Annotated in this window: 52 protein-coding genes and 1 pseudogene; 31 read left to right on the forward strand and 22 right to left on the reverse strand. The window is 59.2% G+C overall.

Going from position 1 to position 57671, the window contains the following annotated elements; all coding sequences use genetic code 11:
- Positions 1-27 precede the first annotated feature (27 nt).
- From SNL23_RS01830 to dhaL, 4 genes are all read left to right on the forward strand, one after another.
- On the forward strand, positions 28-783 hold the full coding sequence (locus SNL23_RS01830; protein ID WP_076016986.1) for an SDR family oxidoreductase: 756 nt from the start codon (positions 28-30) through the stop codon (positions 781-783).
- Between the two features lie 28 nt (positions 784-811).
- Complete coding sequence (locus SNL23_RS01835; protein WP_063031068.1) at positions 812-1927, forward strand: MDR/zinc-dependent alcohol dehydrogenase-like family protein; 1116 nt, start codon at positions 812-814, stop codon at positions 1925-1927.
- A gap of 153 nt (positions 1928-2080) precedes the next feature.
- Entirely contained in the window at positions 2081-3082 is a 1002-nt protein-coding gene (locus tag SNL23_RS01840) for a dihydroxyacetone kinase subunit DhaK (RefSeq protein ID WP_318301444.1), read from the forward strand.
- Positions 3083-3085: 3 nt separating this feature from the next.
- Positions 3086-3730, forward strand: coding sequence for a dihydroxyacetone kinase subunit DhaL (gene dhaL / locus SNL23_RS01845; protein ID WP_318301445.1), 645 nt, complete (start codon positions 3086-3088; stop codon positions 3728-3730).
- 141 nt (positions 3731-3871) lie between these two features.
- Here dhaL and SNL23_RS01850 read toward each other — a convergent pair whose 3' ends face one another.
- Positions 3872-4753 carry a LysR family transcriptional regulator gene (locus SNL23_RS01850; protein ID WP_318301446.1) on the reverse strand — a complete coding sequence of 294 codons (882 nt, stop codon included), beginning with the start codon at positions 4751-4753 and terminating at the stop codon, positions 3872-3874.
- A gap of 103 nt (positions 4754-4856) precedes the next feature.
- Between SNL23_RS01850 and SNL23_RS01855 the strand changes: the two genes are divergently transcribed.
- Positions 4857-5342, forward strand: a complete 486-nt coding sequence (locus SNL23_RS01855; protein WP_318301447.1) for a GlcG/HbpS family heme-binding protein — start codon at positions 4857-4859, stop codon at positions 5340-5342.
- On the forward strand, positions 5339-6868 hold the full coding sequence (locus SNL23_RS01860) for an MFS transporter (RefSeq protein WP_318301448.1): 1530 nt from the start codon (positions 5339-5341) through the stop codon (positions 6866-6868). Before SNL23_RS01855 ends, SNL23_RS01860 begins: the two co-directional genes overlap by 4 nt.
- 72 nt (positions 6869-6940) lie before the next feature.
- On the opposite strand, the gene sohB is transcribed toward SNL23_RS01860, so the two are convergent.
- Positions 6941-7966, reverse strand: coding sequence for a protease SohB (sohB, locus tag SNL23_RS01865; protein WP_318301449.1), 1026 nt, complete (start codon positions 7964-7966; stop codon positions 6941-6943).
- 193 nt (positions 7967-8159) lie between these two features.
- Here sohB and SNL23_RS01870 point away from each other — a divergent pair, with 193 nt between their 5' ends.
- Together SNL23_RS01870 and SNL23_RS01875 are read left to right on the forward strand one after the other, a co-directional pair.
- Positions 8160-8870 carry a histidine phosphatase family protein gene (locus tag SNL23_RS01870; RefSeq protein WP_318301451.1) on the forward strand — a complete coding sequence of 237 codons (711 nt, stop codon included), beginning with the start codon at positions 8160-8162 and terminating at the stop codon, positions 8868-8870.
- 56 nt (positions 8871-8926) lie between these two features.
- On the forward strand, positions 8927-9241 hold the full coding sequence (locus SNL23_RS01875) for an SCP2 sterol-binding domain-containing protein (protein ID WP_017479029.1): 315 nt from the start codon (positions 8927-8929) through the stop codon (positions 9239-9241).
- 68 nt (positions 9242-9309) lie between these two features.
- Here SNL23_RS01875 and SNL23_RS01880 read toward each other — a convergent pair whose 3' ends face one another.
- Together SNL23_RS01880 and SNL23_RS01885 are read right to left on the reverse strand one after the other, a co-directional pair.
- Positions 9310-9903 (reverse strand): hypothetical protein, encoded by a 594-nt coding sequence (locus SNL23_RS01880; protein WP_076016978.1) that lies wholly within the window; start codon positions 9901-9903, stop codon positions 9310-9312.
- A gap of 169 nt (positions 9904-10072) precedes the next feature.
- The gene (locus SNL23_RS01885) at positions 10073-12706 is read right to left on the reverse strand and encodes an MGH1-like glycoside hydrolase domain-containing protein (protein WP_318301452.1); all 2634 of its coding nucleotides are present in this window, start codon (positions 12704-12706) and stop codon (positions 10073-10075) included.
- Between the two features lie 195 nt (positions 12707-12901).
- Here SNL23_RS01885 and hglS point away from each other — a divergent pair, with 195 nt between their 5' ends.
- The gene (gene hglS / locus SNL23_RS01890) at positions 12902-14269 is read left to right on the forward strand and encodes a 2-oxoadipate dioxygenase/decarboxylase HglS (protein ID WP_318301453.1); all 1368 of its coding nucleotides are present in this window, start codon (positions 12902-12904) and stop codon (positions 14267-14269) included.
- 125 nt (positions 14270-14394) lie between these two features.
- Here the strand turns inward: hglS and SNL23_RS01895 are convergent, their stop codons facing one another.
- Positions 14395-14634, reverse strand: a complete 240-nt coding sequence (locus tag SNL23_RS01895) for a DUF465 domain-containing protein (RefSeq protein WP_063031086.1) — start codon at positions 14632-14634, stop codon at positions 14395-14397.
- 189 nt (positions 14635-14823) lie between these two features.
- On the opposite strand from SNL23_RS01895, the gene tkt reads away from it, so the two are divergent.
- Positions 14824-16884 carry a transketolase gene (tkt, locus tag SNL23_RS01900; protein ID WP_318301454.1) on the forward strand — a complete coding sequence of 687 codons (2061 nt, stop codon included), beginning with the start codon at positions 14824-14826 and terminating at the stop codon, positions 16882-16884.
- Between the two features lie 61 nt (positions 16885-16945).
- On the opposite strand, the gene SNL23_RS01905 is transcribed toward tkt, so the two are convergent.
- From SNL23_RS01905 to SNL23_RS01940, 8 genes are all read right to left on the reverse strand, one after another.
- Positions 16946-17707, reverse strand: coding sequence for an SDR family oxidoreductase (locus SNL23_RS01905; protein ID WP_318301455.1), 762 nt, complete (start codon positions 17705-17707; stop codon positions 16946-16948).
- A 43-nt stretch (positions 17708-17750) separates the two neighbouring features.
- Positions 17751-18578 (reverse strand): DMT family transporter, encoded by an 828-nt coding sequence (locus SNL23_RS01910; protein ID WP_318301456.1) that lies wholly within the window; start codon positions 18576-18578, stop codon positions 17751-17753.
- 75 nt (positions 18579-18653) lie between these two features.
- The gene (gene gcvA, locus SNL23_RS01915) at positions 18654-19559 is read right to left on the reverse strand and encodes a transcriptional regulator GcvA (protein WP_318301457.1); all 906 of its coding nucleotides are present in this window, start codon (positions 19557-19559) and stop codon (positions 18654-18656) included.
- Between the two features lie 82 nt (positions 19560-19641).
- Entirely contained in the window at positions 19642-20010 is a 369-nt protein-coding gene (locus tag SNL23_RS01920) for an SMI1/KNR4 family protein (RefSeq protein WP_076016967.1), read from the reverse strand.
- A gap of 46 nt (positions 20011-20056) precedes the next feature.
- Positions 20057-20890, reverse strand: a complete 834-nt coding sequence (locus SNL23_RS01925) for a suppressor of fused domain protein (RefSeq protein ID WP_318301458.1) — start codon at positions 20888-20890, stop codon at positions 20057-20059.
- 60 nt (positions 20891-20950) lie between these two features.
- Positions 20951-23008, reverse strand: coding sequence for a methyl-accepting chemotaxis protein (locus tag SNL23_RS01930; RefSeq protein ID WP_318301459.1), 2058 nt, complete (start codon positions 23006-23008; stop codon positions 20951-20953).
- A 281-nt stretch (positions 23009-23289) separates the two neighbouring features.
- Positions 23290-24513 (reverse strand): DUF1444 family protein, encoded by a 1224-nt coding sequence (locus SNL23_RS01935; protein ID WP_318301460.1) that lies wholly within the window; start codon positions 24511-24513, stop codon positions 23290-23292.
- 107 nt (positions 24514-24620) lie between these two features.
- The gene (locus SNL23_RS01940; protein ID WP_076017143.1) at positions 24621-25034 is read right to left on the reverse strand and encodes a VOC family protein; all 414 of its coding nucleotides are present in this window, start codon (positions 25032-25034) and stop codon (positions 24621-24623) included.
- Between the two features lie 215 nt (positions 25035-25249).
- Here SNL23_RS01940 and SNL23_RS01945 point away from each other — a divergent pair, with 215 nt between their 5' ends.
- From SNL23_RS01945 to SNL23_RS01980, 8 genes are all read left to right on the forward strand, one after another.
- Positions 25250-26215 (forward strand): amino acid ABC transporter permease, encoded by a 966-nt coding sequence (locus SNL23_RS01945; protein WP_076016963.1) that lies wholly within the window; start codon positions 25250-25252, stop codon positions 26213-26215.
- A 15-nt stretch (positions 26216-26230) separates the two neighbouring features.
- Positions 26231-26995: an amino acid ABC transporter ATP-binding protein gene (locus tag SNL23_RS01950; RefSeq protein ID WP_063031104.1), complete on the forward strand. Its 765-nt coding sequence runs from the start codon at positions 26231-26233 to the stop codon at positions 26993-26995.
- 65 nt (positions 26996-27060) lie between these two features.
- On the forward strand, positions 27061-27900 hold the full coding sequence (locus SNL23_RS01955; RefSeq protein WP_318301461.1) for a transporter substrate-binding domain-containing protein: 840 nt from the start codon (positions 27061-27063) through the stop codon (positions 27898-27900).
- A gap of 81 nt (positions 27901-27981) precedes the next feature.
- Positions 27982-29289, forward strand: a complete 1308-nt coding sequence (locus tag SNL23_RS01960) for an NAD(P)/FAD-dependent oxidoreductase (protein ID WP_318301462.1) — start codon at positions 27982-27984, stop codon at positions 29287-29289.
- A 25-nt stretch (positions 29290-29314) separates the two neighbouring features.
- A complete protein-coding gene (locus SNL23_RS01965) occupies positions 29315-29785 on the forward strand; it encodes an Lrp/AsnC family transcriptional regulator (RefSeq protein ID WP_318301463.1) in 471 nt (156 codons plus the stop codon).
- Positions 29786-29970: 185 nt separating this feature from the next.
- The gene (locus SNL23_RS01970) at positions 29971-31401 is read left to right on the forward strand and encodes an MFS transporter (protein ID WP_318301464.1); all 1431 of its coding nucleotides are present in this window, start codon (positions 29971-29973) and stop codon (positions 31399-31401) included.
- A 220-nt stretch (positions 31402-31621) separates the two neighbouring features.
- Positions 31622-32731, forward strand: coding sequence for an HlyD family secretion protein (locus tag SNL23_RS01975; RefSeq protein ID WP_318301465.1), 1110 nt, complete (start codon positions 31622-31624; stop codon positions 32729-32731).
- A complete protein-coding gene (locus tag SNL23_RS01980; RefSeq protein ID WP_318301466.1) occupies positions 32728-34293 on the forward strand; it encodes a DHA2 family efflux MFS transporter permease subunit in 1566 nt (521 codons plus the stop codon). Before SNL23_RS01975 ends, SNL23_RS01980 begins: the two co-directional genes overlap by 4 nt.
- A gap of 34 nt (positions 34294-34327) precedes the next feature.
- Here SNL23_RS01980 and SNL23_RS01985 read toward each other — a convergent pair whose 3' ends face one another.
- Together SNL23_RS01985 and SNL23_RS01990 are read right to left on the reverse strand one after the other, a co-directional pair.
- Entirely contained in the window at positions 34328-35521 is a 1194-nt protein-coding gene (locus SNL23_RS01985; protein ID WP_318301467.1) for an MFS transporter, read from the reverse strand.
- Positions 35522-35529: 8 nt separating this feature from the next.
- On the reverse strand, positions 35530-36558 hold the full coding sequence (locus tag SNL23_RS01990) for an alpha/beta hydrolase (RefSeq protein WP_318301468.1): 1029 nt from the start codon (positions 36556-36558) through the stop codon (positions 35530-35532).
- Positions 36559-36732: 174 nt separating this feature from the next.
- Here SNL23_RS01990 and SNL23_RS01995 point away from each other — a divergent pair.
- A pseudogene (locus SNL23_RS01995) lies at positions 36733-37631 on the forward strand (LysR family transcriptional regulator).
- Here the strand turns inward: SNL23_RS01995 and SNL23_RS02000 are convergent.
- A complete protein-coding gene (locus SNL23_RS02000; protein ID WP_318301469.1) occupies positions 37628-38173 on the reverse strand; it encodes a hypothetical protein in 546 nt (181 codons plus the stop codon). The pseudogene SNL23_RS01995 and the gene SNL23_RS02000 sit on opposite strands and share 4 nt — an antisense overlap.
- A gap of 46 nt (positions 38174-38219) precedes the next feature.
- Positions 38220-38381 carry a DUF2986 domain-containing protein gene (locus SNL23_RS02005; protein WP_076016953.1) on the reverse strand — a complete coding sequence of 54 codons (162 nt, stop codon included), beginning with the start codon at positions 38379-38381 and terminating at the stop codon, positions 38220-38222.
- A 145-nt stretch (positions 38382-38526) separates the two neighbouring features.
- Between SNL23_RS02005 and SNL23_RS02010 the strand changes: the two genes are divergently transcribed.
- From SNL23_RS02010 to SNL23_RS02030, 5 genes are all read left to right on the forward strand, one after another.
- Complete coding sequence (locus tag SNL23_RS02010; RefSeq protein WP_318301470.1) at positions 38527-39153, forward strand: glutathione S-transferase family protein; 627 nt, start codon at positions 38527-38529, stop codon at positions 39151-39153.
- A gap of 5 nt (positions 39154-39158) precedes the next feature.
- Positions 39159-39674 carry an SUKH-4 family immunity protein gene (locus SNL23_RS02015; RefSeq protein WP_318301471.1) on the forward strand — a complete coding sequence of 172 codons (516 nt, stop codon included), beginning with the start codon at positions 39159-39161 and terminating at the stop codon, positions 39672-39674.
- Between the two features lie 130 nt (positions 39675-39804).
- Entirely contained in the window at positions 39805-40431 is a 627-nt protein-coding gene (locus SNL23_RS02020; RefSeq protein ID WP_318301472.1) for a LysE family translocator, read from the forward strand.
- Positions 40432-40459: 28 nt separating this feature from the next.
- Positions 40460-41023 carry an ATP-binding protein gene (locus SNL23_RS02025; RefSeq protein WP_318301473.1) on the forward strand — a complete coding sequence of 188 codons (564 nt, stop codon included), beginning with the start codon at positions 40460-40462 and terminating at the stop codon, positions 41021-41023.
- Between the two features lie 222 nt (positions 41024-41245).
- Positions 41246-42781 carry a sensor domain-containing diguanylate cyclase gene (locus SNL23_RS02030; RefSeq protein ID WP_318301474.1) on the forward strand — a complete coding sequence of 512 codons (1536 nt, stop codon included), beginning with the start codon at positions 41246-41248 and terminating at the stop codon, positions 42779-42781.
- A gap of 60 nt (positions 42782-42841) precedes the next feature.
- Here SNL23_RS02030 and SNL23_RS02035 read toward each other — a convergent pair whose 3' ends face one another.
- Positions 42842-43282: a GNAT family N-acetyltransferase gene (locus SNL23_RS02035; RefSeq protein WP_318301475.1), complete on the reverse strand. Its 441-nt coding sequence runs from the start codon at positions 43280-43282 to the stop codon at positions 42842-42844.
- A 188-nt stretch (positions 43283-43470) separates the two neighbouring features.
- Between SNL23_RS02035 and SNL23_RS02040 the strand changes: the two genes are divergently transcribed.
- Positions 43471-45648 carry a TonB-dependent siderophore receptor gene (locus tag SNL23_RS02040; RefSeq protein WP_318301476.1) on the forward strand — a complete coding sequence of 726 codons (2178 nt, stop codon included), beginning with the start codon at positions 43471-43473 and terminating at the stop codon, positions 45646-45648.
- 75 nt (positions 45649-45723) lie between these two features.
- Here the strand turns inward: SNL23_RS02040 and SNL23_RS02045 are convergent, their stop codons facing one another.
- Positions 45724-46587, reverse strand: coding sequence for a sensor domain-containing diguanylate cyclase (locus tag SNL23_RS02045; RefSeq protein WP_076016947.1), 864 nt, complete (start codon positions 46585-46587; stop codon positions 45724-45726).
- 366 nt (positions 46588-46953) lie between these two features.
- Positions 46954-47847, reverse strand: coding sequence for a DMT family transporter (locus tag SNL23_RS02050; RefSeq protein ID WP_167663255.1), 894 nt, complete (start codon positions 47845-47847; stop codon positions 46954-46956).
- Between the two features lie 156 nt (positions 47848-48003).
- Between SNL23_RS02050 and SNL23_RS02055 the strand changes: the two genes are divergently transcribed.
- Positions 48004-48585, forward strand: a complete 582-nt coding sequence (locus SNL23_RS02055; protein ID WP_076016939.1) for a helix-turn-helix domain-containing protein — start codon at positions 48004-48006, stop codon at positions 48583-48585.
- A gap of 17 nt (positions 48586-48602) precedes the next feature.
- On the opposite strand, the gene SNL23_RS02060 is transcribed toward SNL23_RS02055, so the two are convergent.
- Positions 48603-49211, reverse strand: a complete 609-nt coding sequence (locus SNL23_RS02060) for a LysE family translocator (RefSeq protein WP_318301477.1) — start codon at positions 49209-49211, stop codon at positions 48603-48605.
- 112 nt (positions 49212-49323) lie between these two features.
- Between SNL23_RS02060 and SNL23_RS02065 the strand changes: the two genes are divergently transcribed.
- From SNL23_RS02065 to SNL23_RS02085, 5 genes are all read left to right on the forward strand, one after another.
- Positions 49324-50187 carry a LysR family transcriptional regulator gene (locus SNL23_RS02065; protein WP_318301478.1) on the forward strand — a complete coding sequence of 288 codons (864 nt, stop codon included), beginning with the start codon at positions 49324-49326 and terminating at the stop codon, positions 50185-50187.
- A gap of 328 nt (positions 50188-50515) precedes the next feature.
- The gene (locus tag SNL23_RS02070; RefSeq protein WP_318301479.1) at positions 50516-51742 is read left to right on the forward strand and encodes an MFS transporter; all 1227 of its coding nucleotides are present in this window, start codon (positions 50516-50518) and stop codon (positions 51740-51742) included.
- A 358-nt stretch (positions 51743-52100) separates the two neighbouring features.
- On the forward strand, positions 52101-52430 hold the full coding sequence (locus tag SNL23_RS02075) for a DUF6124 family protein (RefSeq protein WP_318301480.1): 330 nt from the start codon (positions 52101-52103) through the stop codon (positions 52428-52430).
- A gap of 423 nt (positions 52431-52853) precedes the next feature.
- On the forward strand, positions 52854-54578 hold the full coding sequence (locus SNL23_RS02080; protein ID WP_318301481.1) for an ATP-dependent nuclease: 1725 nt from the start codon (positions 52854-52856) through the stop codon (positions 54576-54578).
- Positions 54579-54580: 2 nt separating this feature from the next.
- Positions 54581-56218 (forward strand): ATP-dependent helicase, encoded by a 1638-nt coding sequence (locus tag SNL23_RS02085; RefSeq protein ID WP_318301482.1) that lies wholly within the window; start codon positions 54581-54583, stop codon positions 56216-56218.
- 271 nt (positions 56219-56489) lie between these two features.
- On the opposite strand, the gene yiaY is transcribed toward SNL23_RS02085, so the two are convergent.
- Positions 56490-57638, reverse strand: coding sequence for an L-threonine dehydrogenase (yiaY, locus tag SNL23_RS02090; RefSeq protein ID WP_318301483.1), 1149 nt, complete (start codon positions 57636-57638; stop codon positions 56490-56492).
- Positions 57639-57671: the final 33 nt, after the last annotated feature.

The following is a 57671-nucleotide window of genomic DNA, read 5'->3' on the forward strand; positions in this document are numbered from 1 at the left end:
ACCGATCTGAAAAATGGAGTCATGTTCATGTCTGGATTCTGGAATCAAGCCTTCGACCTCACCGGCCGCTGCGCCGTGATCACCGGCGGGGCCGCCGGGATCGGTCTGGCTTGTGCCAGCCTGCTGGTGGAACGCGGCGCGCGGGTGGCCCTGCTCGACCGCGACCCGGCCGTGGTCGAAGTCGCCGCCAGCCTCGGTGCCGGGAACATCGGCATCGCCGTGGACCTGCGCCAACTCGACCAGGTGCACAGCACCGTCGACTACGTATTCGATCACTTCAAACGCCTGGATTACCTGGTCAACAGCGCCGGCGTCGCGCTGCTGGACAAGGCCCTGGACGTCAGCGAAAACGCCTGGGACACCACCCTCGACATCAACCTCAAGGCGAGCTTCTTCGTGGCCCAGGCCTGCGCCAAACACATGCTGGCCCAGGGCAGCGGGCGCATCGTCAACCTCGCCTCCCAAGCGGCAGTGATCGGCCTGGACCGTCACGTCGCGTACTGCGCCAGCAAGGCCGCCGTGGTCGGCATGACCAAGGTATTGGCCATGGAATGGGCGCCCCACATCAACGTCAACGCCATCTCCCCGACCATCGTCGAAACCGCCCTGGGCAAAAAGGCCTGGGCCGGCGAGCTGGGGGAACGGGCCAAATTGCAGATCCCGGCGGGCCGCTTTGCCCAGCCGGAAGAAATCGCCGGGCTGGCGTTGTACCTGCTCAGCGACGCCGCACAAATGATCACCGGCGAGAACGTGGTGATCGACGGCGGCTACAGCATCCAGTAATTCATCTTTTGTCGTGAGGTTTATCGTCATGTCTACCGTTACCGAACGCACGCCCGAGCAACTGTCACCCGTCATTCCGAAAACCATGCAGGCCGTGGTCTGCCATGGCCCCGAAGACTATCGCCTGGAGACCGTCGATGTACCGACGCCCGGCCCCGACGAGATCCTGACCAAGGTCGAGCTGTGCGGCATTTGCATGGGCGACATCAAGACCTATCGCGGCGCGCCGTCGTTCTGGGGTGACGCCGAGCAGCCGCGCTATGTGAAGCCGCCGATGATTCCCGGCCACGAATTCGTGTGCCGCGTGGTTGCCCTTGGCCCAGGCGCGGAAAAGCGTGGAGTGAAGGTCGGCGACCGGGTGATTTCCGAACAGATCGTGCCGTGCTGGGGCTGCCGCTTCTGCAACCACGGCCAGTACTGGATGTGCCAGAAACACGACTTGTACGGTTTCCAGAACAACGTCCAGGGCGCCATGGCCCAGTACATGATTTTCACCAAGGAAGGCATCATCCACAAAGTCCCGGACTCGATTGCCCCGGACGAAGCCATCCTGATCGAACCGCTGGCCTGCTCGCTGCACGCAGCGGAGCGGGCGAATGTGGATTTCGACGACATTGTGGTAGTGGCCGGCGCCGGTACGTTGGGCCTGGGGATCATCGGCGCGGTGCGCATGCGCAACCCGAAAAAACTCATCGTGCTCGACATGAAACCCGAGCGCGCCGCCCTCGCCCTGCGCATGGGTGCGGATGAAGTGTGGAACCCGGCCGAAGTGGACGTGATGGCGAAGATTCGCGAAATCACCGATGGCTACGGTTGCGACATTTACATCGAAGCCACCGGGCACCACAAGGCGGTGAACCAGGGCCTGGCGATGCTGCGCAAGCTGGGGCGCTTTGTGGAGTTCAGCGTGTTCAACGACGAGGCCACGGTGGACTGGTCGATCATCGGCGACCGCAAGGAACTGGACGTGCTGGGCTCACACCTCGGACCGTATATGTACCCGCGCGCCATCGACTTTATCGGTAACCGCAAGATCGACATGCGCGACGTGGTGACCCACAAATTTGCCCTGGCGGACTTCAAGGAAGCGTTTGCGGTGATGGAACGCGGGGACAAGTCGCTTAAAGTCGTGCTGGAACCCTGAAACACGCCAAAACCGCTTTTACTGTAGGAGCGAGCTTGCTCGCGAAAGTCGTTAACGATAATGCTCGCGTCCTGAATCAACGCGGCGCTCTCTGGTTTTTCGCGAGCAAGCTCGCTCCTACAGTTGATCAAAACAAAAACAGGAAACCGCGTTATGAATCGAGTGATAAACGATCCGGATCAGGTGGTCGAGGACATGCTGCGGGGCATCTTGGTCGCGCACCCCGAGCTGCGCCAATACGAAACCAATCCACGGGTGATCGGCAAGGCCAAGCCGTCGCCACAGGGCCGCGTGGGCATCGTGACCGGCGGCGGTTCCGGGCATGAACCGGCCTTTCTCGGCTATGTCGGCCCCGGCCTGGTAGACGCCGTGGCCGTCGGCGAAATCTTCTCCTCGCCCACCGCCAAAAGCTTCTTCGACGCCTTCCGCGCCGCCGACCACGGCGCTGGCGTGGCGTGCCTGTACGGCAACTACGCCGGCGACAACATGAACGTGAAGCTGGCAATGAAAATGGCCGCCAGCAAGGACATGCAGATCCGCACCGTGGTCGCCAACGACGACGTGGCCTCGGCGCCCAAGGCCGACATTGCCAAGCGTCGCGGGGTGGCAGGCGAGATCTTCATGTGGAAGGTCGGTGGCGCAGCCGCTGCCCAGCATTACGATCTGGACGGCGTGATTCGTGTCGCCCAGAAGGCCGTCGACAACTGCCGCTCCATCGGCATCGGCCTCACACCCTGCACCATCGCGGCGGTGGGCAAGCCGAACTTCCAGATTCCTGACGGGCAGATGGAATTGGGCATCGGCCACCACGGCGAGCCGGGCATTGAAGTCATCCCCATCGAATCCGCCGAAGCCATGGCCGCGCGCATGCTCGCGCCGATCCTCGCCGACCGTGACTTCAGCCAGGATGACAGCGTGGTGGTGCTGGTCTCGGGTCTGGGCGCGACGCCGGTGATGGAACTTTACATTTTCTATGCCGAGGTTGAACGTCAGCTGCAGGCCAGAGGTTTGAAGATTCACCGCTGCTACGTGGGCAACTACTTCACCTCCCTGGAAATGATGGGCGTGACCCTGACCTTGCTGGGCCTGGACGCCGAGCTGAAAACCCTGATCGACCAACCCTGCCGCTCCATCGGCATGACCCAGGCGGACTAAACCATGAGCCAGCATTTCTCCACCCACGACGGCAGCGCCATCGTCGCCGACCTGGTGAGCGTGATCGTTGCCAACCGCGAGTACCTGAGCGAAGTCGACGGTGCCATTGGCGATGGCGACCACGGCATCAACATGGCCAAGGGGTTCGCCCATTGCGGACGCACCATTGAAGGCCGCCAGTTGACCCTGGCCGAAGCGTTGGACGAGTTGACGCTGAGCCTGATGGAAGGCATCGGCGGCTCCATGGGGCCGCTGTATGGCAGCCTGTTTATCGGTATGGCGGATGAGGTGCGGGGCAGCGAAGAGATTGATGCGGCGACCTTTGCGCATTTGCTACGGGGCGGGCTGACGTCGTTGCAGGACATCACCGAAGCCGGCGTGGGTGACAAGTGTTTGATGGACACCTTGATTCCGGCGGTGGAGGCGTTTGAGCAGGCCCATGGGTCGGGGGCGTCATTCAGTGAGGCGCTGGACGCGATGAAAAGTGCGGCGTCACAGGGGCGGGATTCCACCAAGGACCTCGTGGCAAAAATCGGCCGCGCCAGCCGCCTGGGCGAGCGCTCGTTGGGTGTGCTGGATGCCGGAGCCGTGTCGTGCTGCTTGATACTGACAAGGCTGGCGGATTCGGTTCAACCGAGGTTGGTGTAGCGTCTGAGAGGGCCCTTTCGCGAGCAAGCCCGCTCCCACATTCGAGCGCATTCCAAAGAGGAAACTCGGTCAAATGTGGGAGCGGGCTTGCTCGCGAAGGCAGCAACACAATTAACCCGCAAAGCACCCAACCCGCCGCGATCAGATCTCTAACTTAGCTCTCTGCCTGACCTGCTCGATATACCGCGCCACCGCCGGCGCCTTTTCAAAGCGCCGGTGAATCAGCGACAGCCACGACGACGCCTCACTGCCTTCAATCGTGCGGTACACCACGTTCGGCAAGCTCACATGCCCCACCACCGACTCCGGCACCACCGCCACGCCCTGCCCCAGTGACACCAACGCAATCACCGCCACCAACCCGCCCGGCTGCGGCCCCAACCGAGGCGCATAACCACCCTGCGCCGCCACCTGCAGCGTGCCGCTGATCTGCTCGGGCAAGATAAAGGTCTCGTTTTGCAGATGCTCGCAACTGATCGCCTTTAATCCCAGCAGCCAGGAATCCTGCGGCAACGCCAACACAAACCCTTCGCTGTTCAAGCGCACCGCCTCGACGCCCTCGGGTAATGTCATCGGCGAGCGGATATAGCCAATATCGAAGCGCCCGTCCGCGACCAGCCCCGGCAACGTCGCCATCGGGCTTTCGCGCACGCTCAGGCTCACGTCGGGGAAGTCCCCACAGAACGACTGCACCTGGCGCTGCAACAGGCCTGAATAGACCGCCGACGCAACGTACCTCAATTCAATGTGACCAATCTCACCGCGCCCGGCACGCTGGGCATTGCGCTGAGCGAATTCGAACTGCCGCACCGTGGCCTCAGCCTCGATCAACAGCGCCGCACCCGCTTCGGTGAGGCTGACTTCGCGCTGCTGGCGGATAAACAAGCGCGTACCGAGGGTGGTTTCCATGTCCTGGATCTGCCGACTCAGGGTCGGCGGGGCGATGCCCAGCTGTTCGGCGGCCCGAGTGAAATTGCGTTGCCGGGCAACCGCCAGAAAGTAGCGGAAATGACGTATTTCCATCGCAGGATTAGCTCAAAGGTAATGAAGATCACTATTACGCCTAATAAAGCCAGGACTCGGCGCGACTAAGCTGGGCGCACGCTCACAGTAGAGAGGCACCCCCATGTTAGTCAAATCCCTGATACTGGCACTCGCGGGGCTGGCCGCCCTGCCCTCGGCAATGGCCGCCGAACCAAAGGCCACCATTGCCCACAAGGCAATACTGACCCTCGCCACCGCCCAGCAGATCGCCGCGCAGGCCCGTAAAGCGGCCGCTGAAAAAGGCTGGCCCTGCGCGCTGGCGATTGTCGACGATGGCGGCTGGCCGACCCTCACCACCCGCATGGACGGCGCTCCGGTGGTCGCCGGGATTGAATTGGCCCAAGGCAAGGCGCGCACCTCGGCGCTGTTCAAACGGCCGTCGGCCGATCTGGAAAACGCCATCAACGGCGGGCGCCAGGCAGCCGTCACCGCCGGCCTGCTGATGATGAAAGGCGCACAGCCAATCATCCTCGAAGGCCAGGTAGTGGGCGCCATCGGCATCAGCGCAGACACCCCGGCCCACGATGATGAAATCGCCCTGGCGGCGGTGGCTTCGGTGCAACCATGAGCAAGGTCAGCCCACGCGTTACGCTGCTGACTGCCTCCGGGGTGTGTTCGCTGATCGTGCTCGACACCAATATCGTCGCCGTGACTCTGCCGAGCATCGCCCGGGACCTGGGGGCGAATTTTGCCGATATCGAATGGGTAGTCAGCGCCTACATGCTGGCCTTCGCCGCTTTGTTATTGCCGGCCGGGAGCATTGCCGACCGCTTTGGGCGCAAGAAGACCCTGATCTGGGGCCTGAGCATTTTCATCCTCGCGTCCATCGGTTGCGGCGCGGCGCCGAATGCGTTGTTCCTGGATATCGCCCGCGCCGTCAAAGGTGTCGGTGCGGCGCTGCTGCTGACCTCGGCACTGGCGTCCATCGGCCATACGTTTCACGACGAAGTGGAGCGCGCCAAGGCCTGGGCTTTCTGGGGCGCGTGCATGGGCGTGGCAATGACCGCCGCGCCAACCCTCGGCGGTTTGATCACCCAGTACCTGGGCTGGCGCTGGATTTTCTATCTCAATTTGCCGGTCGGCCTGGTGTTGATGGGGTTGGTGCTGCGCGCGATTCCTGAGTCTCGCGACGCCCAGTCCGCCAGGCTTGATCCCTGGGGCAGCCTGACCTTCAGCGCCAGCTTGCTGTGTTTGATCTGGGGCCTGATCGAAGCCAATCGCATCGGCTGGGACAACCCGCTGACTTACGCGCGGCTGCTGGGCGGTGCGGCGTTGTTGGGTTTGTTTGTACTCGCCGAACGCTTGCAACAGCGACCCATGGTGGACCTGCAGTTGTTCAAGCACCCGCGCTTCATCGGTGCGCTGCTGGGGATGTTCGCCTACGCCGGCTGCGCCCAGGTGATGATGACGTTGCTGCCGTTCTACCTGCAAAACGGCCTGGGGTTCTCCGCGATCGCCTCGGGTTTGGGCATGCTGCCGTTTGCCATGACCATGCTGATCTGCCCACGGATTGGCGCACGCCTGGCCAGCCGCTTTGCCCCGGCAACGATGATGGCGACGGGACTGACGTTGGTGGGATGCGGCAACCTGCTGAGTGCCTGGGCGGTGAATGTCGGCGGTTATCTGCCGTTCGCCCTGGCGATAGCGGTCACCGGGGCCGGTGCCGGGCTGCTCAATGGCGACACCCAGAAAAACATCATGGCCTGCGTGCCACGGGACCGCGCCGGCATGGCGTCGGGCATGAGCACCACCATGCGCTTCAGCGCGATCATGTTGGCGATCGGTGTGTATGGCGCATTGTTGAGCAGCCATAGCGAACAGTTGCTGCACACCCGCCTGGGCTCGCAGTGGCAGGAACAGGTTTCGGGGATTGCTTCACGGGTGGTGGCAGGCGATATGCCGGCGGCCATGGCGCTGCTGCCTGAAACGGCACGAGGGAGGGTGCAGCCACTGGCGCGGCAGGCGTTTGTCGGCGGGTTCAGCGTGGTGTTGTGGGTGGCGGGGTTGTTGGGTTTGCTGGGGGCGCTGGTGGTGGGATCGTTGATGCGGCATCCCATACCGGCGGTGCCGCAGGCCTCACTACTAGCTCGGTAATGTGATCAACACAAAACCAATGTGCGAGCAAGCCCGCTCCCACATTTTGATCTTCGACAGTCAGTTGAATTGTTACCAGAATCGCTGCTGGGTCAGGCGGCTCCACCAGGTCAGCAACACCCGGTCTACCGAACCGCTGGCCGCCAGGCCAACCCGCTCTTGCAGGCTTTTACGCTCGGCATAGTGCAGGTGGAACACTTCGGCAGTCTTGGCTTTGGTCGCCAGGTATTCGTCGCTGGTTTGCAACTGGTCTACCAGTTGTTTGTCCAGCGCCGCGACACCCAGCCAGACTTCACCGGTGGCCACATCATCAATGGCCAACTGCGGGCGGTAGCGCGACACGAAGTTCTTGAACAGTTGATGGGTGATGTCCAGGTCTTCCTGGAACTTCTCGCGGCCCTTCTCGGTGTTTTCGCCAAACACCGTCAGGGTGCGTTTGTATTCGCCGGCGGTCAGCACTTCGAAGTCGATGTCGTGCTTCTTCAGCAGGCGATTGACGTTGGGCAACTGCGCCACCACGCCGATTGAGCCAAGGATCGCAAACGGTGCGCTGATGATCTTCTCGCCGATGCACGCCATCATGTAGCCGCCGCTGGCCGCGACCTTGTCGATGCACACGGTCAACGGCACGCCCGCCTCGCGGATACGCGCCAGTTGCGACGACGCCAGGCCGTAGCTGTGGACCATGCCGCCGCCGCTTTCGAGGCGCAGCACCACTTCGTCCTTGGGCGTGGCCAGGCTCAGCAGTGCGGTGATTTCATGGCGCAGGCTTTCAGTGGCCGAGGCTTTGATGTCGCCGTCGAAATCCAGCACGAACACCCGAGGCTTGGCTTCGGGCTTCTTCTTGCTTTTTTTCTTTTCGGTTTTGCTTTCGGACTTGCGCAATGCCTTGAGCTGGTCCTTGTCGAGCAAGGTCTGCTCCAGGCGCTCACGCAGGCCTTTGTAGAAATCATTGAGCTTGCTGACCTGCAACTGGCCGGCGGCTTTACGGCGGCCCTTGCTGCGCAGCGCTGCAAAACTGATCAGCACCACCAGGATGGCGACGACCAGGGTGACGGTTTTAGCCAGGAAAGTAGCGTACTCGGCCAGAAAATCCATGTGACTCCTTACAAGTGCAGTGCGCCAGGCGCGGATTGCCCAAGCATACCGACGCCACCGCCATGGGGCCAGTGATCAAACCGCCAGCAACGGGCCTCTAACGAGCTTTTAAAACAAGCGTATGTTTTTTCATTGACAGCTTCCCGGCATCCTCATAACCTCGCCAGACTTTCAACGTACCGGGAAAACGGACGTGGGCAGCATCTACCTGATTCGACATGGCCAGGCCTCCTTCGGTGCAGACGACTACGACGTGCTGTCGCCCATCGGTGTGCAACAGGCGCAAGTGCTGGGCCGCCACCTGGCGGAACTGGGCCTGAGCTTCGACCGCTGCGTGTCGGGCGACCTGCGCCGCCAGCAGCACACCGCCACCGCCGCCTTCGAACAATACAGCGCCCTCGGCTTGCCGGTACCCACGCTGGAAATCGACAGCGCATTCAACGAATTCGACGCCGAGGCGATCATCCGCGCCCTGCTCCCGGAGCTGCTGCACAGCGAACCCGAAGCCCTGCACATCCTGCGTAACGCCGCGCAGCATCGCGGTGAGTTCCAGCGCATCTTTTCCCTGATTGTCGAACGCTGGCTGGCCGGCACCTACGACCCGCCGGGCCTGGAAAGCTGGCTGGGGTTTGTCGAACGTGTCCAGGGCGGCCTGCAACGCCTCCTCGAAGCCGCCGACAACAGTGACAAGATCGCCGTGTTTACCTCCGGCGGCACCATCACTGCCCTGCTCCACCTGATTACCCGAATGCCTGCTGCACAGGCCTTCGAACTGAACTGGCAAATTGTTAACACCTCGCTCAACCAGCTGAAATTCCGTGGTCGCGAGGTGGCACTGGCTTCCTTCAACAGCCATACCCACTTGCAACTGTTGAAGGCGCCGCAGCTCATCACCTTCCGATGAATTGCGGCCAACCGTGACCCCAAGGTCACTGGACTCACCATAAAAGGATCGAAACCATGACTGACGTAGCTAAAGCCGTAGAAGCAATGAAAGCCAAATTCAACCCAGCCGCTGCCGACGGCCTGGACCTGGTGTTCGGTTTCCGTATCGACGACACCCAGAACTTCTCGCTGGTCGTGAAAAACAAAACCTGCGAACTGCTGGAAGGTGAAAACCCGGATGCCCAAGTCACCCTGGTGATGGACGGCGAAACCATGAAAGGCATCGTCGACGGCTCCACCGACGGCATGCAGGCATTCATGGGCGGCAAACTGCGCACTGAAGGCGACATGATGCTGGCCATGAAATTGAGCGAGCTGTTCCCTGCCTGATCAAGCCTGCTTTAAATGACAAATCCCGCCAATGGCGGGATTTGTCGTTTCAGGGGCGAAGCAAACGCCTAGCGGGTTCCCGCATCGTCCAACTCGTCAAAGGTCTCCAGGTACTGCGGGTCGTTGGCATCCCCCACACGAATCTCTCGCCCCTCGTACTCTGCGGTTATTTCGCCGGTGTTCACGTCCAGGCCAATCATGACCAGGAATTTTTTGCGGCCAACCTGCACGTACAGATCGTAAAGATCCCGCGGCACATCCGGAGCCACAAACACGCTGTAGGAGTAGCGCACGCGGCGGGTCAGCACGGGCCACTGCGCCTCAAGCGCGATCACATCCTGCGACTCGCCACCGGCATTGCCCACGCCTCGCAGGGCAGCCTCCATCAACTGATCGTTATCCTTGGCGGTGAAGACCACCGGCTTTCTGCGGATCATCGTGATCATCGGGTTGGGGACGAGATCCGTTTCAAGGCGATACATCCCATTGCTGAACCACTGGGTCGCGTCAAACGTTTCGCCTTTCTTGCAATCACTGCAATGCATCATCATCGGGGCCGCAGCGCTTGCCCGGGAATAAAGGGACGTCATGAAAATACTGGTGGTGATCAGCAACGCACTCAAGAGAGTCGTACTGCTGAATCGCGCAACGACCTTCGCCATTGTCTACATCCTTGTATGAGGGGCGACGAATTTACCCGATTCTGATCATTCCCATCCATGGAAATGTTGCACCCTGTAGGAGCGAGCTTGCTCGCGAAAAACCTGAGGGCGCCGCGTTGAATCAGGATGCCAACGTCATCGTTAACGACCTTCGCGAGCAAGCTCGCTCCTACAGGGGCTGCAACAACAGCGCCACCAGCGCACTCCATCCCGTCTGATGCGAAGCCCCCAACCCGCGCCCGGTCTCGCCATGAAAGTACTCATGAAACAACACCAGATCGCGACTGGCCGGATCCGCCTCCAACTGCGCATACCCGACCATCGACGGCCTCGAACCGTTCTCATCCCTCAGAAACAATCGCGTTAACCGCTGACTGAGCCCATCGGCAACCTCCTCCAGCGAAGCCAGATACCCACTCCCCGCCGGGTACTCCACCGAGAAATTATCCGCGTAGTACCGATGAAACTCCCGCAACGACTCAATCAACATGTAGTTGACCGGCATCCACAACGGCCCACGCCAGTTGGAGTTACCACCGTACAACCGCGAATCCGACTCCGCTGGCTCATAGCGGGCACACAGGGTATTGCCATTCATCTTCAGCGCCAGCGGCTCCTCAGCGAACGCTTTCGACAGCGACCGCACACCAAACGTCGAGAGAAACTCAGACTCATCCAGCATGCGCCGCAGCAAATCCTTGGTCCGCTCCCCCCGCAACAACGCCAGCAACAATCGATTCCCCTGCCCCGGCTCGTTCCAGCGCGACACCAGCTTGGCCAGGTCCGGCCGATGCTTCATAAACCCCAGCAACCGCTCGCGCAAACCTTCCAGCCCCTCATGCTCACGCTGCTCCAGCACCAGCACCGCAAACAGCGGCATCAGGCCAACGATGGAGCGCAACCGCACCGGCTCACTTTCACCGCCCGGACGATGCAGCACGTCATAGAAAAACTGGTCCTGCTCATCCCACAAGCCTTCGGCGCTGTCGTCCACCCGGTTGATCGCCCCGGCGATATACAGGAAGTGCTCAAAGAACTTCACCGCGATATCCACATACACGACATTGCGCTTGGCCAGTTCCAGACCGATACGCATCAGATCCAGCGCATACGCCGCAACCCACGCCGTGCCGTCCGCCTGGTCCAACTGATAACCCGGCGGCAAATCAGCCGAGCGATCGAACAGCGCAATGTTGTCCAGCCCAAGAAACCCACCCTGGAACAGGTTGCGGCCTTCGGCGTCCTTACGGTTAACCCACCAGGAAAAATTCAGCAGCAGCTTGTGGAAGATCCGCTCGAGGAAATCCATGTCGCCCACGCCGTTCAGCGCCTTGTCCTGCTGATACACCCGCCAACTGGCCCAGGCATGCACCGGCGGGTTGGCGTCGTCGAAACGCCACTCGTAGGCCGGTAACTGGCCGTTGGGGTGCATGAAGCGGTCTTTCACCAACAGCAGCAGTTGCTGCTTGGCGTAACCCGGATCGATCAGGGCAAACGCCACGGCCTGGAAACCCTGGTCCCACGAGGCGTACCACGGGTATTCCCAGGTGTCGGGCATCGAGAGAATGTCGAAATTCGACAAGTGCCGCCAATGGGTATTTCGGATATGCAAACGCTCGGGCGGCGGCGCGGGCTGGGCCGGGTCGCCGTCGAGCCATTGATTCACGTCGAAGTAATACAGCTGCTTGGACCACAGCAACCCAGCCAGGGCCTGGCGCTGTACGTTGCGCGCATCTTCATCGGCGATGCCCTGTTGCAGCGCCGCATAGAAATCATCGGTCTCCTGACGGCGTTCTTCGAACAGCTTGCGCGCATTGATCCACGGTGCCTGCGCCGGGGCGAAGCGCAGGTACAGGGTTTTGCTTTCCTGGCCCGCCAGTTCCAGGATGAAACGTGCGGCCACCTTGGTGCCCGAGTCCCGGCGAATCGCCGCTTCCGAACCCGTGGTCACATAGTCGTTGATCCCGTCCTTGAACGGCCCTGGCCCAGGTTGCCCGTCCAGCCTGGGGAAGTTGGTTTCGTTCTCGCAGAACAACCATTCCACACCGTCCTGGCCCCAGGCACTCAGGTGGCGATCAAACAATTCATGGTGCCGCGCCACCACCTGCTCGCCCTCAAGGCGTAATTCAGGCTTGGGGGCATCATGGGTCCAGCTCCAGTCGTTGCGCGCCCACAAGTGCGGCAGCACCTGCAAGCGAGTGGGCTGGTCCGAACGGTTGTGCACGGTGATGCGCATGAACACGTCATCGGGCTGGTGCTTGGCGTATTCCACCGTGACGTCGCAATAGCGGTTGTCTTCGAAAACCCCGGTATCGAGGATTTCGTATTCGGCATCCCCCAGCCCACGCCGGGCGTTTTCGGCGATCAGGTCGTCGTAGGGAAAAGCCGCGTGGGGGTATTTGTAGAGCATGCGCATGTAGGCATGGCTCGGCACGCCATCGACGAAAAAGTACAGCTCCTTGACGTCTTCGCCGTGGTTGCCCTCGGCGTTGTTCAGGCCGAACAGACGCTCCTTGAGGATCGCGTCGTGCTCGTTCCACAGCGCCAGGCCCAGGCACCAGCGCTGGGCCTTGTCGCTGAAGCCCGCCAGGCCATCCTCGCCCCAGCGGTAGGCGCGGCTGCGGGCGTGTTCGTGGGGGAAGTAGCGCCAGGCATCGCCGTCGGCGCTGTAGTCTTCGCGCACCGTGCCCCATTGCCGCTCGCTCAGGTAGGGGCCCCAGTCACGCCAGCGCTCGGCGTCATCCGTGGCCAGGCGCTGGCCTTCAATCGTGTTCAGAATGTTCGTCGCAGGCTGTGCCGTCATCGAGTCTTCCGTCGCGTTCAGAGGTGACGGCCAGTGTAGAGCCCATCAGCGGTGAGATGCACGTGAAGCTAATAACATCCAGCTCATTCATTTGCAGAATGAAGTCCAGAGGAATCTTCGTTTGCAAGGCAATGGCGGGCCCAACAAAATCAGGCAACCGTGTAGTTCACCTCGACAGCCGCCAGGAATTTTTCTATGCCCACCGTCCGCCATGTCAGCCCTGACGACATTCGCAAAGGCTTCTCCAAAGCCATGTCCGACATGTACCGCGATGAAGTGCCGTTGTATGGCGCGCTGATGGAACTGGTAGCCGAGACCAATGCCAGCGTGCTCAACACCGACGTCGGGCTGGCGCACCAACTGCAGCGCACCGGGGAAATCCAGCGCCTGGACATGGAGCGCCACGGCGCCATCCGCCTCGGCACCGCTGAAGAGTTAGCGACCATCAGCCGCCTGTTTGCGGTGATGGGCATGCAGCCCGTGGGCTATTACGACCTCACGCCCGCCGGAGTGCCGGTGCACTCCACTGCCTTTCGCGCCGTGCATGAAAGCGCGCTGCAAACCAGCCCGTTCCGGGTGTTCACTTCCCTGCTGCGTCTGGAACTGATCGAAAATCCTGAACTGCGCGCATTCGCCGAGTCAGCCCTGGCCAAACGCTCGATCTTCACGCCGCGCGCCCTTGAGCTGATCCAACAGGCGGAAGCCGACGGCGGCCTCGACGCCACCCACGCCGAAGCGTTTATCCAGCAAGCCCTGGAAACCTTCCGCTGGCACCACACCGCCACCGTCACCGCCGCGCAATACCAGCAACTGAGCGACCAGCACCGGCTGATCGCCGACGTGGTGGCATTCAAGGGCCCACACATCAACCACCTGACGCCGCGCACCCTGGACATCGACCAGGTGCAGGCCGCGATGCCGGGCAAAGGTATCACCCCCAAGGCCGTGATCGAAGGCCCGCCCCGCCGCCAGTGCCCGATCCTGCTGCGCCAAACCAGCTTCAAGGCCCTCGACGAGGCGATTGCCTTTACCGATGCCAAAGGCAGCCATAGCGCACGCTTCGGCGAAATCGAACAACGCGGCGTGGCGCTGACGCCCAAGGGCCGCGCGCTGTATGACCAACTGCTGAATGCTGCACGGGATGAATTGGGCGCGTTTCCGAATGAGGCCAATGCCGGGCGCTACACCGAATTGATGGAACAACACTTCCAGGCGTTTCCCGACAATCACCGCGAGATGCGTGAGCAGGAGCTGGCGTACTTCCGCTATTTCGTGACCGAGAAAGGCTTGGCCGCCCAGGACAAGGTTAAAACCCTGGACGAACTGATCGCCGCCGGCCACGTGGACGTGGAGCCATTGGTGTACGAGGATTTTCTGCCGGTGAGTGCGGCGGGGATTTTCCAGTCGAACCTGGGGGATGCAGCGCAGAGTCACTACGCGGCCAACTCCAACCAGGCCGAGTTTGAAAAAGCCCTGGGCCGCCAGACGATTGATGAGCTGAAGTTATACGGAGAAACCCAGCAGCGCTCGATTGACGAATGCACCCGCGCGCTGCTGGCTTGAAAGAGAGAGTTCGCCCGGCCACAGCGCATTCCATGCGCCGTCTAAGAGCCCCAGTGCCGGGCGAACGATTGGCATGATAGGCAGCGGCGGTGCTGCTGTCTTTCAGGCAATTCTGAACAAATCTTCTACTTGGCCGTCGCTTTCTCCAGTTGCTCGACGATCTTGTCTTTGATCAACAGGCGTTTCTTTTTCAGCTTCTCCAGCTCCTCGTCACCGCCGCTTGAGGACTCAAGCTCCAGCACCTCCTTGTCGGCGCTGTCATATTGGTGGAGCAGCGAATCCAGGTAGTTGTCGCCCGCCCTGCGCTGTTGAATGTCTTCCTTGGTGAAAGTCAGGTCCTGATACAGGTCGTGTTTCACTGGCATGGAGTACCTCCGCAAGTTGATCAATGACTGAATGCCCCTTGAAGCTAGCCCATCCGATGGGCTCTTGTCATGTTTGAGATCAACCTGCCGCGTTTGAGTCCCCGTTCGTCGCTGGGCAGACGATTTCATAAAACCTTTGGCCCACCCTGCCCTCCACTGTAGATCGTCACCCGATGGAGAACAGGTTCCATGAATCACGCTGCCAACGCTGTCGACACCCAGTGCATCAACACCCTTCGTACCCTCGCCATGGACGCCGTGCAGAAGGCCAACTCCGGCCACCCCGGTACGCCCATGGGCCTGGCGCCCGTCGGTTACACCTTGTGGAGCCGATTCCTGCGTTATCACCCCGAGCACCCCGACTGGCCTAACCGTGACCGTTTCGTGTTGTCGGTGGGCCATGCCTCGATGCTGTTGTATTCGCTGTTGCACCTGGCGGGCGTGGTGGAGATTGACGCCCACGGCAAGCGCTCCGGCCAGCCGGCCATCAGCCTGGACGACATCAAGCAGTTCCGGCAGATGAGCTCAAAAACTCCTGGCCACCCTGAATACCGCATGACCACGGGGGTAGAAACCACCACTGGGCCTCTGGGTCAGGGTTGCGCCAACAGCGTCGGCATGGCGATGGCCGAGCGTTGGCTGGCCAAGCGTTTCAACCGTGACGACCAGGTGCTGTTCGACTACAACGTCTACACCCTGTGCGGCGACGGCGACATGATGGAAGGTATCAGCAGCGAGGCCGCGTCCATCGCCGGGCACTTGAAGCTGGATAACCTGTGCTGGATCTACGATAACAACACCATCAGCATCGAAGGTCATACCGAACTGGCCTTCAGCGAAGACGTGATCAAGCGTTTCCAGGCCTATGGCTGGCACACCTTGCACGTCACCGACGCGAACAACCTGCTGGCCCTGAGCGACGCCCTGAGCACGTTCCAGAAAAACACCGGGGCACCGACGCTGATCGTGGTCGACAGCGTGATCGGCTATGGCTCGCCTCACAAGCACAACACCGCGTCGGCCCATGGCGAGCCCTTGGGCGAAGAAGAGATCCGCCTGACCAAAGCCGCTTACGGCTGGCCTGAAGACTCAAGTTTCCTGGTACCGGATGAAGCGCGCACGGTCCTGCGGGATGCGCTGCTTAAACGCAGCAAGCCGCTGTATGAGCACTGGACTGAAACCCTGTCCCATCTGGAACGGTACGAGCCGGAACTGGCCGATGAGCTGCGCCGCATGCGTGCCGGCGAGATGCCCGAGCATTGGCAGGAGCAACTGCCGAACTTTGCCGCGGATGCCAAGGGCGTCGCCAGCCGTGCCGCCGGTGGCGAGGTGTTGAATGCGTTTGCGAAACAGATCCCGTGGCTGCTGGGAGGCTCGGCAGACTTGTCGCCGTCCACCAAGACCAACCTGACGTTCGACGACGCCGGGCGCTTCAGCGCCGAGAACTACGGCGGGCGCAACCTGCACTTCGGTATTCGTGAACATGCGATGGGCGCGATTGCCAACGGCATGGCGCTGTCATACCTGCGGCCGTATACCTCGACCTTCCTGGTGTTCAGCGATTACATGAAGCCGCCGATTCGCCTCGCGGCAATCATGGAGTTGCCGGTGGTTTTCGTGTTTACCCATGACTCGATTGGTGTCGGCGAAGACGGTCCCACTCACCAGCCCATCGAACACCTGACCCAACTGCGGGCCACCCCGGGCTTGTTGACCCTGCGCCCAGGCGACGCAAATGAAACCCTGGAGGCCTGGAAGATCGCCCTGGCACAGACCCACCGGCCGACCTGCGTGGTGCTGTCGCGGCAGAATCTGCCGACCCTGGATCGTACGAAATACGCCGCAGCCTCGGGCACGTCCCGTGGTGCTTATGTGCTGGCCGGCGCCGAGAAGCCCCAGGTGATCCTGATGGCCACCGGCAGTGAAGTCAGCCTGGCCGTGGATGCCTATGAGCAACTGAAGTCTGAAGGCGTGGCGGCGCAAGTGGTGTCGATGCCGAGCTGGGAACTGTTCGAAGAACAGGACCAGGCCTACCGCGACAGCGTGCTACCGCCAACGGTGAAGGCACGCCTGGTGGTGGAACAGGCCGGCCCGTTGGGTTGGGATCGCTACGTAGGGCAGACCGGGGCCAAGGTGGTGATGAACAGCTTTGGCGCATCGGCGCCGTTGGCCAAGTTGCAGGCCCAGTTCGGCTTTACCCTGGAGAATGTGGTGAAGCTGGCGAAGGAGCAGATCAAGCTCAACAGCTGACCGTGCGCAAGCATGCCTGGCGTGGCCTACCGAAGGAAGCCTCGGTGCCACGCCCTGCTGCTCATTTGCCGCCGGTGACATCCAGGAACGTGCCGGTGATGAAGGATGCCTCGGCGCCTGCCAACCACAGGATCGCCCTGGCCACCTCTTCAGGCTGACCACCGCGCCCCATGGGGATCGAATCCTTGACGCGGTCAACCCGCCCCGGCTCTCCGCCGCTGGCGTGAATGTCGGTGTAGATATGCCCGGGGCGGATGCAGTTGACGCGTATTCCCTCCCGGGCAACTTCCTTGGCAAACCCGATGGTGAAGGTCTCAAGCGCGCCCTTCGATGCGGCGTAGTCGACGTATTCGTTGGGGCTGCCAAGCCGGGCGGATGCCGACGAGATATTGATCACAGAGCCTCCCCGCCCCTCGTGACGAAACGACATGCGCTTCACCGCTTGCTGGGCACACAGCATCGGCCCGATCGCATTGACCGCGAAAATCCGCTGAATGCGCTCGAACGCCAGGTCCTCGACCCGGGACTGCAACGCGTTGATCCCGGCGTTGTTAACCAGTACATCAATGCGCCCGAACGCCCGATCTATCGCAGCAAATAACTGAACGACCTGCTCCGGGTCTGCGCTGTCTGCACGCACGGCCAACGCCCGGCGCCCCGCTGCTTCTACATCCGCCACTACCGCGAGGGCAGCAGACTCGTCGGAAACGTAGCTGATCGCCACGTTATACCCTTGTGCGGCAGCCAGCCGCGCGGTGGCGGCGCCAACGCCACGACTTCCACCCGTTATCAGAATCAGCGGTGCCTGCGGGACGGTATCCATTGAGCGAACCTTCATGTGGTGGTGGGAAATGCGTGACCTGTTCTCAGCCAATGAGCACGGTGCCGGTAGCAATCACTGCACACGCCAGCACCTTGCGCACCGTCAATGTCTCGCCGAGGAAGAAATAGCCAATCAGCGCCGCGAACAACACGCTGGTTTCGCGCAGGGCCGACACCGCCCCCATCGGCGCACCGGCCATGGCATAGATGATGATTCCGTAGGCCAGGAGCGACACCAGCCCACCGCCCAGCGCCGTGAAGAATCCGGGCCGCACGCTGAACAAACTCTTTGCCCCACGCAGGCCGATATAGACCGCCGGCATCAACACGCCCCACAGGGCGCACATCCAGACCGTGTAGGCCATCGGGGCACCGGACAGGCGTGCGCCGATGCCATCGGTGACGCTATAGGCGGCAATGAAACACCCGGTGCCCAGGGCGTAGGGCAGGCTGGGCACGGCCAGGCGGCGGCCCCTGAACGCCAGTGAAATAATCCCGCCAGACACCAGGGCAATACCCAGCAGCGAGCTGGCCGAAACGCTCTCCCCGGCAAACACCGCGGCGCCAAGGGTGATCAGCACCGGCGAGGAGCCCCGTGAAATCGGATAGGTTTGCCCCAGGTCGCCCACCTTGTAGCTGCGCACCAGGAACAGGTTGTAGCCAACATGCAGCACCGCTGACAGCACCACATAAAACCAACTGGCCGGCGCGGGCGGCTCCAGGAACAAGGCGATTGCGCCACTGGCGATGGCAACTGCCAGGCACATCACCGTCATCGACCAGAGCCGGTCGGCTCCGCCACGCAGCAGCGCATTCCAACTGGCGTGCAGTAAGGCGGCGAACAGGACCAGGAGAATGATGTGATAAGGCATGCGCCAATCCTAAGCAAACCGGCGCGTTAACTGAAACGAAGTCTCCTCATTTGAGAATGAGCAAATCCTCATGCCTTATTCGTAAGCCAGCCCGGCGTTTACGGCCTCCTGCATCAGCCATTCACGAAAGCTGACGATGTGCGGGCGGGTTTCGAGGCCCTTGGGGCACACAAAGTAATAAGCGACCGGGGACGGGAACGGCACATCGAACAGCTTGATCAGGCTGCCATCACTCAACTCTGATTCCACATGCCCACTGCGTGCCAACGCGATGCCCTGGCCAAGCAAGGCGGCCTCGATCGTCATGTTGGTGTCCGCAAACCTGACGCTCTCCTTGAGCGGTGAAATCCCCAGGCCCACGTGCTGAAACCAGACTTCCCATTTCGGTACCAGGTCAGCACCGTCTCGCGTCAGCAAGGGATAGCGCAGCAGTTCGGCCGGCGTGCGCGGCATGCCAAAACGGTTCAGAAGATCGGGGCTCGCCACCGGAAAAATCTGCTCCCGGAACAGGAACTCCGAGTACAGGGCCGGGTAATTTCCGTTGCCGAAGCGGATCGCCACGTCAGCCTCCGCGCTGGAGAAGTTGATGGCTTTGTCACTGGAGTCCAGCGAGACCAATATTTCCGGGTGTCGCTGGGCCAGGCTCGGCAGCCGGGGCAGCAGCCATTTCAGCGCGAAGGAATAGGTGGTGCTGACCTTGAGCCGGACCCTGCCCTTTTGCTCCCGCAGGTCGGCGAGTGTAGCCTCAAGGTTCATGAAGAACTCACGCACGATGGGCGCAAGGGCCGCGCCGGCAGGCGTCAGGCTGAGTGACTTGCCCCGCTGGAACAGCTGCAATCCCCAGAGTTCTTCGAGGTGCTTGAGTTGATGGCTGACGGCACTTTGAGTGACGTGCAGCTCTTCTGAAGCCGAGGTGAAGGTTGCGTGACGCGTGGCAACCTCAAAGGCGCGCAATGTAGAGGTAGGCGGCAGGTCTCTCATGGCATTGCTTCCCGGACGGGCAGTCCTTTATGAGTTAAAACTCATGATAGAGCATTCCATTCCCCCGTCGAAAGCTGCGCGCTTATTCACCTGCCAAACACACCTGCTGGAACCACGCCGAGAAATTCGGCCAGCGCTCATTCGTCGGGCCATTGTGCGACCAATACCGAACCTGCCCTGTCTGCGACACGCAGAAGTAGTCACCGTTTTCTTCAATGAACGGCAGCCACTCCTTTGGCACACCCATTTGGTTCCAGGCGACCTGGGCGATTTCGAACAAGTCGAGATGGCTCGTGCCCGGCAGGATCACAGCCGGTTCGAACGTCGCATTGGCCACATCGCTGCCGCCCTTGAGGAACTCGATGTAGGCCGCAGGGAACGGGAAGTTCAGGTTGCTCGCGGCCTTCTCGATTTCAGCATCGGTTGGAATACGGAACGGATCGGAGGTCATCGAAAAAGTCCCTGGCTCGTCGAATTGGAGCGCGCGTCTTCCGGCCTCATACCACGCTGGCCCGACGAAGGCTGCTGGTGTGCCCGACGCCAGCAGAATTCAAGCGGCTCACCAAATCTTCCCGTGCTTCGCGGCCACCGGTGCGCACGTATTCAAGCTCGGACGCGGTGATCAATACCACGGGAACCAGCCTGACCGGGGAAAGCGGCATGTCGTCCAGGCGGGTCGGGAAGTCCGGATCAGGGCCGCCCAACAGCACGCCCGTGGCATCGTCCTCGGTGACGAACAGAGGCGGCAATTGATCGCTCATGTGGTGCGACTTGCTGAACCCGGGCAGCTCCAGGGACAACACACCGTGGCGGTCCAGTTGATGGGTAATGCCGCCGGCGTTCGCAACGGTTTTTGCGACGTGCTCGATCAGCTCAAACGCCCAGCTCTGCTTTAAAGGATCAATCTCCCCTGACACGCCACGGGCATGTTCGGGGATATCGGACGTTTCCAGGAACAGCTCCATTTCGAAGCCATTGCCCAACCCCTCGGCGTCATCGAAAGGGTCGGACATACCGTCTGTGGCGAGCACGATGGCATCGTCCCGGCGAACCACCCGGTACGCCTGGCGGGTCGACGGCCAATCAGGCCCACCGCTGAAACTCGGGCTGATGATGTACGAGAGCACGTCCCGCTCGACGGTGCCTACCGATTGCCAATGGCGGTCCAGGCATTGCGCACTGGCCATGCAAGCGGCGTGGTTCGCCGCTTCTGCTTCGGTCAGGTCATCGTAATTGAGCTTTTGCGCGGCGGTTTCGGGTGATGCCACGGGCTCGGGCGGCTGGGGCTCAGGCGTGTTCCGTGCCCCGAAGAGCTTCTTGAAGAAATTCATCTGCGTTCCTTGCTGGACTGTAGGGTGCTGAATACCACAGTTTGCCCCGCCAACACACCCTCAACCCAGCTGGAACCGCGCGGTGTTATCGCTCAATGCCCGACTGCCCTTGCTCAACACATCTGCAGCCTGATTCACCGCCCGCGCGCCATCGAGCAAGCGCCCTGCGGCCTGATCAACCTGCTGGATATTGCCGCTCACTTCATCCGCCGTCGCCGCCTGTTCCTCCACCGCCGTGGCGATCTGCGCCAAGGTGTCGGTGACGCTTTGTACCGCGCTGGCGATCTCGCCCAGACGATGACCCAAGCCCGTAACGGACTCGGCGTCGGTTACCGCCTGCTCACACGCCGCGCCCATCAGCGTGACGGCCTGGCTCACTGTCGCACGCAAGCTGTCGACCGTCCCGGCGATCTGCGCCGTGGAGGCCTGGGTGCGTTGGGACAGGCTGCGCACTTCATCGGCCACCACCGCAAACCCCCGGCCCTGTTCGCCGGCCCGTGCGGCCTCGATGGCGGCGTTAAGCGCCAGCAGGTTGGTCTGCTCGGCGATGCCGCGAATGGTGTCGACCACCGACTGGATCTGCTGGCCCTGCTGGCTGACGCGTTCCAATGCATCGGAGGTGTCAGTCAGGCGCTGGTTGAGTTGCTGGATACTGGCGGTGGTGCGTTGGCTGTCGCGGCTGCTGTCCTCGGCAATCTGCCGGGTTTTCTGCGCACTGCCGGAGGCCTGCTCGCAGCTTCTGGCGACGCCCATGGAGGTCGCGGCCAACTGCGTGGCGGCAGCGGCAATCTGGCTGATTTGCTGTTGCTGGTCTTCCACTTCGGTGAGCGTGCTGCCCGATTGCGAATTGAGCGTCAGCACCGCAGAGCCGAGCTGCTGCGTCTCGTGGTTCACTCCCAACAGGCTGGTGCGCAACTGCATCACGGCGACGTTGAGCGCAGTACTGATGGCGGCCAGTTCGTCACGCCCTTCCACCGCCACCTCCACACACAGATTGCCGTCACGCAGGGATTCAGCAAGCGTAGTGATGCCGCTGGCGCTGCGGCGGATCGAAGCCTGCAAGCACACGAACAAGTACAGGGCCGCCAACGCCAGCACGCTGAACGTCACCGCCACCGGGATGAATTGCTTGAGCGAGCTGTTTCGGTAGTAACCCAGGCGCGCGTCCAGCGAGGTCAGCGATTGGCTACGCAACGCGCCCAGGGTACCGAGCATGCCGTCGACACTGCGTTCAAAGCCGCTGGTATCGAGCTTGATGGTGCCGCCGAACACGCCCTCGTCCAGGGCTTTCAGCTCGCGGTCCAACAGTTGCACGCTGTCGTCGTATTGCGCGATCCAGGGTTGCAGCCCAGGGTATTGCTTGGCCTTGAGGGACGCGGCAGCCTTGACCAACTGGTCCCTGGCATCGCCGATACGCCCGCGCAAATCACGCATCTGCAAACGGCTTTGCAGGGTGAACTGGCCCGATGCGATGGACGACTGCCCGACGCTCGCCATGCGCCCGATACGCTCGATCAGGTCAGGTGTTTGCTGGGTGGAAATCTGCATCAGCAAATAGGTTTCGAGCCACGGGTCGAGAATCAAACCGGTGTCCATGGTGATCTGCTCGCGCAGGGTTTGCATCGCGCTCAGTGCAGACGTGAAGCGGTCGTAGCCGTCCGGCCACCACCCCACGGTGCGCAGGGCTTGGGAGTCCATGCCGGTGACCGAAGCTTTTAGTGCTTCGAAGCGTGCGAGGGTATCAGCGCTGGCATTCTGGGCTTTCAGGGCCTCGCCCAGGGCCCGCACGCTTTGCAGGATCAGCGGGAAATTGGTGTCGACCGCGGTCATTGCGGCTTTGGCGGCGGGCGTCTGATCGTGGAGGATGTCGGCGGCTTTCCAGCGTGCGGCCAGGTTGCGCTGGGCGGTCAGCTGGGCGTCCAGGGCATCCAGGGCCAACAGTTCGCGCACACCGGATTGCTCGTTGGAAATCACCGTCTGCTTAGTGCGGTACTCCTGCGCGATCATCCACAAGCTGCCCGCCAGGGGGAGCATGAACAGAAAAAACAGGATCTGGAACTTGCGCGCAAATCCAAAACGTCCGAGCAGGCGGATTCCTGGCGACAAAATACTTTGCATGTCCTACGACTCCTAGAACCACTCGCATCAACCGCGAATCAAGCTTTGAAATGACTGACGGCAAAATGCCATGTCATTGATTAAGCTGGCTCAAGCAAGAAACGGACCGCTGAGGACAGGCCGCAGGATAGGCGGGGCGCTGCTCAGAAACCGGAGTGCCGTGCGCGAAAATGGGGCGAAAGCACTCAGTGTCCAGGACGAAACTGTAACCGTGATGCGAGCTGAAAGCCGTGACCGAGTGATCAATGGCAGGCCGCAAGACCCGCCATAAACAAGCGGCGTCAGCTCAGCACGGTCAACTGGCTCAATTGCTGTTCGGTCGGAAAGCCAACCGTGCGATACAGAGGCGGGTACACACTGACCGGCGTCAGCAGTTCGCCCAATTTGGACTTGAGCTCGTCCCATTCCACGACATGGACATTCGCGCTCCCGTCATCCTGAATTTCAACAAGCGCGACCCGATCCGTTTTTGGAAGCAGGGTGTCAACGGTTTTGGTCCAACTGCACACCGAAAATGCCTTGCCGTTGCCCCCGGCCAGCTCAAACAGCTGGTAGGTGGCGACGAACACATCGTTTTGTTGCTCGGCATGGATCGTGTCGAGCAGTTCTTTCTGGTCATGGTAGGCGCCGAGCAGCAGTAACTGTTCCAGGCTTGCCAGCCGTGTTTCAACGACGGCGTCCCCGGAGATAAAGGGCACGACCTGTTGATCCTGGTAGGTATAAACCTGGCTGGAAACCACCCGCCCGCTTTCAATCGCCTTGAAGCAGACCTCAACCATATTGCGAATGCCCTGCTCGTCTCTGTCGCCCGTCACCAACAGTACGTCACGGGTCGGGATCATGAACACCGGCAAGCCTTTGATCGGCGCACGCTGCAGCACGTCCGGCAGTAGTACCCGGCTGGTGTCATATCCGTCATTCCAGCGACCGGTGTACACCCCGGGTTCGATTTCTTCGAACGCATCCGGGGTGGCTTCGCGCAGATTATCCACGGCAATCGCCAGGGCTTCGTCCATGGTCAACCCCCAGTCCTCCTGCGGCCCCTTCGTCAGGGTAGACGTGGACTCGGGATAGTCGACTGCAAGCAAGGTCACACAGTCTCTACCCAGTGGTTGATAAACCGTTGAATAAGGCGCGTCCCAGCCTAGGGTGCGCGCTTGGTGCAGGCGCACCTCTTCCAGCATCGCGAGATTTCGAATCACCGGGCGCAACAAGGGTCTCACGCGCTCAAAGGTCTGCGGCGCGGTTTGCTTGGCGTTGATCAACGTCGAAACGTAGCCGTTCAACACGGAGGGCTTGTGGGCTTTGTCGGCGCTCTGATAGTCACGAAAGGCGTTGTGGAGATTGAAGTACGCACCATTGTCGTGCAAAAGACGAAACTCACTTGGCCGGTAGTCAAGGGGGCCGCTAAAGCCTGCATCGCGTGCGGCCTTGATGAACAGTTGGGCGAAGCCCTCTTCGGTCACGGGCCGATTGAAGAGTTTGTCGAGCAAGGGGCCGAACATGCGCAGGATCCTCCATGAATGCATGAATGCGAATAGACCCTGATGTTAAGTGAAGACGCCTGGCATGAACACTTTGTTGATGATTAAGGCTGGTTGGTCACACCCGATCACCCATGCCCCAACTCACTTGCTTCTGGATCATGGCAGCACACACACAGCTTGTTGCCATCCATATCCCGAAAATACGCCCCGTAATAGTCGGGGTGATAGTGAGGCCTTAATCCAGGCTCTCCCTCACAAACCCCGCCGAGCGCCAGCGCTGTCGAATGGCTTCTATCGACCGCCTCCCGACTGGGCGCAAGTAGCGCCACCATCTGCCCATTCCCCGGTGCAATGGGGTTGCCATCAAACGGCGCGCCGATGACGAAAATTGGTCGAGGTGCAGTTTTGGAAACCCAGCCAGCCCACGGTTTTGCCGCATCACAGAATTTCAACGTGAGGCCCAATTCAGCCATCAGCTTGGAATAGAAAGCGAAGGCTCGATCAAAATCACCTGTACCTAAAAACACATGGGAAATCATGGTGGCTACCCTGGGGCGATGAATGCCCATGAGTCTGGCGCGAAATGATTGCTGGCGAAAGCCTGATGACCTCGCCCAGCAGATGTACGGCTCCCCTCCCCTCATCCGCCCTTAAAAACCGCAATTCCCAACAATCCGCAGGGTGCCGCCCGGCATTTCGCCAACCCATAATGAACCTACAACAATAAAGGGGCTCACCCCGGGGCGCTCAAGCCATGTACAAAGACCATATCGTCAAGACCCGCATGACGGACAGCGCCGTATTCATGGGCGCAGTCGCCGTGGTGATTTTCATCATCACGCTGGCGTGCGGCGTGGGCGAAGGCCGCCTTGCCCACTTGATGGGGCCCATCGTTCTCGACCTGTCGGCCCCGCTGGCGCGTGACATCGCGGTAGGCGGCACGTTTACCCTCACGGTGGTCCTGAACCTGTTCATCCTTGGCCGGTTTCCCTTGCGCGCACAGATCATTACGGTGTGGTGCGAGTTGCTGGTGCTGTTCCTGTTGTTCTTCGACACCTTCAACCTTTCCTACAGTTTCATCGCGACCAAAATCGGCTTCATGATTACCCAGGGGGTGTTCACCACCGTCTACGTGTCGGCGATTTCGATTGCGATTGCGTTCGTGCTGGCCTTGTTGGGCGCCACCGCGCGCTTGTCGTCCAACGGCTTCGCGATTGCGATTGCCAGCTTCTACACCTCGTTTTTTCGCGGTGTTCCGCTGCTGATCCAGATCTACCTGATTTACCTCGGCATCCCTCAACTCGGTTATGTAGTCGGGGCTGTTCCGGCGGGGATCCTGGCGCTTTCGCTGTGTTATGGCGCCTACATGACGGAGATCTTCCGCGCAGGGATCAGCAGTATCTCGCGGGGTCAGTGGGAAGCTTCGCGGGCGATTGGCCTGAATCCGTTCCAGACCATGACCCGGGTGATTCTGCCGCAGTCCATGCGCCTGATCATTCCGCCGACGGGCAATCAGTTCATCTCGATGCTCAAGGACAGTTCGCTGGTGTCGGTGATCGGGGTCTGGGAGCTGATGTTCCTAGCGCGAACCCAGGGTCGCGCCGAGTTCCGTCACCTGGAAATGCTGATCACCGCCGCCGTGCTGTATTGGCTGCTGTCGATCGTGCTGGAAACCGTTCAGGCCCGCCTGGAAAAGCACTTCAATCGCGCCCATCGCTGAATCAGGAGCATGACGATGAATCAGCCCTCCGTAGTCCCTGCTCCATACCCTGCGATATCGATCCAGGACATGCACAAATGGTATGGCGATTTTTACGTGCTCAAGGGCATCGACCTGCACATTGCCAGCGGTGAAATCGTGGTGGTCTGTGGGCCGTCGGGTTCCGGCAAATCCACGTTGATTCGCTGCCTGAACCTGTTGGAGGACTTCCAGAAAGGCCACGTGTTTATCGAAGGGACCGAGTTGACCCGTGATGCCGCCTGCGTGGCCGGCATACGCCGCCAGGTCGGCATGGTGTTCCAACAGTTCAACCTGTTCCCACACATGACGGTGCTGGAAAACCTGATGGTGGGGCCGCGCCTGGTGAGCAAGCTCAGCGAGCCCCAGGCGCGCGAACTGGCCCATGAATACCTGGACCGGGTGCGCATCGGGGACCAGGCCGACAAATACCCCAGCCAGCTTTCGGGCGGCCAGCAGCAGCGCGTGGCCATCGCCCGCGCCCTGTGCATGCGCCCGCGCATCATGCTGTTCGACGAGCCCACGTCCGCCCTTGACCCGGAGATGGTCAAGGAGGTGCTGGACGTGATGGGCGAACTGGCCCAGGACGGCATCACCATGGTCTGCGTCACCCACGAGATGGGGTTCGCCCGGCGGGTCGCCGACCGGATCATCTTCATGGACCAGGGTTGCATCATCGAGCAGGCCAAACCCACCGAATTTTTTGACAACCCGCAGCACGAGCGTGCCCGGGAGTTTCTGTCGCAGATTCTCAGCCACTGAGAAGCATCGTCGGACATCGACCAAAACAACAAAAATCCGCATTCACGATATCTGGAGGCTTACCCATGATCTCGCTCACTCGCTTCGTCGCAGCAGCCGCTGTCGCCACCGCCCTCGCCGGCCTCACAGGCACTGCCTGGGCGGGCGCAACCCTCGACCGCATCCATGAAACCAAAGTGCTCAAAGTGGCCACTTCGGCCAACTGGCCACCGCAATCGTTCCTGGGGCCGGACAATAAGCTGCAAGGCTTTGATATCGATGTCGCCAGCGAAATCGGCAAGCGCCTGGGCAGCAAAGTCGACTTCGTGACGCCCGAGTACGGGATCATCACTGCCGGGCGCTGGTCGAATCGCTGGGACTTGTCGGTGGGCTCCATGACGCCGACCACCGAGCGCACCCGAGTGCTCGATTTTCCCGCGATCTACTACTACACGCCGTATGTATTCGCCGTGCACAAGGACGCCTCGGGGACGAAGTTGGCGGACCTGAACGGCAAGATTATCGGCGTCGAAGCCGGCACGACGTCGGAGGACTATATCAATCGTCGCCTCAAGATCGACGCCGCCGATGTGCCGCCATTTACCTATGACGTCACACCCGGCGAGGTTCGCACCTACGGCGACAGCATGGGCCCGCTGGATGATCTGCGCATGGGTAACGGGGTTCGCCTGGACGCTACCTTGTCTGCGCTTCCAACCATCGTGGCGGCCATCAAGAATGGCTATCCCGTCGTCAGAGTCGAAGGCAAGCCGGCCTACTACGAACCCCTGGCCATCGCCGTAGACAAGGGGGATGAGGCGTTCAACAGCGCGCTGACCAAGATCGTCACCGACATGAAAGCAGACGGCACGCTCAAGCAGCTGTCTGAAAAGTGGTACGGCGCCGACCTCACCCAAGTGCAATAAAACAAGCATTGGCCTACCAGGCGCCCGTCCTCGACGTGGCGCGCGGTACGCCTGCGCCGCGAAAAAAGGACGACGGACTTCATGTACACCTACAACAACAATTACTACACCGCCACGATGCGCGACACGACTGAACGTGAGGTGCTGTGTGGAAATGCCCAGGCCGATGTCTGCATCATCGGCGCTGGGCTGGCAGGGCTGAGTACTGCGTGGGAGCTGGTCTCACGCGGGCAGTCCGTGGTGCTGCTGGACGCGGGACGTGTTGCCTGGGGCGCGTCGGGGCGTAACGGGGGCTTTGTGCTTCAGGGCTGGTCCGAAGGGTTGTCCTCTATCGAGCAGCGCTGCGGTAAACCCACCGCCGCCGCGCTGTTCAAACTGTCCCTTGAAGGCGTCGATATTGTTCGAGACATGATCACCGGACATCAATTGCCAGGCTGCACGCCAACCCCCGGAAAACTCAGCGTGGTTCGCTACGACGATGGCGATAACCTGCAGCGCATGCGCGACAAAATGGCGGCGGATTTCGACTTTCACCTCGAGTACCTGGATCGCCAGGCGGTGCGCGAAAAGCTCAAGACCGAGCGGTATTTCCAGGCCCTGCGCGACAGCCATGGCTTTCACTTCCACCCGTTGAACTATTGCCTCGGCCTGGCCCGGCTGATCGAGGGCAGCGGCGGGAAAATCCATGAACGGTCGCCCATGATCAGCGTCGAGAGTCGCAACGGGCGACACCGGGTCGCAACCGATCAAGGCACTGTGGATTGCGCCCATGTAGTGTATTGCTGCGGCGGCTATGGCGGGCCGGAGTTCGGCAAATTACGCCGCGCCTTCCTGCCGATCGCGACCTATGCGGTGCTGACCGAGCCTCTGGGTGATCGCCTGGCGGAGGCGGTGCGTACCACCGATGCCGTGGGCGATAACCGCCGGGCCTCGGATTATTACCGCGTCGTCGAGGGCGACCGCCTGCTCTGGGGCGGGCGTATCACCACCCGGAACCTGCAGGATGAAAAACGCCTCGGGCAGTTGCTGACCCAAGACATCCTCGACGTTTATCCGCAGTTGCGCGGCATCAGGATCGACAAAGCCTGGTCCGGGCTGATGGGCTATGCGCGGCACAAGATGCCGCACATTGGCCCGCTCGGGCAGGGATTGTGGACATGTACATCATTTGGTGGCCATGGTATGAACACCGCGCCGATCGGTGGACGCGTCATCGCCGAGGCAATCTGCGGCGAAACCGATCGCTACCGTCTGTTCGATGCCTATGGCCTGGAATGGAACGGCGGCCCGCTGGGCCCTGCGGCCGCACAAACGGTTTACGCCGGCCTGAAGATGATGGACATGTTTCAGGAAAGGCGTTCGCAGCGCAGGGCGACTCATAAAAAATGACCCGAGCAAGGTCAAGGAAGTGTCCATGGATACGCAGAATCCCGGCCCATTGTTTAACCTGACCGACAAGGACCGGCAATTGCTCGCCCTCCTTCAGGCCAACGCACGCGAGCCCACCGCGTCACTCGCCCGCAAACTCGGGGTCTCACGCTCTGCGGTGCAGGAACGGATTACCCGTCTGGAAAAGGCGGGGGTTATCACCGGGTACAGCGTGCGCATCGACCAGGACCGGCTGCAGCAGACGGTTACCTGCTTCACCATGACCTCCTGCACCAACAAGAGTTACACCGATGTCATGACGTCCCTGCGCAAGATGGACGTGGTGCAGGCCGTGTATGCGGTCTCGGGCGAGTCGGACTTCATCATTCACCTCGCCACTTCCACCCTGAGCGAACTCAACGCCGAGCTCACCCGGATCAACATGATCAAAGGGGTGGCACACACCGCGTCCCATATCGTGATGGAAACCAAGTTCAGCCGGAAATTGACGGTGTGACGTGCTGCCAGCCTTGGGAAACTCTGCGGCTCCAATAGTGGCTCAACCACCTGACAAGGCACTTCTTGCAAAACAATACGCCTCGCCTCAATATAACAAGCAATAACTTGGTTAATTAACGCCAACCATGACGCCCATGCCATTCGCCGGCGCCTACACCGCGAACGCATTACAAGGAATCGTTGATGCAAACCCAAGACAGCAGTTGGGGCGAGTTGCTCCGGGGCAAAAACGCCACCCGTTCCATCGCGCTTTCAGGCGGTATCGCGCTGTATGCCACCAACACCTACATCGCCACCACCATCCTGCCGTCGGTGGTCGCAGAAATCGGCGGCCTGGCGCTCTATGCGTGGAGTACCACCTTGTATGTGGTGGCCTCGATCCTGGGTTCGGCCCTCACCTCCAAGCTGTTGCAACGCACCGGTCCACGGCAGGCGTATGCAGTGGCCACGCTGGTGTTCATGGTGGGTGTGCTGATTTGCGCATTGGCGCCGAGCATGCCGGTGATGCTGGCGGGACGCTTTATCCAGGGCCTGGGCGGCGGGGTTCTGTTGGCGCTGTGTTACTCGATGATCCAGCTGGTGTTCGAAGAACGTCTTTGGCCTCGGGCAATGGCTCTGGTATCGGGCATGTGGGGCGTGGCTACGCTGGTCGGGCCGGCGGTGGGTGGCGTGTTTGCGGAAATGGACGCCTGGCGTTTCGCCTTCGGCTCGATGGTGCCGGTGAGCCTGGCGTATATGGTGCTCACCAGCCGCGCGCTGCCGCCACGCGATACCGCAGCGACGGCCACGGCTCGTTTGCCGGTGCCGCAGTTGGTGCTGTTGGCTGGCGCGGTGTTGGCGGTGTGTGCGGGCAGCGTCTCGTCACTGCCGAGCTGGAACCTGCTGGGTATCGCGACCTGTGGGGTGCTGGTGTGGCTGCTGATCCGCAAGGAATCCAACGCCACGGTGCGTCTTCTGCCCAGGGATGCGCTGAAGTTCAGCACCCCGCTTTGCGCACTGTATGCGACCACGTGCTTGTTGGTGATCGGCATGAGCAGCGAGATTTTCATGCCGTATTTTCTACAGCATCTGCATGGCCAGTCGCCATTGGTCGCCGGTTACATGGCGGCGTTGATGGCGGCCGGTTGGACGGTATCGGAAATCCTCAGCTCTGGCTGGACCGGCCGTGGTCCGCACCGCGCCATCATCGCGGGGCCGCTGTTTATCGTGGCCGGGCTGGTGATGCTGGCAATCACCACGCCAATCGCCGGTCACGGGGACTGGGCACTGTTGGCACCTATTTGCGTCGGGTTGTTCCTGGTGGGTTTTGGCATCGGCCTGGGCTGGCCGCATCTGCTGACGCGCATCCTGCAAGTGGCGTCGGAGCAGGATAAGGACACAGCGGCATCGTCGATCACCACCCTGCAACTGTTCGCCATGGCCATGGGCGCAGCACTGGCGGGGGTGATTTCGAACATGGCGGGCATCAATGGCGTGGCGGGCGATGCCGGCGTCGCCAATGCGGCACGTTGGCTGTTCGCGCTGTTTACCCTGGCACCGATGTTGGCGTTGGTCATGGCATTGCGTGCGACACGGACGAAGGCCCGCGTCGGGGAAGAAATAACAGTGTCTTGAGACTGGCTATTCGTTGCTACTGCGCCAATAAACACCCTCCTCTGAAAAAGCCCTGAATCTCAGGGCTTTTTTGCATTTGCGTGCTGGCCTGACGTGGCAATAACTTCCATCGAGTGACTTTCATTATGAAACCTACCGTGACATATTACGCATGTAATATTCAGTAACAAGCCAACGGGCCGTCCGTTTCGCCACTCAAACTCAACGAGGTCATTTCGCCATGGACGCTCAAGTCAGCGCTGTGCCCGAACCCACAAAACCATCCCGGCGCAAACAGGCCCTGCGCCTGGGGCTGCTGACCCTGGCTGTGGTGGGCGGCGTCTGGTACGCCAGCCACTGGTGGCTGGTCAGCCGGTTTATCGAAGACACCGACGACGCCTACGTCGGCGCAGACGTAACGGTGATCAGTGCCAAGGTGCCGGGCTATATCAGCGAAGTGGCCGTGCAGGACAACCAGTACGTACGGGCCGGCGACGTGCTGGCCCGTATTGATGTTCGTGACTACCGCACCGCCCTGGCCAAAGCCGATGGCGCCGTGGCAGCGCAACAAGCCGCCCTCGCCAACCTCGACGCCACCGAACAACTGCAACTGGCGGTGATCAACCAGGCCAAGGCGCAGATCGACGCCACCGATGCCGAAGCGCAACGGGCCAGCGACGATCAGACCCGTTACCAGAACCTGGTGCGCAGCCAGGCCGTGTCGGTGGAAAGCGCGCAACGGGTCAGCGCCGTCTGGAAGACTGCCCGCGCCGACCACTCCCGAGCGCAAGCCGGGCTGATGGCGGCGCGCCGGCAAATCGACGTGATTGAAACTCAGCGCGACCAGGCCCGCGCCGCGTTGCAACAGGCCCAAGCCGAACGCGACCAGGCACAGTTGAACATCAGCTACACAGAACTTCGGGCCCCGGTGGACGGCTATGTGGGCAACCGCCGCGCCCGGGTCGGCGCCTACGCCGCGGCCGGCAGCCAACTGATCTCGGTGGTGCCGGCGAAGGGATTGTGGGTGGACGCCAACTTCAAGGAAGACCAACTCGGCCGCCTGCAGGTTGGGCAAAGCGTGAGCATCCGCGCCGACATCCTCCCCGACCGTGAATTCCACGGGCATATCGAGAGCCTGGCCCCTGCCACCGGGGCGCAATTCAGTGTATTGCCGCCAGAAAACGCCACCGGCAACTTCACCAAGATCGTGCAGCGCGTGCCGGTGCGCGTGCGGCTCGACAGCAACGACGCCGACTTCGGCGCCCTGCGCCCGGGCTTGTCGGTGATGGCGAAGGTCAACACCGATGAAGCGTTCGAGGACCAGGCCAGCGCCCTCAAGGCCCGGCTATGAACAGCCCGCGGCCCGCCCTCAGCACCGCACAAAAGGTCGCGGCCTTCGCCACCATGTGCGTGGGCATGTTCATCGCCTTGATCGATATCCAGATCGTCTCCGCCTCCCTCAAGGACATCGGCGGCGGGTTGTCTGCCGGGGCGGACGATACGGCGTGGGTGCAGACCGCTTACCTGATCGCGGAAATCATCGTAATCCCCATGTCGGGCTGGCTCTCGCGGGTGATGAGCACGCGCTGGCTGTTCGCGGCGTCGGCGGCCGGGTTTACCTTGACCAGCCTGTTGTGCGCGATGGCCTGGAACATCCAGAGCATGATCGCGTTTCGCGCCTTGCAGGGGTTTCTAGGGGGCTCGATGATCCCGTTGGTGTTCACCACCGCGTTCATGTACTTCAACGGCAAACAACGGGTGATCGCCGCGTCCACCATCGGCGCCATCGCATCCCTTGCGCCCACATTGGGCCCGGCCGTGGGCGGTTGGATCACCGATATTTCCTCCTGGCACTGGCTGTTCTACATCAACCTGGTGCCCGGCCTGTTCGTGACCTTTGCGGTACCGATGCTGGTCAAGGTCGACCGCCCCAACCCGTCGCTGCTCAAGGGCGCGGACTATATCGGCATGGCGCTGATGGCGGTGTTTCTCGGCTGCCTGGAATACACCCTGGAAGAAGGCCCACGCTGGAACTGGTTCAGCGACAGCACCATCTCGACCACCGCCTGGATAGCCGGCATCAGCGGCGGGCTGTTTATCTGGCGCTGCCTGGAAATCAAGGAACCGATTGTCGACCTGCGCGCGCTTCGGGATAGAAACTTCGCCCTGGGCTGCCTCTTTTCGTTCATCACCGGCATCGGCATTTTCGCCACCATCTACCTCACGCCGCTGTTTCTTGGGCGGGTGCGCGGGTACGGCTCGCTGGATATCGGCCTGGCCGTGTTTTCCACGGGGGTGTTCCAGTTGCTGGCGATCCCGGTGTACGCGGTGCTGGCCAACCGCTTCGACCTGCGCTGGATTTTGATGTTCGGGTTGTCGCTGTTCGCCCTGTCGATGTGGGACTTCTCCCCCATCACCCACGACTGGGGCGCCAAGGAGCTGATGCTGCCCCAAGCCATACGCGGGTTTGCCCAACAAATGGCGGTGCCGCCCGTGGTCACCCTGACCCTCGGCGCACTGGCCCCCGACCGCCTGAAACTCGCCTCGGGGCTGTTCAACCTGATGCGCAACCTCGGCGGCGCCATCGGCATCGCCGCCTGCGCCACGGTGCTCAACGACCGCACCAACCTGCACTTCCTGCGCCTGGCCGAGCACCTGAACATCCGGAACGAGTCGATGAATGTCTGGCTTGATCAGCTTTCAGGGAACGCCCAGTTGCTTGGGCAAAACAGCCTGGACGCGAGCCAGTTTGCGCTGCACCAGCTGTGGGCGCTGACCTGGCGTGAGGCACAGACGCTGACCTATGCCGACGCGTTCCTGATGATCATGGTGTGCTTTGTTGTCGCGGTGTTGCTGGTGCCGTTGATGCGCAAGGTGCAACCGCCGAAGCAGCCGACGGCGGATGCGCATTGAAGATGACGGCACCCTCCCCACGCGGGGTGCCGCATCATCGTGCCGGTGGCGTATCCGTGCGTGATACGAGCAATGCAAGCACACAAGCCAACAGAAGAAACACGCCACTCACGATGAAAGTGGCCTGGTAGCCAGCCCCGTCATACAACACGCCCCCAACCGTCGCGCCGAGGGTGATCGCCAACTGAATGACAGCCACCATCAGCCCGCCTCCGGCTTCGGCATCCTGGGGCAATGTGCGCGATAACCAAGTGAACCAACCCACGGGCGCGCAAGTAGCAACCAGCCCCCACACGCCCAGCAAAATGGCTGTAGCCAGCATTGAACTGCCGTAGACCACCAACGCCATGGCAATGCCCGACATCAACAGCGGAATCAGCATCAGCACTCGATAAAGACTGCGGTTCAGCAACGAACCGATCAGCATCGTACCCGCCAACCCGGCCATGCCGATGATCAGCAGCAGCAGGGATAAACCCGACACATCAACACGGGTCACCGCCTCAAGGAACGGGCGCAGATAGGTGAATAGCGCGAACTGCCCCATAAACAAAAATGCCACTGCCGCCATGCCCAGAGAGACGTTGAGGCGACCCAACAACCGAAAGACATCAACGGCAGAGCCGGGCTCATCTTGACCTGGCATTTTCGGCAGGGTGAAGGCTTGCCAACACAGCGCCAGAGCCGCGAGTGGAACCACGCAAAAAAATGCACCTCGCCAGCCGATCAACCCGCCCATAAAACTGCCAATCGGCGCTGCGACCGCCGTGGCGAGTGCGGTACCGCCCTGGATCAACGCGATGGCTTTAGGCACGAAAGGCTCAGGTGCAATCCGCATCATGACCGCGGTCGACATTGCCCAACTTCCTCCGATCGCGATGCCCAAAATGGCGCGCCCCACCATCAGTGTCGAGTAGTTCGGGGCAAAGGCAACGAGCGCGCCGGAGGCGATCATCAAGGCCGTCAGGAAAAGCAAAACAGGCCTTCGGTCAAGCCTGCGAATGACGCTGGAGATGAACAGGCTGGTGATGACCGCGAAGAGGCCGGAAATCGAAATCGCTTGCCCAGCCTGCCCCTCCGTAAGCCCGAGATCGTTCGCAAGCGGCGTGAGCAAGCTCACCGGCAGAAACTCGGAAGTCACAAGGGCGAAGGCGCACAGCGCCATCGCCAGGACTGCTCCCCATACCTGACGGCTCGCTGTTTGAGTAGGCAAAACGGTGCTGCTCATTGGGTCGGTCACTTCAGGTTGGTCTGGAAGAACGAGGTCAGTTTGGCAAAAGGAATCAGGTCGACTCGGTCGTAGAGATCCACATGGCCCGCACCTGGAATGATCACGAGCTCCTTGGGTTGGCCAGCCAGTTGATAAGCCTCTTCACTGAACTCACGGGAGTGAGCCTGTTCACCGGCGATGAACAGCATCGGGCGTGGCGAGATCGTCTCGATATCGTTGAACGGATAAAAGTTCATGAACTTGACGTTGCTGGTCAGCGTCGGGTGAGTGGTCAGCAGCGGTGATTGGCCTTTGGGGGTGAACTCCCCGCGTGGCGTGCGGTAGAAATCGTAGAATTCGCGCTCAATCGCGTTGGATTTGTCCGTCAGTTCATGGACTGTCCCACTGGTGTACTGGGTATCGCCGCCGGTGAACTCGGCATAACGCTGTTCGGCAGCCGCAGCAATGCCTTGCTTCCTCTGCTCGACAGTGACGGAATGCTTCAAGCCGTTTCGGTTGGCTGCGCCCATGTCGTACATGCTGACCGTGGCAATGGCCTTCATTCGCGGGTCGATCTTTGCAGCGCTGATAACGAAGCTGCCGCTGCCACAGATGCCCAGGACACCAATCCGGTTGCGATCAACAAACGTCTGCGTGCCCAGATAGTCCACGGCAGCACTGAAGTCTTCAGCATAGATTTCCGGCGACACCGCATTGCGCGGCAGGCCATCACTTTCGCCCCAGAACGACAGATCAATGGCAAGGGTCACGAAACCCTGCTCTGCCAGCTTCTGCGCATACAGGTTCGAACTCTGCTCTTTGACCGCGCCCATGGGATGGCCAACGATGATCGCGGCGTTTTGGCTGCCCGGTTTCAAATCTTTTGGGAAGAACAGATTCCCTACGGTGTTAATCCGGTACTGATTTTTGAAGGTCACCTTCTGCATCGTGACCTTCTCACTTTTGTAGAAATTATCGGCTCCGTCAGACATGTCTGCTCCCAGTGCACAGAGCGACGCCATCAGAAGGCCAAGCAAGACAACCAGTTTTCTCATGAGGTGCTCCCATCGGTGAATAGGTGCCGGCCAGGACCAGCAAGGGGTAAGAACCACGCCTGCGACATCAGACGAGGCTTGCCCTATTCTCCGCGAGTGCATCATGCTTGATAATCTAATGAAATCTTGTTGTAGTTATAAGCAAGGCTAATCAATCAAGGTAGGCGACCTACGATGCCAAGACATAATCTGAATGACCTTCTGGCCTTTGTGACGGTCGCCAGGGCAGGCAGCTTTACCCGGGCGGCGGCTCACTTGGGTGTCACACAGTCCGCGCTGAGCCAGGCTGTGTCCGGGCTTGAAAAGCGCCTGGAAATACGACTCCTGACACGCACCACCCGCAGCGTTTCGCCGACCAGTGCGGGTGAGCGCCTGATGCAAACCATCGGTCATCGCTTCGATGAAATCGAGGCCGAGCTGGATGCATTGACCGGCTGCGGGACAAGCCCGCAGGCACGGTGCGCATTACCTGTGGTGATTTTGTCCTGAGGACAATACTGCTTCCCCGGCTCACGCCGTTGCTCCTCGAATACCCCGATATCAAGGTTGAGTTTGATATCAACTATGGCTTCCGGGACATCGTTGCGGACCGCTTCGATGCAGGCATCCGATTTGGCGACACCGTTGACAAAGATATGATCGCCATCCCTATCGGCCCGCAGGTACGGATGGCTGTCGTAGGGGCGCCAGCGTATTTCGCCGGTAATCCTGTGCCAAAAAAGCCACAGGATCTTGTGAACCACCGATGTATCGATATCCGCTATCCAACGCTAGGCGGGCTGGCCGTTTGGGAATTCGAAAAGCGTGGCCGGAAGGTCAACGTGCGAGTCGCAGGCCAAGTCATTCTCAACACCAGCGCACATGTACCGGCTGCGGCCGTTAACGGCTTGGGCATCGCGTACCTGCCGGAAGAAGAATTTGCACCGCATATCGAGAATGGCCGCCTGGTACAAGTTCTGGAGGACTGGTGCCCGTTGTTCTCGGGTTATCACCTGTACTACCCAAGCCGTCGCTTGCCAACACCTGCCTTTACGCTTGTTCTGAATGCGCTACGAGCCGATGCCCCCCACTAGAAACGAGGCATTTGAGCAGTAAGAAACTGGGTGACCTCTTTAACCGCCACACTCTGTGGCGCAGTCCTCACTGCGGCTTCCAGACTGCACCATGGGTAATTCAGCCCTGATACCCATTCCATGACACTCTCAAGATCCGCCGCTGGAAGGGTTTTCATATGCTCGATAGTGATGGTGAGCTTTTCAACAAGCCCCGACTCAACACTGAACTGCCACTCATACACCCCACACCCCACCCGGGCTTCGCCGGAGTTTTTGTCGGACATCCCCACCAGCCATTTGCACAGATAGGTGTCGGCCCCCTCTTCAGGCGGCTGCCCCAGGCAAAACGTGTAGACGTTTTCAAAGGTCTGCCCGAATCGCCGTACCAGCACGTCGCCGATGCCAGCAACCCCTTCAACGTGGGGCGGGAACGAGATGGAACCGGTGCGCACTACCATGTCCAGGGTCGCCTCCGGAACAAACGCCCGGCTGAGCAAATGCGGACGGTTGCCGTCCTTGGCGAGTATGTAGTGCTGAATCGCAAGTTGAGCAGTGTTCATGGTTTTTCCGTCGATTCCCTATCGGATGATGCTTAAGCCTTCTGGATCAGCTCTCAGAAGAAACAACTGACTCATCAGTGGATTCAGTCGCCAGTTTCAACCGGTCAGCTTTACTGATGTACTTATCCTTGCGTGCGGGTGCTAATTTGGCGCTGGCCTTTTTGGCTTTAGCCTTGAACAGTTGCTGTAGTTTCTTTTGACGATTCATGTGTTCTATCCGGTTTGTAATCAGTGCCTACCGCTGTGATTATCCATCTTTCATGCATTCTTCGAAGCACATTTAATTCACGGCACTCCACAGCGCCACAGCGGTCTGTCCCTATACGCCCCTATTCTCGCCCAGCGGAGCCACCATGATCATTGTCCACCACCTCAACAACTCCCGTTCGCAACGCATCCTGTGGCTGCTCGAAGAACTCGGCCTGCCTTACGAGCTCAAGCGCTACCAGCGCGACCCGAAAACCAACCTCGCGCCACCGGAACTCAAGGCCATCAATGCCTTGGGCAAATCACCGGTGATTCAAGACGGTCCCCACGTGGTGATCGAGTCCGGCGCCATCATCGACTACCTGATTCGCCGCCACGGCCACGGCCGCCTGCAACCCGATCCTGCCACGGCCACCTATGACGAATACGTGCAATGGCTGCACTTCGCCGAAGGGTCGGCCATGCTGCCGCTGATGCTCAACCTCTACGTTGGCCGCTTGGGTGATGCGGGTGCCCCCTTGCATCCGCGCATCGAATCCGAGGTCGCGAACTACCTGGGTTATCTGGACAACGCACTGGGGCTTACGCCGTACCTGGTGGGTGACGAATTGACTGGCGCGGATATCCAGATGAGCTTCATCGGCGAAATCGCCAGGGCCCAGGGCAAGTTGCAGGCGTACCCGAATGTGGCGGCGTGGGTGCAACGCTTTCAGGAACGGCCGGCGTATCGCAAGGCGCTGGCACAGGGTGGTGAATATGCATTTGCGAAGTGAAGAACATGACCGGGTTTGACTTCAAGGCACGATTTATATCATCGCAGCCGCTCGTCCCGCCGGAACTGGACCTGTGTCTAGACGAATTTGTTGTCTACGAGGCTGGCCAGGTCTGTTCCCTCGCCCCACAAGACGCGGAGTTCCTCGTCAAACAGGGGCTGCCGCGCGACGCCGCGCCCTTTTTGAGTTTTGAAGCCTACAGCCCATCGCAAATCGCCCACCGGCTGATGGTGTACGGAATTAGCGAGGACTATTTCCCGCTTGGCCAAAACGGCTCGGGAGACGTTTTGGCCATCGATCGTCGAAGCCGCGAGGTCGTTTACTTCAACCATGATTTCGATAACGCGCGCGTTTTCATCAATTCCACCTTGGTGCTGTTTGCGCAGTGCCTGTGCATCTTCCAGGAGCATCTGCGTGACAGTACGCTGGAACGCTGCCTGGCTGAGATCAAGCGGGTTGACTCCGCAGCGGCAGTGCCGGGGGCGATGTGGGCCGACGCGGTCAGCGAAGAGCTTTGTTGACCGGTGCAGTCACACCAGTAGTCCGTGCCAGCGACAACCGGAAGGTTGAAAACAGGCAGATCACCTGGATTGCTTTAACGCCCTGGATGAGGATAACTGTAGGACGCTTCCAATCTTGAGATGACGCACGATGTTCGAACTGGCCCCCATCCTGACGTACATAGCCGTTGTAATCGGCCTTTTCCTGATCCCCGGCCCTGCCGTGTTTCTGGTGATCACCCGCACCCTCCAGGGTGGCCGCAAGGTCGGGATTGCCACCGGGCTGGGCGTGGCTTCGGGGGACCTTATCCATACGTTGTGTGCGGCGTTGGGCCTTTCCGCCATCCTGATGACCTCGGCCGTGGCATTTAACGTCGTTAAAATCGTCGGCGCCTGTTACCTGATCTACCTGGGCATACGCGCGTTTATGGCCAAGCCTGGCGCGACCACGCGCAAAGACCTGCCCACAGTTACCTCGACCCAGGCGTATTTCCAGGCGGTGGTTGCCGAAGTGCTTAACCCGAAAACCGCGATTTTCTTCCTGGCGTTCCTGCCGCAATTCATCCATCCGGAATCGGGCTCTTCCCTGGCGCAATTCGCGGTGCTGGGGTTGATCTTTTCGGGGCTCAGTGCGGTGTACACCACGCTCATTTCGGTCTCTATTCGTCCTTTGAGCAGATGGATGACGGGCCTTTCAAAGCTGCGCCGCTGGGAGGGAAAGATCATCGGTACTTTGTTTATGGGGCTGGGGCTGAAAATAGCTTTTCAGCAGCGCTAGGGCCGGCGGATACCCACGGAGGAAACCATTGCGGATCTACATCACAGGCGCCTCATGTGCAGGCGTGACTACGCTGGGTCGTACCCTCGCCTCTTTGCTCAGCCTTCGCCATCTCGATGTCGATGATTTCTATTGGCTGCCCACCAACCCTCCTTTTACAACCAAGCGCCCGCCCGATGAGCGTGTGTCGCTGATTCAGCAACGCTTCGGTGATGACGGTTGGGTGCTCACCGGCTCTTGTATGAGTTGGGGAGATGCACTGATCAACGACGCCGACCTGATTGTGTTTGTGGCAACGCCTACCCCCGTTCGGCTTGAACGCTTGGCAGCACGTGAAAAGGAGCACTTCGGAAATCGGATCGCACCCGGAGGCGATATGCATGAGATACATGTGGCCTTCCGGGCATGGGCATCACAGTACGACGACCCGAGCTTTTCCGGACGCAGCAGGGCGTGGCACGAGCGCTGGATGTCGAAGCAGACCATACCGATTGTCAGAGTTGATGGGTTGAACAGTACCGAAGAAATGGCGGCGGATGTCATTCATGGATTGTCGCAAGGCATCTCAACAGCCCGAAACCAGGAAGACTAAGTCACGGCTCTCAACATGCCTTCGTTATGTGCGCTTTAGGACTCAACCACCGAGAACCGCTGCCGTTCTCGTTGATCCTGCTTAGATTCATAGCGTGCATGTTGAGTTTATTAAGCCCATATTGACTCGGTACTCTGATCGCTATAGGTACGCTCAATCTGGTATTGATGAGTTTGGAAAACTCACAGTAAGGGTCAGCATGCCAACACTATGAAGATGTCCATGAAAAGCATAACGCTCGTGTCTGGTCGGTTAACACCTAAAGCTCTTTCTGTGGGCCTGATCGCTTTCATCCTCTTGGTCTGTGTGATGCTGGTTTCCGCAATTGCCTGGCAGCTAAAGCAATCGGCGGACGAACGATTGGCAAACGCCAAAATTGCTGTCCATAACATTGTTCGGGCTTCCGAGCAGCAGGCTCAAGATACCTTGCGTCAAGCTGAAAACATTCTGAGCGACCTTGCCGAGCGCGTTGAACATGACAAACTTGGCGACGAACAGAAAGTTCGCTTATCCAAAATAATGGCCAGTAACGTTGAGGCAACCGACGGAATTCAAGGATTATTCATTTTCGACAAGAATGGCGACTGGGTAGTCAATTCGTTCTCGTCAGCGACGGTCGCAAAGAACAATAGCGATCGTTCTTATTTTATCTACCACAAGAACCACCCTGGCTCGGCCATCCATGTGGGTCAGGTCATTTTGAGCCGCACCACCGGCGACATGATCATCCCCGTCAGCCGCCGTACTCAATACCCAGATGGCAGCTTCAGCGGCGTGGTGTTGGCGACGTTGCCCGTCGACTACTTTCAAAGTTTCTTTGAGCGTTTAGACGTAGACAAACAAGGGGTGATATTGCTGGCACTGAATAACGGCGATTTGCTTGCCCGCCGACCAATGATTGACGCACTCATGACAACTAATATTGCAAAGGGAGAGCTGTTTAGTCGCTATCTGATCAACAGCAACGACGGGACAGCCAGCCTGACGTCCGTCGTGGACGGGGTAGAACGAGTCTATGCCTACAGCCGCATACCGGGCCTTCCGATCGTCGCCGCAGCAGGATTGTCGTTAGACTCGGTATTTGCAACATGGCGGACGTACGTCTACCAGGCATCGATTATGGTGGTGCTGATAATTGTTGTGCTGACCAGTCTGGGTTTTCTCTTTTACCGACAAATTCAACGTTTGTTAGTGGCAGAAGAAGAGCTGCGCCTTGCGCATCGTGATTTAGAACATATTGCCAAGACTGACAGCCTTACGGAGTTGCCTAATCGTAGGTGTTTCGACGCGACACTGGCACAAGAGTGGGCGAGAGCATGCCGCACTGGAAATAGCGTAGCGCTCATACTTATCGATATCGATTGGTTCAAGCAGTACAACGACTATTACGGCCATGTTCTCGGTGACGAATGCTTGAAACAAATCGCAGCGTTAATAGGTAAAAATATAAACCGCCCAGCCGACCTCGCTGCCCGGTATGGAGGAGAAGAGTTTGTAATCCTGCTTCCAGAAACGGAGCTTGCAGGTGCGGTAAAGATCGCCGAGGAAGTGCGTTCAGCCATAGAGGCTGCAAAAATTGAACACAGAGGCAGTACGGCAGGCATCGTCACCATCAGCGCGGATGTCACTTCCAACCACCTGCGTGGCGTAGTGGTAGCGATTGATTTGCTGGAAAAGGCCGACAGTCTTCTGTATCGCGCAAAAAAACTGGGGCGCAACCGTGTGGAGCATCAGTCGCGGGAAGTCCTCAAAATATAAAGCGCCGCGGCTACAGGTCGACGTCCCGCAGATCCGTTTAGATCAACAGCACAGAGTTCCTCAGATCAGTTCGTATCGCAGATAGCCATTGGCATCATTCCCCACGCAGATAAAACCAGCTCGCTCATACAGCTGCCGGGCCGGGTTATCAGGCCGCACGCTCAGCCTCAAACACGTGAAACCCTGCTGCCTTGCGGCGGCCGCATACGCGTAGAACAACGCCTGGCCGATCCCCTTTCGCCGGTACGCCTGGCTGACGTTGATGGTGCATAGCTCCGCGTAATCCTCCTCGGGTGTCCACAAGCAATAGCCGGCGACCTGCTCTTCAATGGTCGCCACCGTCAGGCGCTCAAAGTTTTCCACCCATCGAGTCAGGTGCCGCTCCAGCTGCAGCCGCCAAGCGTCTTCGTGGTCAGGCTCCCAGCTTCGGATGTAGTCCTGCTCTCCCCTGTAGATCGCTGGAAGATCTGTAATGCATGCAGGCCTTAATCTAAGCGCCATACGGGTGCCTTTTGGGTAGTGAACAGGGCGATGCATCACATAATAAGGCGAACAAATCGGCGCAGGTCAACAGCGTTGAGCCCCCCGCCATTCACTCATTTGTGCGTAACAAGCTTTTTCAGCGTGACAAATCCTGACATATTTATTGATAATGATTCTCATAATTATTATCAACACAGGAGTTTTCGATGTCGTCACGCGCCCTCCCCCAGCGTTATTTCAACCCTTCTCGCGATCTTTTGGCCATGACGATTTGCATGGCTACCCTGGCACCCGCCTTCGCCGATGACAACAGCAGCGCGCCGGAGACCGCCGCGCCATCGACCCTGGAACTGGGCGCCACTGAAATCACCAGTACCCAACCGGGCAGCGTCACCGAGGGCTCCAACTCCTACACCACGGGCGCCATGTCGACGGCAACCAAACTCCCGCTGACCATGCGTGAAACACCACAGGCGGTCACCGTGATCACGCGCCAGCGTATGGATGACCAGGCCATGACCAGCATCAACGATGTGGTAAGGGCCACGCCCGGGCTGTTCCTCGACTTCTCAAGCGGCCCCGGTCGGCAGGGCTACACGGCGCGCGGGTTCAACATCGACAACCTGATGTACGACGGCATTCCGAGCGGCTACAACGGTGTGTCCATCGGCGCCCAGCCTAACCTGGCGATGTTCGACCGGGTGGAGGTAGTACGCGGTGCCACCGGCCTGGTGACCGGTGCCGGCAACCCGTCGGCAGCCATCAACATGATCCGCAAGCGCCCCCTGGACGAGCAGAAAGTCACGATCACCGGCGCCGCCGGCAGCTGGGACAACTACCGTGGCGAGCTCGACGCGTCCAGCCCGCTCAATGACAGTGGCACCCTGCGCGGCCGGGTCGTCACGTCATACCGCGACGCCAACAGCTTCGTGGACAAGGCAGCGGAAGACCACGGCCTGTTCTACGCCGTCACCGAAGCCGACTTGAGCGAAGACACCACCCTGACCCTCGGTTTCTCGCACCAGAAGGACAAGACCAATTACTTCTGGGGTTCCTCGATGATCGGCCTCGATGGCCATCACCTGAACCTGTCGCGCTCCTACAACCCCGGCACGGATTGGGAGAACAAGGACCAGGAGATAAACACGATCTTCGCCGAAGTCCGTCACCAGCTAGCCAACGACTGGAAGCTTCAGGTCAACGCCAACTACGCCGAACAGAACGGGCTGTTTTCCGGTTCTTACCAATCACGCTGGGTAAACAACACACTGGCGCGGACGGTCTACCAGTCCTCCTACGACGAAAACCAGGCCGGCGTGGACGCCTTTGCCAGCGGCCCCTTCGAAGCGTTCGGGCGCACCCATGAACTGGTGGTGGGCGCCAGCAAGCGCATCTACGACCTGACCACCCACAACTACTCGCCCTACGACTTGAACTGGCCACTCAACGCGGGCAAACCGGACTTTGTGCACACCGGCAACGACCATGAAGTTACCACCCAGGACGGTTTCTACGTCACCAGCCGCCTGAGCCTGGCCGACCCGCTGAAGCTGATCCTCGGAGGCCGCCTGGACTGGTACGACTACGACAACCGCGGTGGCGACGGCGACTACAAGGTCACCCGCAACCTCACACGCTACGCCGGCCTGATCTACGACCTGGACGACCATCACTCGGTCTACGTCAGCTACAGCGACATCTTCACGCCGCAGAGCGAAAAGGACACCTCCGGTACCCCGGTCAAACCCATCGTCGGTAAAAACTACGAGGTCGGCATCAAGGGCGAGTACTTGGGAGGTGCGCTGAATGCGAGCGTGGCCCTGTTCCGCGTCGACCAGGAAAACCGCGCCGTCGATGTCGTCGTAGACAACTGCCCACAAGCTTCCTGCGCGGTGGCCTCCGGCGAGATTCGCAGCCAGGGGATCGACTTCGAACTGCAAGGCGCATTGACCGAGAACTGGCAGGTCGGCGGTGGTTATACCTACGCCCACGTGGTCACCCTCAAGGACGCCGCCAAGCCGCAGAACGAGAACCAGCGCTTCGACACCGACACCCCGGAGCACCTGTTCAAGCTGACCACCAACTACCATTTCCAGGGCCCACTGGAAAAACTGCGGGTGGGCGGCAACATCTCCTGGCAGAGCCGCCTGTACAACGACGTCCCGCTGGCTGACGGCAGCACCTACCGGCTCAAGCAAGGCGCGTATGCGGTCACCGACCTGATGGCCGGCTACAGGGTCAACCAACATCTGGACCTGCAGCTCAACGCCAACAACATCTTCGACCGTAACTACTACTCGTCCATCTCCAAGTCTGTGAGCTATGGCGGCGATACCTACGGCAGCCCACGCAACATGATGGTGACCGCGAAGTACAGCTTCTAAATGGCACTGGCGCAGGGACGCGCCGTATCGTGGGGAATTCTGGCCCTACATCGAATCTGTTATCAGCATGGCTGATCACTCACCTGCAAACCGATCCCTTTTTACCCGGTACATCTCCCCATCCGCATGGCTGAGCAGCGTGTCGGCGTCTTTCCCGTCCGCCGGATAAAACGCCACGCCAATACTGCAGGACGGCATTTTCACCGCACCAAACTCAGCGCTCAGCGGCTCGGCCATGACCGCGAGTATCTGCGCGACTTTTCCGGAAACGGCGTCCTCCGACTGGATGTCCGTCAGCAACACCGTGAACTCGTCGCCGCCCATTCGTGCCACCAGGTCGCTGCCACGCACACAGCCTTCCAGCCGCCGTGCAATCACGCAGAGCACGCGATCGCCCACGGCATGGCCATGCACATCGTTGATGCACTTGAAGTGATTGACGTCCAGAAACAACAGCGCCAGCTTACTGTCGTGTCGCTGGGCCGCTTGCAAGGCCGCGTCCAGTCGGTCATTGAACAGCGACCGGTTGTTGAGGGCTGTCAGCGGGTCATGATGGGCGAGGAAACGTAGCTCTTCTTCAGCTTGTGTAAGGGCCGTAATGTCCCGCGCGACACCAATCCGCGCGCCTTCGTCTTCAGACCAGAACGCTGCCCACAGTATGTGCACCACGCTGCCATCCTTGCGGATGTAACGGTTGCGGAAGTCGACGTGGGGCTTGCCGTTCATGACCCGCACAATCGAGGCCCGGGTGCGCGCGAGGTCCTCGGGGTGCATGTAGTCGGTGATCGGGGTGCCGATCAGTTCGCTGGCGCGGTAACCGAGCAGCGCTTTGCAGGCATCACTCACAAAGACAATCAGGTTGTCACTGTCGACCACAAATACCGTATCCAGCATCAGGTGGATAAGTTTGGGATAGAGGGCTTGCAGGTCAACGGGCATAAGTCATGGCGCGTCTGGTTCATATGGTTCCGATCATAGCCCGATCATCAAGGATGGCAAAAAGGAATCATAGCGGCCCGCAAAATAGCCCAAGGCAATGTTGTTGAACCAAGTGCGTCGCCACCAGCAGGCTGCGCCACCCTTCGAGGTCGTAGGACAGCGCCCGCCAGAGCACCCACAGCGAGTAGTAATAAAGATGGAACACGCCCCCGAGCCTGGCATCCCTTGTCATGTTGATCTGCTCCGAAAATTCAAAGTACCGGGGCTGCCAAACAGCTCAGGTCACCAGGCCACACAGGATCACAGTCACGATCAACTCCCTTGATTCAACGATGGTTCAGACGGCCTGCGATGTCGCGCCAGGCCCTAAGTCACTTCCTGGCGTCTCGCCTTACCCAGCGACCAGCCGAAATTCATGCCGGCCGCCGCCAGCAGGATGGCGGCCGCGCCAACCACCTGCAGCACGCCGAGTGGATGGGCGAAGGCCACCCAATCGACCACGATGGCAACGATCGGATAGATGAACGAAAGCGCCCCCACCAATGCCGTGGGAATTTTTTGAATGGCGCTGTACAGCAGGGTCGACATGAGCCCCGTGTGAACCACGCCAATGATGATCAGGTAAGTCCAGGCCCCATCGATCGCGTCCACCGTGGAGAAATCCACGATCGGCGCCAGCACCAGGACGCCCACCACCATCTGGATCAGCACGATCAGATGCGCGGGCAAATCCTTGAGTCGCTTGGTGATCGCCGCGGCCACGGCGTAGAAGAAGGCCGAAGCCAGGGCCAGGCAAACACCCAGCAGGTAATCGGCGCCGGTGGCCTGGCCGCTGCCCTTGGCGGACACGATCAGCATCAGGCCGGCGAAGGCCACCAGGAGCCAGCCTACCTTGGCGGCATTCAGGCGTTCAGCAAAGAACAGCACACCCAGGCCAACCAGCATGAAAGGCTGAATGTGGTAGACCACCGTCGCGATGGCAATGGAGGAATAACGGTAAGCGCTGAACAGCAACACCCAGTTGAGAATCAACGCCACCCCGCCCAGGCACACCAGGATGAATTGCCGGGCAGTGATCCGGGAACGCCGCAGTACGCCGAGCGCCAGGCACGCCACCAGCATCGCCATGGCGCCAAACAGGCAGCGCCAGAACACGACGGCTTCGGGACTCTGGCCCGACATGATGACAAACCAGCCCACCGTGCCGGAGATCACCATGGCCGAAATCATTTCGAGCGTTCCACGGGCTTGCGACTTCATCACACACTGCTTCCTTGCGGCAGGCATTGCCGTAACCTAAGCCACCTGTTTGCTGGCCAGGGTTCGGCAATACGAACTTTATAATGAACTAATGACCACTATACTGAACAAGGTGTAACAGAGCGTCAACCCATTTTAGGATGATCTATAAAACAAATGAACGACATAACGAACAACCTGTTCAGCAACAATCCGAGTCGAATTGATCTGCTGGCCCTGTCTATCAAGCGCGAACGTCTGGCTGCCGGGCTCTCGTTGACCGAGTTGGCGAAACGCGCGAGCGTGGCGAAGTCGACCTTGTCCCAGCTGGAATCCGGCATTGGCAATCCCAGCATCGAAACGTTGTGGTCGCTGGCCATGGCGATGGGGTTGCAAGTCACCCGGTTCTTCGAACAGCCCCAGCAAAACCTGCGGGTGATTCGTGCCAACGAAGGCATGACCACCTATGCCGAAACCGCCAACTATGCGGCGACACTGCTTGCCGATTGCCCGGCGGGGGTGCGGCGCGATATCTACCGGCTGAAGGTCCAGCCTGGTGAGGTGCGCCTGTCACAGCCGCACCCGGCCGGCACCGTCGAGCACGTGGTGCTGTGCAGCGGCAGCGCGAATATCGGCCCGGCCAATGAGCCCGTGCTGCTATACGCCGGCGACTACATCAGCTACCTGGCGAATGCGCCCCATATGTTTGAGGCGCTTGAAGCGGATACCACCGCGGTGATGGTGATCGAACACCCCTGACGCGCGGGCATGTGCCCTCAGGCATGGATCGGCAGGGCCAACCCGAACAGTACGAAGAACCCGCCACAGACTTTATTGAACCGGCGCCCGGTTCGAGCCAGCCAAGGCCGGACCCGGTGCGCAGCGCTCGCCACCAGGTATTCAACGATGAACTCCACCACGGCGTAGGTAAGCGCGATGGTGAGCGTCTGCGCGATGATGCTGCGGTGGGAATCCAGGAAGGGTGGAATAAACGCAGTAAAAAGCAGCAACGCCTTGGGGTTTGAAATTGCCGATACCAGCCCTTGGCGGAACAGCGACCAACTCCGCGAGCTGGTCGCGCCGGTCGCCTCAAGGCTGACCGGTGCCGCCCGCCACAGCCCGAAGCCCAACCAGATCAGGTACAGCCCGCCGGCCACCTTCAATGCAAAAAACCAGCTGGCCGACGCCTGGATCAGCGCACCCAACCCCAACGCGCAAAGCGACAGCACGATGGCAAAACCGAGCACGCCACCGGTGATGGTGAACAGCGTCTTCCGATTGCCGTGAAGCGCGCCATGGGTCAGCGCCAACAACGCATTGGGCCCCGGCACCACCGCGATGCCGAAGCAGGTAGCCAGATAAAGCAGCCAGGTATCAAAGGGCATGATCCGATCCAGTAGGTGTGAGCCAGGCCAGAATCTTGCGGGTGAACAAACAGTCATGAAAAGCGCATAATTCACGTCAAAGCCATTCGATTAACGAATAGAGGTAAGCGCGATGCCGGCCAGTGACTTGCAACTCGATTGGCTCAAATGCTTTGTGGCCGTGGTGGATGCCGGCTCCTTGTCGGGCGCCGCCCATGAGGTCAACCGCTCGCAGTCCGCCGTCAGCATGCAGATGAAAAAACTCGAGGCTGCCCTTGGACGGCAATTGTTGAGTCGAGGCCCCCGGCACCTGCAACTGACCGCCGACGGCCAGACACTGCTGGGCTACGCCCGCCGCATGCTCGCCCTCCACGCTGAAACCCAGGCGGCGTTCCACGGTGAAGAGCTGACCGGGCGCATCCGCCTTGGCGTCGCGGAAGACTACGCAGCCAGGTACCTCACGCCGCTGCTCAAGCGTTATTCGCCGCGCTACGCAGGCGTGGAAATCGAACTGACTTGTGAACAGTCGACCACGCTGATCCCGCAGTTGCGCAGCGGCGACCTTGACCTGGCGCTGGTGTCCAGGGACTCGCCCCAGAGCGGTACCTTTCTGTTCAAGGAACCCATGGTCTGGGTCGGCTCACCGCAGTTCGAACTGTGGCGGCGAGACCCGATCCCCATCGCCGTCTACGAAAGTGCAAGCCTGGCGCGGCGGTATGCGGTGAATTCACTGACCCAGCAAGGGCGCGAGTTCAAGGTGGTCTACAACAGCTCCAGCCTTGCCGGCCAGGTGGCCGCCGTCGAAGGTGGCCTGGCGATTGCCGCTATCACTCAGTGCACCGTGCAGCCATCGCTTCAGGTGTTGGGTGAGGAGCACGGCTTGGCAGCCATTGAACCCATGGACGTTTCGATTTTGCGTAGCCGGGCCTCTCGCGGGTCCAAGGCGGTCAACAGCCTGCATGCGTTCATCATCAGGGCGCTCAGGGCTCAGCCTTAGTGGACAGAGCACGCCGGGACATCACCTAGATCAGGATTGCATCGGGAGAGATTTCCAACGCCTATGGGTTAACCAACAACCTGTGGCGAGGGAGCTTGCTCCCGTTGGACTGCGCAGCAGTCCCATTTCTTGTGACCACTATCTCCCTCACTGGACCACTGGTGGTTACACGGAAGCAACCGCTCTACTCAGGCCGTCTTATCAACGAGACTGATGATTACTATCGAACTGCTCGCCTATGGGCTTGCGAAGCCCGCTTTCTATAATCGCCTCCACTTTCTCCCTCCCGTCTGTCCTCAGGCGAAATTTCCTCCCGGAACCCGACACCATGCCAAGCGCAAGCCGGGCCCCTAGCGGCCTCCCTGAACATAATCAACAAACCGTCCTGCAGCAGTGGCTGGCGATTCTCTCGGTTGCCGTGGGCGCCTTCGCCCTGGTCACCAGCGAATTCCTACCAGTAGGCGTACTCAACGACGTCGCCGCCGACCTCGGCATCAGCGCCGGCCACGCCGGCCTGATGGTCACCCTGCCCGGCATCATGGCCGCCCTCGCCGCCCCGCTGCTCTCGGTCGGTATTGGCACCATGGACCGTCGCTACCTGCTGATCGGCCTGACCCTGATCATGATCATCGCCAACATGGTGGTGGCCTACGCCAGCGACTTCAGCCTGCTGCTGTTCGGCCGCGTATTGCTGGGCATCAGCATCGGCGGCTTCTGGGCCACGGCCATCGCCCTCAGCGGCCGCCTGGCGCCCAAGGGCGTGGGCGTAGCGAAGGCCACCTCGATCATCATGATGGGCGTGACCCTGGCCACCGTCCTCGGCGTGCCCGTCGGCACCTGGCTGAGCGGCCTGATGGGCTGGCGCATGACCTTCCTCGTCACCGCGCTGGTCGGCATCCCGGTACTGCTGGCGCAGATGTTCCTGCTGCCCCGCCTCGAACCGGAAAAAGCCATCCGCATCAGCGACCTGCCGGCCCTGTTCATCAACCCACAAGCCCGGGTCGGGTTGATCGCCGTGCTGCTGATCGGCCTGGCGCACTTTGCCGCGTACACCTACGTCGCCCCGTTCTTCAAAAACAGCTCCGGCTTCGACGGCCCGACCATTGGCTCGCTGCTGCTGCTCTACGGCGTGGCCGGCGTGATGGGCAACGTCTTCGCCGGCTTCGCCGCCAACCGCAGCGTGCGCCACACCTTGTTGCTGGTGGCCCTGATGATCGGCACCAGCACCGCCCTGTTCCCCTACTTCGCCACCGGCATGAGCGGCGCCGTAATGCTGATCGCACTGTGGGGCTTCGCCTTCGGCGCCTTCCCGGCCTGCGCGAGTATCTGGATGTTCGTGGTTGCGCCCAAGGATGTGGAACGTGGCATGCCGCTGTTCGTCGCGTTGTTCCAGGTGATCATTGCCGTGGGCTCGTTCTTTGGCGGGCAGATCGTCGACAAGATGGGGACGTCGGTGCTGTTGAGTTTGGCGACCGCGTTGGTGGGAGCCGGGTTTGTGACGGTGCTGGTGTTGGGGCGCAAGGTGAGTAATAGCCTGGCGGCGCAACCGGCCTGAGAAAGAAAAACGGGACTGATGGATTTCAGTCCCGTGGCTTGAGGCAGTGAGCACGGCGCCTTGCTCCATTGCCTACAGTTGCGTCAGAATCCGCCGGCTTGTGCACCTGGGTGGGCGTCTCTAAGGTTGCCCGGTCGCTGAAAACTCAGTGATCGGGTTTAGTAGCCCGAGGTTAACTGCAAGTGCATAAGCAGCATCTATCAGACCTTCTTGTCTGTGCTTGATGGTGGCTGTGCGCAGGGCGTCTTCGGACGCGCCGGCTTTTGTAGTTTCCCCGGTCTACTAACCTGCGTACAGCCGCCACCCCATTTCGTTTAGTAGCGATGTGGTGACGGCCCAGCTCAGGAAAACTACTGATATGTTCAAGGTAACGCCGAATCCTCCGGGATCTCCCGATTTGAAACTCAACCAAGCCGCGCACCGTGCCTTGGATCACTATCTCAATCCCTCCTCCGCCAAAACCGCCCCGCCATCGAGTGCGCTGTTCAGTGTGGCTGCTGACGCCAGCAGTGAAAGCCTGATTACCAATAGCTATGAAACCTTTGCCTCGGTCAGCGCGTTGCTGCTTGATCTGTCGGAAGAGCTGAGCGGGAAAGACCGTAATGTGGCGTTGGCTATTCACCAGCTCAGTGAGTTGGGGGTGCTGTTGATGGGCAAGTTGATGGATCGGGAGGTGCCGTGTAGCTGAAATCAGACGTAGTCCAATAGCACTTACCGTTCAGTGCACGCAATCGATTAGCCGCTGGGGCGTTGTAGGCATCTACAGCGGCTCAGCGACGGCACACGTGCCAGGGCACTGCTTTTCTCCGGCTATGCTGAATGCCGGCTTTCGGCCAGAAGCGGTCATTAACTGTCTAGGAGGCCGCGGTGACTCAAGGAGATTTTGATCTGATATTGGACCTCGTCAGATAACACGGTCGTGAATGCATCCTGAGCCGTTTCGTGTGTGAGCGTGCCATACACGCTGGCTTGCGCACCCAGCACCCCCTCCTAGCCGTGAGCACCTACCGCTCAGCATCGAGAGCTGGCGCTGTTACTAATGTCCTATTGACACCATAGCCGTTCCGCCCGAAGCTCCAAATCTTACGCAAAGCTAAAATCAAGGAAGAAAATGCTTATCACCAAAGTGGTTTTAAAAGGCTTTCGAAATTTCGCGGATGCCACAATCAACCTTGAGCGTAACACGCTGATTATTGGTGCGAACAATGTTGGCAAAACGAATCTAGTTTATGCTTTGCGCTTGCTATTAGACAAAAGTCTTTCAGATGCCGAAATTGAGCCCATGGAGTCTGATTTCCATATCTCAGGCGTTGGAAAAATTTCGGACACGCTGTCAATAACGGTTTATTTCTCCGAGGTAACAGAAGATGCTGTGCTAGCGAGCCTGAAGGGAAACATTACAAATGACTCGTGCTTTGTCCTTCAATATACAGCTGACAGGAGGAGCCTGACTTATGAGGTTAAAATTGGTGCCACAAGGTCTTCGCTTGTAGAAATCCCTTCAAGATATTATCTGAAGCATATAAATCTGAGATACGTGAAGTCCCGAAGAGATCTAGAAAAATATATCAATACGGAAAAGAGACAGCTTTTAAAGCTATCCTTAGAAAGTCGTAGTGAAACCGAATCGAAGTCCGATCATCGCCAGATGGCCAGAATTGGAAAAGCCCTAGAATCGATTAACGACAAAATCCGAAACCTGCATTACGTAAAAGGAACGACAGATTCTGTAAATGAGGAGCTACAAAAGCTTGCTCACGACTTTAGTGAGTACGAAGTAAAGCTCGATTCCGGTGCAATTCAGGTGCAGCAATTTATTGATAGCCTTCGCTTGGGTGCATCTACATCTGGAGCATCAGTAATGCTTGGCGGCGACGGACGTAACAACCAGATATTGATGGCCTTGTGGAAAGCTAAAAGCCAGCGCGAACATGATCCGGACAGCGAAGTGGTGTTTTACTGCGTTGAGGAACCTGAAGCACACCTTCATCCGCATCAGCAAAGAAAACTGGCTGATTATTTAATTAATGACCTGCCTGGCCAAACGCTTATTACTAGTCACTCACCCCAGATTACGGCTCGCTATATACCCTCTTCAATTGTCCACCTCAAGATAACCAGCGGAAGAGCCAGAGCGGCAAGCAATGGTTGCAGTAACTGCATCAGCAAAGCATGGGATCACTTAGGGTATAGAATGAGCATTTTACCTGCCGAAGCCTTTTTTGCTAAATGTGTTCTGCTTGTAGAGGGACCTTCAGAAATTTTATTTTTTAGTGAGCTTGCAAAGCACCTATCCATCGACTTGGATTTCTATAATATTTCCATTTTGTCTGTCGATGGAATTCAATTTAGCGTTTATGTAAAGATTTTAGACGCCATGGAGATACCATGGGTAATGAGAACAGATAATGACGTCTCGGATATAAAAGTAAAAAAAGTTCCGCTGCGTCATTTGGCTGGAATTAATCGTTGTCGCGCAGCGATAGGTCTAAGTGCTATGGCACATGCTCCACTCGGCACGACCACTCAATCATTGCTGGTCGACGGCACTTGGGAAAAGACCTCAAAGGAGACGAACCCAAAAGGCGCCTATCTGTCTCGCGTCGATCTTGAGCATGACTTGGCCGGGGAGATGGAGTCCGAAGTGGTTGCTTATGTGTGTAAAAAGCTGAAGAAACGAACTTTAGACGTCACAAGTGCAATCAAGTACTTACAGGGTAAGAAAGCTATCCGCATGAGGGAGTTGCTGGCTCAGATTTCGGTTAGTCTTCCTCTAATCAAAGATGGCTTTTTGGCGAAACCGCTACTACATGCGAAATCATTGGCTGAGGCCTAGGTATGCCTACTAAATTTACTTACAGTGATGCTCAGAAGGCGGCTATTGATTGCGCTGGCAGCATGGTTATCACGGCCTGCCCTGGAAGTGGAAAAACAACAGTAATGGTGGAGAAGATCCGCCAAGAATTTCATAATCTCAAGCCACACCAAGGGATCATAGGAATATCTTTCACAATAAAATCCAGCAAAGAACTTGGCGACAAATGTAAAAAGAACGGTGCCAATACCAGAGCAAGCTTTTTTGGCACAATTGACAACTTTTGTCTTGCTGAGGTTGTATTTCCATTCCTTGCTCGGATTTATGGAGTTAGCAAGCAAGAAATTTCATGCGTGCAGTTCAGCCAATTAAAAGATGAATACAAAGCTAGTCTCCCTGACCTTTCAAAATCAAATATTAATTTAAGTACAGACGACTACGATTTCTACGAATCGGAATTTATGGAGCACTATCGGCAAGGGTTCGTTCTTCTAGAAGCTGTCACAATAATTGCTTGCAAGGTCTTGGAAAAGTCAGAAGCTTGCAGGCGTTATATCAAAGCAAAGTATCGCTCAGTTTACATAGATGAATATCAGGATACATCTGAGCCTCAACATGCGCTTTTTTGCGCCCTGCACTCACTGGGTTTGAAAGCTGTAGCCGTTGGTGATACCCAACAATCCATATTTGCATTCCGTGGAAGTGATCCTCGCCACCTTTTGGCACTCGCATCTGATGTGGACAATTTCGAACATCACATAATTGATATCAATCATCGCAGTCATCCCTCAATAATTAATTACTCCAAACGCTTATACTCCCCTCAGTGCCAGCTCATTCCGGTTGCGACTAATGACATACATGTTTATCACCGTAGCTTCGACGGGACGCAGGAGGCTGTTGCTAGCAGCCTTAGTAATTGGATAGGGAAATCAGTTCACGCCTTGAGAATAGAGGATCTGAGTGAGGTCGCGGTATTAGTGAGATGGAACGGTTCGATTGATCGCCTACAAAGGCATCTCACCCTGCCTGCAAGATTTTATAGAGACGACTCGTTGTCAAAAATTGCGAGCCCGCTGGGACGCTTCTTCTCTGCTCTGCTTACTTTTTATTTCGACGAGCGTAGGCTGGCAGAGCAGTTACTTGATGATTTCTTGCTAAACAAAAGGACACCTGCAGGACTCAGGGCCATTAGAAGATCGATCCATGGTCTGCGAAATTTTGAATTGAGTAAGCTTCCAGACGAGTTTATAAAAATTGCGACGCTTTTCAATTTTTCTGCGGATAGCAAAACAGAGGTCGAAGCACTAATACAGACCATTTCATCTACAGAGGATATCTTGCACTACAAAGCGGCACAATCAGGTGAGATTCAAGTGATGACTCTCCACAAATCGAAAGGGCTAGAGTTTGACTTGGTTATTCACCTGGACCTCTATGACTGGGTGTTCCCCACGAGAACATACACTGGAAATTTTAATGAGGAAGTTTTTACGGATTGGGATCAAGATCTGAATCTTCACTTTGTAGGTATCACTAGAGCAAAAAAATGGTGTGTTTTGATCACGAGTACTCAGAGAATAAACTCTGAAGATAATGTTAAAAAAGGCAGCCCCTCTCAGTTTCTTAGCTTGCCAGGGATAAAAGGACTGTATCGATAGAGGGGCACTGCTGAAATGAGTTTCAACCACCGTTAGACAGTCCTCCTGCCATTCACCTGCCGTCGATTCTTTACTGAGTTACGCGACGACTATTCGGACTTGATGGCAATGGTTTTACTTTTCACGACTGACCGGTGATGGCCGACAGTTGCCCCTCGTGACAGACCGCCGGCCAGCCAGTGAGCCACTCCAACCCTATCGGTCAGCCAACAAAAACACCCCGCACTTCAACCAAAAGCGGGGCGTTCTCTCCAGCATCACTTCACATCAATCACATCGCCGTATGAAAAATCTGCTCAATCTCATCCTGATTGGCAGGACGCGGATTGGTAAAACCGCAGGCATCTTTCATCGCATTGGTTGCCAGTGTCGGAATATCGTCAGCCTTCACACCCAATTCGACGAGCCCACTCGGAATCCCCACATCCGCAGACAGTTTACGGATGGCCGTGATAGCCGCCGCCGCCCCCTTCTCCGCATCCAGCTGCTGAGTCTCAACCCCCATCGCATGGGCGATATCCTTAAACCGGGCCGGGCATACGCTGGCGTTGAAGCTCGACACGTGGGGCAGCAGGATCGCGTTGCACACGCCGTGAGGCAGGTCGTAGAAACCGCCCAGTTGGTGCGCCATGGCGTGTACATAACCCAGCGAAGCATTGTTGAAGGCCATGCCGGCAAGGAATTGCGCGTAGGCCATGTTTTCCCGGGCGGTCATGTTGTCACCCTGGACAACGGCGGTGCGCAGGTTGGCCGAGATCAATTCGATGGCTTTGAGTGCGCAGGCATCGGTGATCGGCGTGGCCGCGGTCGACACGTAGGCTTCGACGGCGTGGGTCAGTGCGTCCATGCCAGTGGCGGCGGTCAGGCCTTTGGGCATGGCGGCCATCAGCGAAGGGTCGTTGACGGATAACAGGGGTGTGACGTTGCGGTCGACGATGGCCATTTTCACGTGGCGGACTTCGTCGGTGATGATGCAGAAACGGGTCATTTCACTCGCCGTGCCGGCGGTGGTGTTGATGGCGATCAGTGGCATTTGTGGTTTGGCGGATTGGTCCACGCCTTCGTAGTCACTGATGTGCCCGCCGTTGGCGGCGCACAGGGCAATGCCCTTGGCGCAGTCATGGGGTGAACCGCCGCCCAGGGAAATAATGAAATCACAGTCGCTGCGACCCAGCAGCTCAAGGCCCTTCTCAACGTTGCTGACGGTCGGATTCGGTTTGGCGCCATCAAACAGGGTGGAGTCGATGTCTTGCTGGGCCAACAGGCCCGCAACCTTGGCGGCCACGCCGGCTTTGGCCAGGCCGGCATCGGTGACGATCAAGGCTTTGCGGAATCCGTATTTGCGGATTGCGAGCATCGCCTCGTCGAGGCTGCCAATGCCCATCATGTTCACGGAGGGAATGAAGAAGGTGCTACTCATGATAAATCCTCTTTTTATTATGGAGACACGGGA

This window comes from Pseudomonas sp. SED1 (assembly GCF_034044025.1).
Classification (GTDB): Bacteria; Pseudomonadota; Gammaproteobacteria; order Pseudomonadales; family Pseudomonadaceae; genus Aquipseudomonas.

Bases quoted from the DNA above. Each gene is read 5' to 3' on its own strand.
- SNL23_RS01970 (WP_318301464.1), top strand. From the start codon at position 29,971: ATGCAAACCCAAGACAGCAGTTGGGGCGAGTTGCTCCGGGGCAAAAAC.
- SNL23_RS01955 (WP_318301461.1), top strand. From the start codon at position 27,061: ATGATCTCGCTCACTCGCTTCGTCGCAGCAGCCGCTGTCGCCACCGCC.
- SNL23_RS02050 (WP_167663255.1), bottom strand. From the start codon at position 47,847: ATGAAGTCGCAAGCCCGTGGAACGCTCGAAATGATTTCGGCCATGGTG.
- SNL23_RS01980 (WP_318301466.1), top strand. From the start codon at position 32,728: ATGAACAGCCCGCGGCCCGCCCTCAGCACCGCACAAAAGGTCGCGGCC.
- SNL23_RS01850 (WP_318301446.1), bottom strand. From the start codon at position 4,753: ATGGAAATACGTCATTTCCGCTACTTTCTGGCGGTTGCCCGGCAACGC.
- SNL23_RS02070 (WP_318301479.1), top strand. From the start codon at position 50,516: ATGCCAAGCGCAAGCCGGGCCCCTAGCGGCCTCCCTGAACATAATCAA.
- SNL23_RS01960 (WP_318301462.1), top strand. From the start codon at position 27,982: ATGTACACCTACAACAACAATTACTACACCGCCACGATGCGCGACACG.
- SNL23_RS01910 (WP_318301456.1), bottom strand. From the start codon at position 18,578: ATGCCTTATCACATCATTCTCCTGGTCCTGTTCGCCGCCTTACTGCAC.
- SNL23_RS01830 (WP_076016986.1), top strand. From the start codon at position 28: ATGTCTGGATTCTGGAATCAAGCCTTCGACCTCACCGGCCGCTGCGCC.
- SNL23_RS02055 (WP_076016939.1), top strand. From the start codon at position 48,004: ATGAACGACATAACGAACAACCTGTTCAGCAACAATCCGAGTCGAATT.
- SNL23_RS02030 (WP_318301474.1), top strand. From the start codon at position 41,246: ATGAAAAGCATAACGCTCGTGTCTGGTCGGTTAACACCTAAAGCTCTT.
- SNL23_RS01840 (WP_318301444.1), top strand. From the start codon at position 2,081: ATGAATCGAGTGATAAACGATCCGGATCAGGTGGTCGAGGACATGCTG.
- SNL23_RS01940 (WP_076017143.1), bottom strand. From the start codon at position 25,034: ATGATTTCCCATGTGTTTTTAGGTACAGGTGATTTTGATCGAGCCTTC.
- SNL23_RS01855 (WP_318301447.1), top strand. From the start codon at position 4,857: ATGTTAGTCAAATCCCTGATACTGGCACTCGCGGGGCTGGCCGCCCTG.
- SNL23_RS01925 (WP_318301458.1), bottom strand. From the start codon at position 20,890: ATGAATTTCTTCAAGAAGCTCTTCGGGGCACGGAACACGCCTGAGCCC.
- SNL23_RS02005 (WP_076016953.1), bottom strand. From the start codon at position 38,381: ATGAATCGTCAAAAGAAACTACAGCAACTGTTCAAGGCTAAAGCCAAA.
- SNL23_RS01975 (WP_318301465.1), top strand. From the start codon at position 31,622: ATGGACGCTCAAGTCAGCGCTGTGCCCGAACCCACAAAACCATCCCGG.
- SNL23_RS02020 (WP_318301472.1), top strand. From the start codon at position 39,805: ATGTTCGAACTGGCCCCCATCCTGACGTACATAGCCGTTGTAATCGGC.
- SNL23_RS02035 (WP_318301475.1), bottom strand. From the start codon at position 43,282: ATGGCGCTTAGATTAAGGCCTGCATGCATTACAGATCTTCCAGCGATC.
- gcvA (WP_318301457.1), bottom strand. From the start codon at position 19,559: ATGAGAGACCTGCCGCCTACCTCTACATTGCGCGCCTTTGAGGTTGCC.
- sohB (WP_318301449.1), bottom strand. From the start codon at position 7,966: ATGGATTTTCTGGCCGAGTACGCTACTTTCCTGGCTAAAACCGTCACC.
- SNL23_RS02010 (WP_318301470.1), top strand. From the start codon at position 38,527: ATGATCATTGTCCACCACCTCAACAACTCCCGTTCGCAACGCATCCTG.
- SNL23_RS01905 (WP_318301455.1), bottom strand. From the start codon at position 17,707: ATGGATACCGTCCCGCAGGCACCGCTGATTCTGATAACGGGTGGAAGT.
- SNL23_RS02080 (WP_318301481.1), top strand. From the start codon at position 52,854: ATGCTTATCACCAAAGTGGTTTTAAAAGGCTTTCGAAATTTCGCGGAT.
- SNL23_RS02000 (WP_318301469.1), bottom strand. From the start codon at position 38,173: ATGAACACTGCTCAACTTGCGATTCAGCACTACATACTCGCCAAGGAC.
- SNL23_RS02085 (WP_318301482.1), top strand. From the start codon at position 54,581: ATGCCTACTAAATTTACTTACAGTGATGCTCAGAAGGCGGCTATTGAT.
- dhaL (WP_318301445.1), top strand. From the start codon at position 3,086: ATGAGCCAGCATTTCTCCACCCACGACGGCAGCGCCATCGTCGCCGAC.
- yiaY (WP_318301483.1), bottom strand. From the start codon at position 57,638: ATGAGTAGCACCTTCTTCATTCCCTCCGTGAACATGATGGGCATTGGC.
- SNL23_RS02060 (WP_318301477.1), bottom strand. From the start codon at position 49,211: ATGCCCTTTGATACCTGGCTGCTTTATCTGGCTACCTGCTTCGGCATC.
- SNL23_RS01835 (WP_063031068.1), top strand. From the start codon at position 812: ATGTCTACCGTTACCGAACGCACGCCCGAGCAACTGTCACCCGTCATT.
- SNL23_RS02040 (WP_318301476.1), top strand. From the start codon at position 43,471: ATGTCGTCACGCGCCCTCCCCCAGCGTTATTTCAACCCTTCTCGCGAT.
- SNL23_RS01875 (WP_017479029.1), top strand. From the start codon at position 8,927: ATGACTGACGTAGCTAAAGCCGTAGAAGCAATGAAAGCCAAATTCAAC.
- SNL23_RS01895 (WP_063031086.1), bottom strand. From the start codon at position 14,634: ATGCCAGTGAAACACGACCTGTATCAGGACCTGACTTTCACCAAGGAA.
- SNL23_RS01880 (WP_076016978.1), bottom strand. From the start codon at position 9,903: ATGGCGAAGGTCGTTGCGCGATTCAGCAGTACGACTCTCTTGAGTGCG.
- SNL23_RS02015 (WP_318301471.1), top strand. From the start codon at position 39,159: ATGACCGGGTTTGACTTCAAGGCACGATTTATATCATCGCAGCCGCTC.
- SNL23_RS02065 (WP_318301478.1), top strand. From the start codon at position 49,324: ATGCCGGCCAGTGACTTGCAACTCGATTGGCTCAAATGCTTTGTGGCC.
- SNL23_RS01885 (WP_318301452.1), bottom strand. From the start codon at position 12,706: ATGACGGCACAGCCTGCGACGAACATTCTGAACACGATTGAAGGCCAG.
- SNL23_RS01965 (WP_318301463.1), top strand. From the start codon at position 29,315: ATGGATACGCAGAATCCCGGCCCATTGTTTAACCTGACCGACAAGGAC.
- SNL23_RS01990 (WP_318301468.1), bottom strand. From the start codon at position 36,558: ATGAGAAAACTGGTTGTCTTGCTTGGCCTTCTGATGGCGTCGCTCTGT.
- tkt (WP_318301454.1), top strand. From the start codon at position 14,824: ATGAATCACGCTGCCAACGCTGTCGACACCCAGTGCATCAACACCCTT.
- SNL23_RS02045 (WP_076016947.1), bottom strand. From the start codon at position 46,587: ATGCCCGTTGACCTGCAAGCCCTCTATCCCAAACTTATCCACCTGATG.
- SNL23_RS01920 (WP_076016967.1), bottom strand. From the start codon at position 20,010: ATGACCTCCGATCCGTTCCGTATTCCAACCGATGCTGAAATCGAGAAG.
- hglS (WP_318301453.1), top strand. From the start codon at position 12,902: ATGCCCACCGTCCGCCATGTCAGCCCTGACGACATTCGCAAAGGCTTC.
- SNL23_RS01985 (WP_318301467.1), bottom strand. From the start codon at position 35,521: ATGAGCAGCACCGTTTTGCCTACTCAAACAGCGAGCCGTCAGGTATGG.
- SNL23_RS01935 (WP_318301460.1), bottom strand. From the start codon at position 24,513: ATGTTCGGCCCCTTGCTCGACAAACTCTTCAATCGGCCCGTGACCGAA.
- SNL23_RS01950 (WP_063031104.1), top strand. From the start codon at position 26,231: ATGAATCAGCCCTCCGTAGTCCCTGCTCCATACCCTGCGATATCGATC.
- SNL23_RS01860 (WP_318301448.1), top strand. From the start codon at position 5,339: ATGAGCAAGGTCAGCCCACGCGTTACGCTGCTGACTGCCTCCGGGGTG.
- SNL23_RS01945 (WP_076016963.1), top strand. From the start codon at position 25,250: ATGTACAAAGACCATATCGTCAAGACCCGCATGACGGACAGCGCCGTA.
- SNL23_RS01930 (WP_318301459.1), bottom strand. From the start codon at position 23,008: ATGCAAAGTATTTTGTCGCCAGGAATCCGCCTGCTCGGACGTTTTGGA.
- SNL23_RS02075 (WP_318301480.1), top strand. From the start codon at position 52,101: ATGTTCAAGGTAACGCCGAATCCTCCGGGATCTCCCGATTTGAAACTC.